Origin of the sequence: Rathayibacter sp. AY1D5 (assembly GCF_002932515.1) — a bacterium.
In the GTDB taxonomy this organism is placed as follows: Bacteria; Actinomycetota; Actinomycetes; order Actinomycetales; family Microbacteriaceae; genus Rathayibacter.
Genome location: NZ_PSVU01000021.1, coordinates 1 through 55540 on the forward strand (window position 1 = coordinate 1; position 55540 = coordinate 55540).

The following is a 55540-nucleotide window of genomic DNA, read 5'->3' on the forward strand; positions in this document are numbered from 1 at the left end:
ACAGGACGGCCTGTTCTTCCAGGGCTGCACGGCCGGAGCGTTCCCCGCGGTCGCGCAGTTCACCGTGACGTCGGCGGCGCCGGAGGCCCTGCGCGAGCGGTTCCCGATCGGCACGTCCCTGCGGTTCGCCCTCGAGGGCGACGAGATCCGCGTCCGATCCGACGCACCCTGACCACTCAGATCCCCGTCCGTCCGTGCGGATCGCCCACCTTCTTCGACTCGCTCGACCCGCGCTCGCGCAGGGCCTCCGGCGCCGCCGACGTCACGGTGAACTGCGCGACCGCGGGGAACGCTCCGGCCGTGCAGCCCTGGAAGAACAGGCCGTCCTGTGGCTCGGCGGTCCGCACGATGGAGAGGCACGAGCCGGCGCTCGAGGAGCGGCGCTGCCGGACGACGGTGAGCCCCGTGTCGGCGGGCAGGCTCTGCCGCACGACGGTGAGCCCGCCGAAGTCCTCGGTGGTGACCGATCCGTCGAACCCCAGTCCCTCCCAGCCGGGGAGGTCGGTGCCGTTCGACAGCGGCAGCACGGCGACCTCGCGGCCGGGCTGTCCGTCCTCGGCGGTGGCGAGGCGGGTGGCCCCCGCGGCGACGGCGGCCGTCGCGGCCAGCGCGGCAAGGAGGAGGAGGCCGCACCGACGGGAGCGGCGGGGCGGGACGTGGCCGAGGGGGTCGGACGCCTCGTCGGCGGAGGCGTCCGCGAGAGGTGCCGCGTCCTCCGGCGCCGCGTCCCCGGAGTCCGCGGGAACCACCGCGCCCGGCAGTGCGGTGCCGAGGGCGGGACGGACGCGGGCCTCGAGCGCGGAGAGCCGGGCGAGCGCGCCGGGGTCCCGCTCGATGTCGGAGCCTCGGCCGTAGGCGCGCCGCTGCAGCTCCGCGAGCTCGTCCGGTCGCTGATCGTCCACCCCCGGATCCTCGCAGGCCCGGCGCCCGAGCGGGACCCGCCGGCGCGCCGAGGTCCTGGCGGTCGAGCAGCCCGGACGGCTCATCGAGACCCGGTGGACGGTGCGGCCGCTCGGCCGGCGGGGGAGGTCAGTCGTCGTCGTCGAGGTCGTCGTCGCGGTCGGCGGCGATCATCTCGACGATCGTGTCGACGGTGAGCCAGGGGCCGTTGCTGACCTCGCCGATCTTCTCGCGGTCCTTGAAGACGACGATGCGGTCGCTGAGGCGCACCACCTCCTCCAGCTCGGACGAGATGTAGACGACGGTCACCCCCTCCTTCGCGAGCTGCGCGATGTGCGCCTGGATCTCGACCTTCGATGCCACGTCGATCCCGCGCGCCGGCTCGTCGAGCACGAGCAGCCGCGGACGGGTCGCGAGCCACCGCGCGAGGACCACCTTCTGCTGGTTGCCTCCGGAGAGGTACTTCACCGGGATGTCCGGGTCGGCCGGCGAGATGTTCAGCGCCTCGACGTAGGTGCGCACCAGGGTGTCGGTCTCGGCGGCCGAGAGCGGGTGCGCCCAGCCGCGCAGAGCCTGCAGGCCCAGCACGAGGTTCTCGCGGAGGGAGAGGTCGCCGATGATCCCGTCCTCGCGGCGGTTCTCGCTCGAGTGGGCGATGCGGTGGCGCAGGCCCGACACCGGGTCGGAGATGTGCGCGGGCTGGCCGTCGATCAGCACCTCGCCGGTGTCCGGCTTCTCGACCCCGCTCACCAGCGACGCCAGCTCGGTGCGCCCCGAGCCGCGCAGGCCCGCGAAGCCCACGATCTCGCCGCGGTGCAGCTCCAGATCGGTCGGGCCCACGGCGCCGCGGCGGCCGATCCCGTGCGCGCGGTAGATCGCCGGGCCGACCGGCTGGCGGCGGTGCTCGCGGCGGTCGGAGCCGATCTGCCGCAGCGCGTCGATGTCCTTGCCGATCATCTTCGCGATCAGCTCCGCGCGGTCCATGGTGTGCGCCGGGTACTCGCCGACGGTGCCGCCGTCGCGGAGCACCGTCAGCCGGTCGCTGAGGGTGAGGACCTGCTCGAGGAAGTGCGAGACGAACAGGATCGCGACGCCCTGGTCGCGCAGCCTCCGCAGCACCGTGAAGAGGCGGGCCACGTCGCTGAGGTCGAGGCTGGAGGTGGGCTCGTCGAGCACGAGCACGCGCGGACGGTCGACCATCGCGCGGCTGATCGCGACCAGCTGGCGGATCGCCGGCGAGAGCGAGCGCAGCGGCAGGTGCGGATCGAGGTCCTCCAGGCCCAGCTCGGCGAGCATCTCGGCCGCGCGGTGGTGGGTGCGCGACCAGGAGATGCCGAAGCGGCCGCGGACCTCGTGGCCGAGCATCACGTTCTCGCCGATGCTGAGGTTGTCGGTGAGGCGCTCGTCCTGGAACACGGCCGTGATGCCCGCTGCCTTCGCCTCCGCCGGGCCGCTGAAGCGCCGGGCGACGCCGTCGACGAGGATCTCGCCCGCGTCGGGCTGGTGGATGCCGGTGAGCGTCTTGATCAGCGTGGACTTGCCCGCGCCGTTCTCGCCCATCAGCCCGTGGATCTCGCCCGGCACCAGCCGCAGGTTCCCGTCCTTCAGAGCGGGTCCGGAGGCGAAGGAGACGCGGATGCCGGTCATCTCGACGACGGGTGCCGCGGAGCTCCGGGTCGTCCTCGATGAGATCGCCACGTGCCGTCCTCGGTTCGTGTGCGGCGCGCCGTCAGGGTCCGGCGTGCCAGGGGCTGCCGCCGATGATACGCGAGCGCATGCGGCGGGACGGGAACAGGAGGGTCACGATCGGGGAGCGGCCGTGGAGGAGCGGATCACCAGCTCCGTGGGGATCCGGGTGCGCTGCGGGCTCTCCTGGCCGCGGATCCTCGCGTGGATCACCTCGGCGACCGTCGTCCCGAGCTTGTCGAAGTCCTGGCGGACCGTCGTCAGCGGCGGGAGGAAGTGGCGGGCGGTGGGCAGGTCGTCGAAGCCGACGATGCTCATGTCCTCGGGCACGCGGATCCCGCGCTCGACGAGGCCGTGGATCACTCCGAGCGCCATCTCGTCGTTCGCGACGACCATCGCGGTGAAGTCGGGCACCGACTGCAGGCTCGCGGCGAAGTCGTACCCGGAGTCCGGGGTCCAGTCGCCGATGACGATGGGGCGCTCGTGCATCCCCCACGACTTCGCGCGGCTGTGGAAGGCGCGCTCGCGGGCGCGCGCGTCGAGCCAGTCGAGGGGGCCGGAGAGGTGCAGCACGTCGCGGTGGCCGAGGTTGCCCAGGTGGTCGACGGCCTGGAACATGCCGGCCTGCTGGTCGACCGAGACGGTGAGGAAGCTCGGATCCTTGTCGCTCTTCACCACGAGCGTCGGCACGCCGATCTCGACGGTGCGGAGGGTCGCCACGGAGGAGGAGCGCGGCGCGATCACGCAGAGCGCGTCGATCCCGAGGCCCATCAGGTGGGCGATCGCGTCGGTGGGGGTCATCTCGAGGTCCGGCCGCAGCGCGACGGAGGTGATCGAGTACCCCTTCTCGCGGGCGGCGCGCTCGATCGCGCGGAGGGTGCTCGACGGCCCGTACTCGGCGCCGCTCTCGATCATCACGCCGATGCGGTCGGTGCGCTGCGTGACGAGGGAGCGGGCGGCGATGTTCGGCCTGTAGTTGAGCTCGTCGACCGCCTCGAGGACCTTCTGGCGGGTCGACTCCTTGATGTTGGGGTGCCCGCTGAGCACGCGCGACACGGTCATGTGCGAGACGCCCGCGACCGCCGCGACATGGCGGAGGTTCGGCCGATCGGCCATGAGAGGACCTCCTCCGCTCCCCGGGCGGGTGAGCCGCGCCACCCCGGCGCGGACGAGGCTCAGAGGGCTCGGCTGCCGGGGGTGGCACCAGCATAGTCAGGCGGGGCCGACCTCCCGGTGGGCGCCTCCTGAGCGGGCGGGCATCGTCCGTTCCGCTGCCGGATCCGCCGTGGCGCGGGGCGGGCGGGTACTCTCGGGAGCCTCATGGCACGCGACAACGAACCGACCGTCACCCTCACCGATCCGCTCGAGGAGCGCCTGCGCGCGCAGGTCGCCCGCGAGGGGGAGCGCAACGTCGCCCTGCGATCCGCGGCCCTGCTCACCGGCGGGTACGAGGGCGAGTCCTTCCTCCTCACCGTGGGCGGCGAGCACGCCGACGGGATCCTCAAGGGAGCGCCCTCCCTCTACTGGCCCGAGCTCTGGGGTGCCCGCGCGCTCCTCTACGTCTGGGACGACGACGCCGCCGACGCGGTGACCGCCGGACTCGCGAACCCCTCCTGGCGCGTCCGCGAGATGTGCGCCCGCGTCTGCGCCGAGCGCGTGCTGGGCGGGCAGAAGAAGCTGTCCCGCCTGACCACCGATGAGCACCCCCGGGTCCGCGCGGCAGGAGCGCGCGCTCTCGTGGCGGCCGCTCTGGCGGGGATCTCCTCCGGTCGCGACGCGAAGGGCGAGTTCGCGGCGAGCGTCGAGGCCGTCCTGACGGGCATGCTCCGCGACCCGGACCGCGACGTCCGCCGCGCCGCGCAGCAGTCGGCCGACGCGCTGCGGGACGCCCGCTCAGCCTGAGCGGACCGTCCGCCGGCGGTCGAGGCGTCGCGAAGGGCCGCCTCCCGGCTCGGATGACGACCGTTCGTGACGCCTCGGAGCCTCGGGGGCTCAGCCGACCAGGTGCGTCGCGCGCTCGAAGGCGCGCTTCAGCTCGTCGCGCTTGCGGGGCTGGCTCATCGCCCGCTGGCCGGGGCTCCACGAGTCGATGACCGTCGGGCCGTCGACCAGGTACGGCTCGATGTTCTTCTTCCAGCCGCTGGTCGGCGCGGTCCCGGCGTTGACGACGACCCGCAGGTCGGGGAGCAGCGGCAGGAGCCGGCGCAGCTCCATCGCGCCCTGCCGCACCTCGTCCGCGTCGGGGGCGCCGTCGAGCTGCCACGGCACGATGTTCCAGATCAGGGTGCGGGCGTGCAGTCCGACCTCGTCGCGGAGGGTCCAGGTCGAGGCGGCGGTCGCGTCGTCGTTGTCGACCGAGACGAAGCCGGAGCCGCCGGGGCCGGCCGACATCGGTCCCGGGGCCTCCAGCACGATGAGCGCACGCGCCTCGACGCCGGCCTCGGCCGGGTCGAAGTCGGGCACCACGGCACCGGGATGCCTGCGCGTGCGCCGGGCGAGGAGCTCCTCGCGGAACGCCCGGAGGGGCTGCACCGAGGCCTCGTCCTCGAGCAGGGCCCGGCGCTCGTCGAGGGCGGAGCGGTCGCGGAAGCCGTACGGCTCGGTCAGGAACACCCTCCGAGGCTAGTCGCGATCGGCGCCGCCGCGGGAGGCGGGCCTGCGGGAGCCCTCCTGGGTGACCCCGGCAGGGCCTGGCTCGCGCCGCCCCCGGCTCCTACGGTCTGACTGCAGTCGAGAATCTGGACCGGAGGGGGTCACCGTGTCGGACGAGCCGTCAGTGAGCATCGGGGTTCCGTACGTCGAAGGGGGGTCGTCGCCGCAGGTGCTGGACGTGTACAGCAGGTCGGTGTCCCCGGCCGAGGACGCTGCTCGGCCGGCCGTCGTGCTGATCCACGGCGGCGGGTGGTTCCGGGGGGACAAGAGCAAGGAGCGGGCGCTCGCGACGATGCTGGTCGACGCCGGCTACCTCGTGTTCGCGGCGGACTACCGCGAGGCTCCGGACTCGGTCTTCCCGGCCAGCAGGGACGACGTGCTCGCCGCGGAGCGGTGGGCGGTCGCGTCCGAGTGGGCGTTCGACCGGAGCAGGCTGGCGTTCTTCGGCGGATCGGCGGGCGGGAACCTGGTCGTGGAGGCCGCGATCGCCACCGGTCGGCCCGCCGTCAGCTGGTCGGGGATGTTCGACCTCCTCGGCATCGTCGAGGCGACCGACGACCTCCCGGCCACGCCGACGACGCAGGACCTCGACGCCATGAAGAGCGCCGACATCAACCAGACCGGCCGGAACGACGCCTTCCTGCGCTGGACGATCCTCAACGAGGTCGGGGGCGACCGCGGGCTGCTCACCGCCGCCTCCACGACGCGCCACGCCTCCCCGGACGGCGGGCCGGTGTTCCTGGCCAACTCGCTCGGCGAGTTCGTCCCCGTGAGCGACGCGCAGGCCATGCAGGCGGCGCTCTCCGCGGTCGGAGTCGCCAGCACGCTGCAGCTGATCCCGGGCACCCGTCACGCCGAGGGGTATACGGAGGCGGCCATCGGCCCCTCGCTCGCCTTCCTCCGCGACGCCCTCCCGCCGGCCCGAGCATGACGACGACGGAGTTCGCCGGAGTCGGAAACGTCTTCTACTTCGTCGACGACCTCGACGCCGCGATCGACTGGTACTCGGCGCGGCTCGGGCGCGAGCCCGTCGTCCGCGGCGGGGCGCTCGTGGCCTACGACCTGGACGGCACCCGCCTGACGCTGCACGAGCGGGACGAGCTGAACCGGCCCGGACCCGACGGCACGAGCCCGTACTGGACGGTCCCCGACGTCGACGCCGTCGTCGCCGACTGGACGGCGAACGGCGCCGTCGCCCACCGCGGTCCGAAGACGGTGTTCACGGGGGAGCGGCTGTGCCAGCTGCTGGACCCGTTCGGCAACCTCTTCTCGGTGCGGCAGGCCGTGCCCCGTGACTGAGGACGTCGCTCCGGCTCCCGCCGCCCCGGCGCAGACGTCCGCGCCGGCGCAACCGTCGGCCTGGGCGCCCATGGCGATCACCGCCTTCCGCGTGCTGTGGTTCGCCCAGCTGGGCAGCAACATCGGCACCTGGATGCAGACCGTCGGAGCCCAGTGGTACCTGGTCGAGGCGGCCGCGGGCGCGGCGGTCGTCGCGCTCGTGCAGACGGCGAGCCTGGCGCCCTCGATCCTCGTCGCCCTCCCCGCGGGCGTGCTGGCCGACTCGCTCGACCGGCGGCGGCTGCTCATCTGGGGGTCGTCGGCCAGCGCGCTGCTGGCGGCCGCTCTGACGGTCGTGGCGGCGGTCGGCGCGCTGACGCCGTGGACGATCCTGGCCTTCACCTTCCTCCTCGGCATCACCTCCACCCTGACCTCGCCCGCCTGGCAGGCGATCCAGCCGGAGCTCGTGCCCCGGAACCTGATCGCGGCGTCGTCGGCCCTCGGAGGGGTGACGGTGAACGGCGCGCGCGCGGTCGGCCCGGCCCTGGCGGGCGTCGTCCTCTCGGCGTTCGGCGCTCCGGTGGTCTTCGGCATCAACGCCCTGAGCTTCATCGGCGCGGTGCTCGCCCTGCTCTGGTGGAAGCGGCCGGCGCAGACCGGCCTCGACGACCGCGAGCAGTTCGGCGCCGCGCTGAAGGGAGGGATCCGGTACGTCGCCTCCGCGCACCTCGTCCGCCGGATCCTCCTCCGCTCCGCGCTCTTCGCCCTGCCCGCCAGTGCGCTCTGGGCGCTGCTGCCGCTCACCGCGAAGCGCCTCCAGCTCGACTCCAGCGGCTACGGCTTCCTCCTCGGGGCTCTCGGTGCCGGTGCCGTGCTCGGCGTCTTCGCCCTGCCGCTCGCCCGCCGGAAGCTCTCCGACGACGTCGTCATCGGGGCGAGCGCCGTGCTGTTCGCGGCGGGGACTCTCGCGGCGGCCTTCCTGCCCCTCGTTCCGGCCCTGCTGCTGCTGGTCCTCGCGGGGCTGGCGTGGATCGGCACCCTCACCGTGCTGAACGCGGCGCTGCAGCTCACGCTGCCGCAGTGGGTGCGGTCCCGCGGAGCCTCGATCTACATCCTGGTCTTCATGGGGACCATGGCAGTCGGCTCGATCGGCTGGGGCCTGGCCGCGCAGGTGCTCGGCACCGCGCCCGCGTACGCCGCGGCGGCCGCTCTGCTCCTCCTCGTGGCGGCCAGCGTGCGGGTGCTGCCCCTGCTGCCGGGGACGGGCACCGTCGACCGCAGCATCTCGATGTCGTGGCCCACGCCCACGCTGGTGTTCGAGCCGGAGCCGACGGACGGGCCGGTGATGGTGCAGATCTCGTGGACGGTCCGCCCCGACTCCCTCGCGGACTTCCGATCGGCCATGCGGCTGCTGGAGAGCTCCCGCCGCCGGACCGGCGCCTCGCGGTGGGCGCTCTACCGGAGCGGGGAGGAGGCCGACGTGCAGCTGGAGACGTTCATGGTGCCCTCGTGGGGCGAGTTCCGGCGGCAGGAGACCCAGCGGCTCACCGGCCGCGACCGCGAGATCCGCGCGGCGGCGCTGACCCACGCCGACGGCGATCCCGTCGAGCGGCACTTCTTCCCGAGCGCGACGCCCTCCTCCTGAGAGCGGGAGCGGCGGCGAGCCGTCCCCGTGATCGTCGAGACGCCGGCCTGCGAGCGGTGTCTCGGCGACACACGGACGCCTCGCCGCGCGTCTCGGGCGCGAGGGCCGAGGTGCGCCGCGGTCAGCCGCCGACGGTGGAGCCGAAGCCGGACTTGCCGGAGGAGCCGAAGCCGCCGGAGAGGGTCGCCTTCGAGCCGACGGTCGAGCCGGCCGGCGCGCGCTGCACGACGTCGGGCTGGGTCGCTCCGCGGGCCGCGAAGCCGCCGGACGCGACGGGCGCCCAGCTGGTCGCCCGCGTCGAGTTCCAGCGCGAGGACGCGAAGATCAGCGGGCCGAGCCAGAAGCCGCCGGCGTAGTGCCCGCGGTACTCGTCGGTCGCCTCGCACAGCTGCTCGGGGTCGTCGCCGACCTCCTCGCCCTGCGCCTGGAGCTGGGCGATCTGCTCCCGCACGTCGGCGAGGCAGTCCTCGCGGCTCGCGTAGACGGGGCGCTCGGCGTTCTCGGGGATGACGTAGTCCTGGCCGTCGGCTCCCGTGGCGACGACGCCGTCGGTCGAGGGGCCGCCGTTCGCGAGGGCGACGGCGAGGCCGACCGCGCCGACCGCGACCGCGCCGCCGATGAGCAGGCCGCGGCGGTTCTTCGCGATGCCGCTGATCCCGACGCTCCGGGAGCGGTGGGGAGCGGTGCGGGTGGCGCCGTCGCCGCGGCCGGACCCGCCGCTCGTGCCGCCGCTCGGCGTGCCGGAGCCCGCCCCGGGCTCGCGGCTGCCCCAGTCGTTCCCGGAGCTCGGCGTCCCGGAATCGCCGGGGGTGCGGTCGTTGTCCGTCATCGGGTCTCCTCGTCCTGCGGGCGGGCCGCGCGGGTGTCCTGCGGCCGGTCGTGCTCGGGGGCGCCGTACTCGGGCGCGGGGGTGCCGGGCGCGGGAGCGCCGTAGGCGGGGGTGGCGCCGTGCTCGGGGCGGGAGGCGGCCGACGCGCCGTCCGCGGCCGTCGCGGCCCCGTCGCTCCGTCCGCCCTCGATGTAGTGGGGGACGAACTCCGCCAGGTCGCCGGTGATCAGGCCGCTCGTCTCGCGCACGTCGATGCCGGCCGGGGTCTCGCCGACGATCCAGCTGCCGATGACGACGGTCTTCCCGTCCACCCGGGCCAGCTCGGCGCGCTCCTGGTGGATGAAGCCCTCGGCGCCGTAGCTCCCGCCGTTCTCGGCGACGACCGACCCGTCGGCGTCGAGGACCGTCACGTTGGCGCCCTCCCGGCCCAGGCGCGGCTTGCGCACCTGGGCGGTGCCGGGCAGCGGATGCACGGAGGCGGGCAGCAGGTTCGGGTGGCCGCGGAACATCTCCCACAGCACCACCAGCAGCTGCTTGTTGCTGAGCAGGAGCTTCCACGCCGGCTCGACCCAGCGGGTGCGCTCGCGCCGGTCGAGGAGGAGGCCGCCGAACTGCTCGCCGAGCATCCACTCCCACGGGTACAGCTTGAAGACGTGGCGGATCGGCTCGCCGTCGCCGTCGAGGAAGCCGGCGCCGTCGAGCTCGTAGCGGATGTCCTCGACGAAGATCAGCTTGGGGTCGAAGCCGGCCTGCGCCGCGGTCTCGGCCATGTAGGCGACGGTGTCGGCGTCCTCGACGATCAGCTCGCCGTCTCCGGAGTCGTGCAGCGACGCGAGGTGCAGCCGGGCGCCCTCGTCGAGGCTCCAGCGCTCGAGGCGGAGGTGGCGCCACTGCTCGACGAGCTGCTCGTGCAGGCTGTTGAACTGGTCGGCGTCGGGACCCTTCGTCTCGACGAGCCACTGCCACTGGGCCGCGGCGGTCTCGACCAGCGAGGTCGGGGTGTCGGCGTTGAACTCGAGCAGCTTCACCGCGCCCGCGCCGTCGTAGGCGAGATCGAAGCGGCCGTAGACCGTGGGGTCGTCCTCGTCCCACGAGGTGCGCACCAGCTCGTGGAAGCGGGGCGGGATGCCGAACTCGGCGAAGCGGCCCTTCCGCACCACGAGCTCGCACGCCTCCATGCAGAGGTCGAACAGCTCCGAGGTCGTGCGCTCGAGCAGGTCGATCTCGGCGGGCTCGAAGGAGTAGGCCGCGGACTCGTTCCAGTAGGGGCGGCCGCCCTCGGAGGGGAGGTCGTAGAAGCTGAAGCCGATCTCGTCGCAGCGGGCTCGCCAGTCCGGTCGCGGAGTGAGGGTGTGTCTGCGCATGATGTCCGGCAAGTGTAGGTCGGGCGTCCGCGTGAGGGCAGGGGGTGGCGCCGTCCTCCGCGCTAGCCTCGACGGGAGCGAAAGGCCGTGCCATGACCGCACCCCTCCCGCTCGCGGGCGTCCGCGTCCTCGAGCTCGGCAACTTCATCGCGGCGCCCACGGCTGGCCGGCTGCTCGCCGACTTCGGCGCCGAGGTGATCAAGGTGGAGCGGCCCGGCACGGGGGACGAGCTGCGCCGCTGGCGGCTGCACGAGGGGTCCGAGACCTCGCTCCTCTTCCACACGATCAACCGCAACAAGCGCTCGATCGCGCTCGACCTGCGCACGGACGAGGGGCGCGACGCCGTCCGCCGCCTGGTCGCCGAGTGCGACGTGGTGCTCGAGAACTTCCGGCCCGGCACGCTCGAGCGCTGGGGGATCGGGCCGGACGTGCTCGACGAGGCCCGGCCCGGCATCGTGATCGGCCGCATCTCCGCGTTCGGGCAGACCGGCCCGCTGTCGGCCCGGCCCGGGTTCGCGGCGGTCGCGGAGGCGATGGGCGGGTTCCGCGAGCTGGTCGGCGACCCGGACCGGCCGCCCGTGCGCGTCGGCGTCTCGATCGGCGACTCGATCGCCGGGCTGTACGCGGGCTACGGAGTGATGATGGCGCTGTTCCAGCGCGAGACCCGCCGCTCCGCGGGGCTGGATCCGGCACCGCTGGCGGAGCGGGTCGTCGACGTGGCGCTGCACGAGGCGATGTTCTCGATGACGGAGTCGCTGATCCCCGACTTCCAGGCGCACGGCATCGTCCGGGAGCGCGTAGGCGGGCGGATGGAGGGCATCGCCCCGACCAACGCCTACACCTGCGCCGACGGGGCGAGCATCGTGATAGCGGGGAACGCGGACGCGATCTTCCAGCGGCTGATGGCGGTGATCGGCCGCGCCGACCTGGGCGAGGACCCGGCGCTCGCCTCGAACGAGCAGCGCTGGGCCCGGCGCGACGAGCTGGACGCGGTGATCGGCGCGTGGACGGCGGGCCGCACCGCCGCCGAGGCGCTCGCGGTCCTCGACGACGAGGGCGTCCCCTCCGGCCCGATCTACACGGCCGCCGACATCAGCGCGAGCGAGCAGTACGCGGCGCGCGACATGATCCAGGCCTTCGACGTCGAGGACGCCGGCGGCACTCTGCGCGGCGTGGGCTTCCCGGGGATCGTGCCGGTGCTCGGCGGCCGCTCCCTCCCCATCCGCTCGCTCGCGCCCGACCTGGGCCAGGACACCGAGGAGGTGCTGGGGGTGCTCCGGCGCACCGGTCCCGCTGCTCCCTCCGCCGGCGGGGCTCCTGCCGCTCCCTCCGCCGGCGGGGCTCCTGCCGCTCCCTCCGCCGCCGCTGCCGAGGAGGCCGGCCGGTGACCGCGCTCGCCTCCGCGCGCCTGCGAGACGTCACCCTCCGCGACGGCCTGCAGCTCACCGGCAAGCTCCTGACGACCGAGCGCAAGGTCGACCTCGCGCGCACGCTGCTCGCCGCGGGAGTGCCCGAGCTCGAGATCGGCTCGCTCGCGCGCGGCGACCTCGTCCCTCCGATGGCCGACACCCTCGACGTGATCGCCGCGCTCACTCCCGAGGAGCTGGAGCGGTGCTGGGTGTGGGTCGCGACTCCGCGCCACGTCGAGCGTGCGGCCGCCGCGGGGGCGCGCCGCTTCCAGTACTGCTTCTCGGCGTCCGACTCGCACAACCTCGCCAACGTCGGCAGGTCGACCGAGGCGAGCCTGGCCGCGATGCCGGAGGCGGTCGCGCTCGCCGAGAGCGTCGGCGGGCGGATCCAGCTGTGCATCGCCACCTCCTTCACCTGCCCGTTCGAGGGCCCGGTCGACCCGGAGCGCGTGCTCGCGATCGCGCGCGACCCGCGGGCGGAGGGAGCGGCCGACGTGGTCGTCTGCGACACGCTCGGGCAGGCGCACGCCGGCCAGGTGGCGTCGCTCGTCTCGCGCGTGGCGGCGGAGACCCCGCCTCGCGAGATCGTGTTCCACGGGCACGACACCTGGGGCTCGGGCGTCGCGAACGCGATCGCCGCCGTGCAGGCCGGGGCCGCGGTGGTCGACGGCGCGCTCGGCGGCCTCGGCGGCTGCCCCTTCGCGCCGGGCGCCAGCGGCAACACGGCGACCGAGGACCTCCTGTTCGCCCTGCGTCCCGACTGGTTCACGCCCGGCGCGCTGGCGGTCCTCGTCGGCGAGTCGGAGGCGCTGCTCGCCGAGCTCGGCGAGCCCGGCCGCTCGAAGGCCGCGCAGGGCGCCCGCTCGAACGCCCCCGCCTTCCCCTGGGCGCTCTGAGCGGATCGTCCCCCGCTCGCCGGTCCGAGGCGTCGCGAACGGTCGCCTCCCGCCGCGGAGGACGACCGTTCGCGACGCCTCGACAGCGTCGTGCGGGTCAGCGCGCGAGCAGCGCGCCGAGGCGTGCGCGCTCGGCGCGGAGGACGTCGACCAGGAGGGACCCCTCGCGTGCGGCGAGCCAGCGCTCCAGGGCGAGGTCGAAGAGGGCGGAGGCCGCGAGGGCGGCGAGGGCCGCGTCCTCCGGCGCGACTCCGGCGTCGACGAGGGCGGCGCGCATGCTCTCGGCGAGGGCGGCCGACTTCAGGAGCTCGCGCTCGCGCAGCTGCGGCTCGGAGCGCACGACGGCACGGCGGGCGGCGATCGGAGCGCGCCAGGTCTGGAGGTCGCCCGAGGCGGCCGCCTCGAGGCCGTGCATCACGAGGTCCATCGGCGCGAGGCCGGCGGGGGCGCCGGCGAGCAGGCGGCCGACGATCTCGGGGAACTCGCGCTCGCGGAGGAAGAGGACGTCGCGCTTGTCGGCGAAGTGGCGGAAGAAGGTGCGGGTGGTGAGCCCGGCGCGCTCCGCGATCGCGGGGACGGTGGTGCCCGCGTAGCCGTGCTCGGCGAAGAGCTCCATCGCCGCCTGCTCGAGGCGGAGGGCGGCGTCGGGAGCCCAGCGTGACATCCGCCCAGGATAGCTGACGACACGACGTGTCATCAGGAGTAGTGTGACGACACGTCCTGCCATCACTTCCGACTGGAGCCGCCCGTGCCCGAGAACGCCGCCGCCCTGCTGACCGCCCCGCGGGCCGACCTCGTCGTCCGCCCCGCTCCGATGCCCGTCCCCGGTCCGGGGGAGATCCTGCTGCGCAACCGCGCCCTGGCCGTGAATCCGGTCGACGAGATGAAGCAGTGGACGGGCGATCTGATGTTCCGGTGGGTGCCGTACCCGGCGGTGCTCGGGGAGGACGTGGCCGGAGTGGTCGAGGCGGTCGGCCCTGGAGTCACGCGCTTCGCCGTCGGCGACCGGGTCGTCGCGTACGCGGTCGGGATGGAGCGCGGGCGGCGGAACCGCGACGAGGGCGCCTTCCAGGAGTACACGGTCGTGCGCGAGGACCTGGCGGCGCCGATCCCCGACCGGCTGGGCTTCGAGGAGGCGGCGGTGCTGCCGCTCGCGGTCTCGACGGCGGCGACGGCGCTGTTCCAGCGGGACCACCTCGCCCTGCCGCACCCGAGCGTCCCGGTCCGCCCGACGGGCAGGACGGTCGTGGTCTGGGGCGGGACGACGAGCGTGGGGAGCAACGCGATCCAGCTCGCCGTCGCCTCCGGGCACCGCGTGGCGACGACCGCGTCCCCCCGCAACCACGAGCGGATGCGCGAGCTGGGCGCCGAGATCGTGCTCGACTACCGCAGCCCCACCGTCGTCGCCGACCTGGTGGCGGCGCTCGCGGGCCATGAGGTCGCGGGGGTGCTCGCGATCGGGACGGGCTCCGGTGCTCCGTCGGTGGTGGTGGCCGCGGCCACCGGAGCGCGACGCGTCGCCCTGGCCAGCCCCTCCGTCTCGTTCGGCTCGCTCCCGCGCCGGGGCGGAGTCAGCGCCGCCTTCGTGCGGACGATGGTGCGCCTGGTCGGCGGCACCGCGGCGCTGCAGATCGCGGCCCGGCGCCGCGGCATCCGCGCCCGCTTCGTCTGGGGCGGCTCGCTGATGACGAACGAGGTGGGGCCGATGCTGTGGCGCGACCACCTGCCGTCGGCGCTCGCCGAGGGTCGCCACGTCTGCGCCCCCGCGCCCGAGGTGGTGGGTGAGGGGCTCGCCGCGCTGCAGCCCGCCCTCGACCGGCTGCACGAGGGTGTGTCGGCGGTGAAGCTGGTCGTCCGCCTCTGAGGGGCGGGTCGCCGCCGCCTGCCCCGCCGTGCCGCGGACCGGCCGCTCCGCCCGCAGCCGCTCCGCCCGAGCCGTGCCGCCGAGTGGCCGCCGCGCCGGAGCCTCGGTATCGTGGCGCGCTCCGACGCGACCCGAGGAGATCCCGTGATCCGCCGCACCGCCCCCGGAGCCGCCGCGCTCCTCCTGCTCGCCCTGACCGGCTGCTCCGCCGGGTCGTCGCCCGCGGCGTCCCCGTCCGCCACTCCGGAGCCCGTCGGCGGCCTCGGGGTCGCCGTCTCGGCGCTCTGCGAGCCCGGCTCCGATCCGCAGTGCGTCCCGGTCGGCGGGCAGGACGTCCTCGTCGATCCCGAGGACTTCACCCGCGCGGGCGTCGCCGCGGTCGAGGCCGATCCGAGCACGGGAGTCGTCGACGTCCGGTTCGACGAGGCGGGCGCCGCCCTCCTGCGCCGCGGCTCGCAGGCGGCCATCGACGAGGGGGCCGACGCCCGGCTCCTCCTCCGCGTGGGCGACCGGGTCGAGTCGGCGCTCTCCGTGATGCAGCCGATCGAGGGCGACACCGTGCAGATCGTTCCCGCGGAGGGCGACGCGCAGGGGCTGGTCGACCGGATCCTCGCCGGCTGACGCCCGCCTAGGATCGGCGCATGGCGAAGGGTTTCCGCACGGAGCGCACGCAGGCGCTCCTCCTCGCGCAGCCCTGGGCGCTCTCGCTGGTGAGCGCCGTCTTCGTGGCGGGGATGCTCTGGCTGGCGGCGGACGCGGGCTGGGATCTCGGCGCGGTCGTCGGCGGCGGACGCCGGCACGCGCCGCTGTGGCTGGTGCTCCTGCTCGGCCTGCCGCTGTTCGGCGCCGGAGTGGTGCTCGGCGCGGTCCGGCAGGTGCGGCTCCTGCGGCGGCCGGCGGCGCCGCCCGTCCCGAGTCCGGAGGCGGAGCGGCTGCGGCGCGAGGGCCCGGGCTGGCTCAGCCGGCGCGAGGACGAGCGAGCGGCGCAGGGCGGGACCGGGAGCGCGCAGGGCGGCACCGGCGGCACACCGGACGTGATCGGCAGCGCTCCCGACGGCACGGACGACCCGCGCGACGAGGCCCGCTGACCGCGCCTCAGAGGTGCAGCATCCCCCAGTCGATGATCACGGCCAGCGCCGTGTAGGCCGCGGCCACTGCTCCGACCGCCTTGCCCGCGCGGTCGAGGTCGGCCTGCGGGTCCGGACCGGCGTCGGCGACGACCCGGAGCAGCGCTCCGACCAGCGCGATCAGCGTGATCGCCAGGATCCAGACCTTGAGCGACGCGTGCGGATCGACATGCGCGAGCGTCAGCGCGACGACCGGCACCGCCACCACGAGCACCGACGCCAGCACCAGGAGGCAGCCGCGCCGGGTGAGGCCGGTCGGCCCGAAGGAGCCGCCGCGCATCCAGGCGCGCACGCGCTGCCTCCGCGACGCGGGCGGACCGCCGGCGGAGTCCGCGTCGGTCGAGGGCCCCCAGTCCTGCGCGGTCGTCATCGCGCGGTGCCGGAGCGGTCGGGAGTCGGGCTGGGCCGCATCGGGTCCTCCAGGAGACGAGGGGGCGCATCGGACGGTGGTGCCGACCCCTCAGTCTCGGGAGCGCCTCCGGCAGCGGCAAGCGCCTCTTCCGGACATGTCCGGAAGAGGACGCTCAGGCCCGTCCCTGCAGGATCAGATTCCAGTACACCCACGGCAGGACGCGGCGGTCGGCGAGGAAGGTGAGGCGCCGCTCCTTCGCCAGGCCCGTCCAGAAGGGGACGGTCGGCTTCGGGCGGTAGCGGTCGTCGAACTCGGCGAACACCACGCTCGACCGCGAGACCACGAAGGGGCAGACGGAGTAGCCGTTGTAGACGCGGGGGAGCGGGCGGCCCTTCTGCGCGGCGACGAGGTTCTTCGCGAGCGTGGTGGTCTGCTGGCGCAGTGCTCCTCCGGACTTCGAGTTGACCGTGGCCGCCGCGTCGCCGAGCGCCCAGACGTCGGGGAACCGCGGGTGCCGCAGGGTCAGCGGGTCGACCTCGACGAAGCCGCCCTCGGCGGCCAGTCCGGTGCCGGCCAGCCAGTCGGGGGCCGACTGCGGGGGCACGGCGTGCAGCACGTCGTACGACAGCGTCTCGCGCGGGCCGTCGGTCGAGCGCCGCGCGCGGTCGGGGCCGGGGAGGGCGGTCGCGCGCCCGTCGACGGCGAGGACGACCCTCCGCTCGGCCGCGTCGACCTCGACCAGCTCGCGGCCGTAGCGGACCTCGATCCCGTACTCCGCCACCTTCCGCTCGAGCTCGGAGTCGATCAGCGGCATCCCGAACAGGGTGGGGGTCGGCACGACGAGCACGACGCGGATGCGGTCGAGGACGCCGGTCGCGCGCCAGTAGTCGCAGGCGAGGTACATCGGCTTCTGCGAGGCGCCGGAGCAGGTGCCGGGGCCGCCGGGCTGCGTGAAGACGACGGTGCCGGAGCGGACCTCGCGGAGCACCTGCGACGCCTTGCGGGCGTACTCGTACTCGTAGTTGGACACTCCGACCGGCGAGTCCATCGCCTCCTGGAGCCCGGGGACCGCGGCCCAGTCCTTCTGGATCCCGGGGCAGACGACGAGCTGCCCGTAGCCGACGGTGCGGCCGGAGAGGAGGGTGACCGTGTGCGCGACCGGGTCGATCGTCTCGACGCGGTCCTGGATCCAGACGACCCCCTTCGGCGTCACCGAGCCCTGGGGCCGGGTCGCCGCGGAGGCGGGTGCGGTGCCGCCCGCGACGTGGGAGAGCATCGGCTGGTAGACGTGGGTCGACCGGGGCTCGATCACCGCGACGTCGTCCACTCCGGAGCGCCGCAGCCGTCCCGCGGTCGAGAGTCCGGCGTTGCCGCCGCCGATGATGAGGACGTCGTGGCGGGCCGCGCCGGGATCGGTCATGGCCTCACCCTAGGGGCGCGCCGGGGCGAGCGGACGGGCTTGCGCAGACCCGCGGAAGGGGGGTGCGCTCGGAGCGCCCCGGGACGGTGACCCCGCACGGCCGCCCGGCTCGCGTCAGGCCGCCTCGAGCGCCTGGATCGCGGTCCTCGCGGTCGCGCAGGGGTAGGAGTCGTACCCGTCGTGGGCGTCGAAGGCGCGGCACTCGGCGCAGCGGAGCCGCACTCCGGCGCCGCCCTCGAGGACGCGCTCGGGGCGGTGCCCGTGCAGGATGACGGCGAGGCTCGCGACGAGGGGGTCGCTGCTCACCAGCGCGCTCCGCAGCGCCTCCGACCGGCGGCGGAGGTAGTCGTCCGCCACGGCGTCGATCGACTGCTCGGGGAGGTCCGGCTCGGGCCAGGAGGCGGGCCGCTCGACGGGCAGGTCGAGCTCGTCGAAGCCCATCGACCAGTCCGGGAAGCGGCGCTGCTCGTGCACGCTGGTCCAGACGGTGACCACTCCCTCGTGCCGCGGATCGGCGAGGATCCGCGCGTAGAGCGAGCGCACGTCGGACTCCTCGCCCTCGAGCAGCTGCATCACGCGGCGGCCGCGGAAGACGAGCATCCCCGAGACGCCGTGCTCGACGTTGTTGCGGCGGCTCGTCTCGAGCAGCCGGCGGATCTCCCCCGAGCCCAGGTCGCGGTCGAGGGTGCTGACGTAGACGACGGTGAAGACGAGGGAGTCGCGCCGCGGCGAGTGCTCGACGAGGTGGAGCGTCGCGGGGGAGTGGGCGCCGGCTTCGGGGTCCATCAGGGCCGCGACCTCCGGGAACTCGAGCCAGATCAGGTCCTCCGGAGCGCTCGGCTCCACGGCGGTGACCGCCGGGACCGCGTCCAGCCACTGCGTCCGCTGGCGGAGGTCGGCGGCGACCGCCTTCTCGTCGAGCCCGGGCAGGAGGCCTGCGGCGCCGGAGACGAAGAGGCTCGTCGCGGAGTTGAGCAGCAGCGTCACGACCGTCGCGTGGCCGTCGCCGCCGAGCACGGGGAGCTCGACACTGTCGGTGCGGCCGTGAGCGGCGAGCCCGGAGGCGTAGGAGACGAGTGCGTCGGCGACCGCGTCCCCCACCTGGAAGGTCGCGCCGGCGTACTGGATCTGCTTCATAGCCCTACGATGCGCCTGCGGCGGATCCACGGGTAGGGGTACCGGTGCCGGGTGGAGCGTGCAGGGGTCGCGGCTGCTCCTACCCGAGGAGCACGGAGCGGCGGGACCGCGCCCAGTCGGCCGTCGAGCGGGCCGGCGTCCCCGTGATCCGCTCGACCTCGTCGGTGAGCACGTCGACGCCGTCCAGGCCGCGGCGGGCGACGACTCCGAACTGCCGGCGGAGCCCCTCCGCCTGCCACGCGGACATGCCGGTGAGGCGCAGGACACCGGCGAACACGCGGCTGGGCAGGTGCAGGTAGCGGACGCGCCGCCCGAGGCCCGCGGTCAGCTCGCGGGCGGCGCCGGGCCCGTCGAGCAGGGCCGGTCCGGTGAGGACGGGCTCGGCGCCGGTGTGCCCTCCCGCCTCGAGGACGCGCGCGGCGACCCGGGCGATGTCGGCGGTGTCGATCCACGGGATGACGCCGCGCCCCATCGTCTGCGGGAGCAGACCGCGCGAGATCGCGGGTGCCGAGGGCTCGAGGTTCGTCAGGAAGCCCGAGGCGTGGAGGATCGTCGCGGGCAGCCCGGAGGCGCGCACCTGCTCGTCGGTCCGCCAGATCGCGCGGCCCCAGGGGAGCGGCGAGTGCTCGGCCGCGTCGCCGCCGGAGAGCTGCACGAGCGCGCGGACGCCCGCCTCCTGGGCGGCGCGGACGGCGGTGGCGCCGTGCTCGGCCTGGCGCGGGGTGGCGGCGGTGACCAGGAAGAGCTGGTCGGCGCCCCGGAGGGCGGCGGTCAGTGCGGCCCCGTCGCCGAGGTCGGCGATCCGTGCGTCGAGGCCGCGGGCCGCGAGGGCCGCCGCCTGCTCGGGCCGGCGGACGATCGCGCGGACGGGCGCGCCGGCCGCCACGAGCCGCTCGAAGGTCTTGCCGCCGACGTCGCCGGTGACTCCGGTGATCGCGATCACGTCGCTCATGATTCCTCCCTGGTATCAACTAACTGATACTCGAAGACTACGCCGCTACGCTCGATCCATGTCCTCGGAGTTCTCCCTGACCCGCGACGACGTCGACGCGATCGCCGCCTGGACGGTCATCCGCGCCGCCCGCGACCTGGCGAGGCGGGTCGGCGACGCGCTCGCGCCGGTCGGGCTCAGCCCGGTCGAGTTCGGCGTGCTGGCGCAGCTCTCGGCGGCCGACGGGCTGACGCAGGCCGACCTCGCCCGCGCCGTCGGCGTCCGCCCGCAGAGCATGACCGCCCTGGTCGCCGGGCTGGCGGAGCGGGGCCTGCTCGACCGGGGCGCCGAGCGCGGCCGCGGCCGTCACTCCCGGATCGCCCTGACCCCGGCGGGGCGCGACCTCCTCGCGGCCGCCTACCCGCTCGTGCGGGCCGGCAACGCGTGGTTCGGCGGCGAGGAGCGCGCCGACGCCGTCGCGACCGCGCTGCGCCCGCTGCTCGGCGGGCAGCCGGGCCCGGGGCACGAGGTCCCCTGAGCGGACGGGGCGGGGAGGCTCGGCAGCGGGAGAGGCGGCTCCTCCTCCGAGCGCTCGTGCACACCCGGCCCCCTCGCGGGTGCCACCGGTACCCTGGTCCGGTGCCCCTGACCCTCCCTCCGCTGAGCCGCGCCCGCGCGCGCGCTGCCGCGGCGTACCCGACCCGGCTGCTGCTGACCAAGCGCGCCTCGGGCACGAACGGATGGCTCAGCTCGTGGGGGACGAACGCGCACGGCGAGATCGCCGGCTGCCCGCCGCCGCGCGGCTGACCCGCGACCGCCCCTCCTCCGGAGCCCGCGGCCGCGTTCCCGCGCTCACCCACCCCTCCGGACGGAACCCCTCATGCCGCACGAGCCCCTGCCCGCCGATCAGGCCCCCCACTCGATCTGGCGGGGACTCCGCCAGACCCTCCAGAAGGACACGGTCGGCGGAGCGTTCCTGCTCACCGCGACCCTCCTCGCCCTGATCGTCGCCAACAGCCCCGCGTCCGCGCTCTACAGCGCGGTCCGCGACTTCCGCTTCGGCCCCGAGGCCCTGCACCTCGAGCTGAGCGTCGGGTCGTGGGCGGCCGACGGCCTGCTCGCGATCTTCTTCTTCGTCGTCGGGCTCGAGCTCAAGGAGGAGTTCGTCGCCGGCAAGCTCCGCGACCCGAAGACGGCGCTCGTGCCGATCGTCGCGGCCGTCGGCGGCGTGGCCGTCCCCGCCCTGATCTTCACCGCGGTGAACCTGCCCCGCGGAGGAGCCGCGCTGGACGGCTGGGCGATCCCCGCCGCCACCGACATCGCCTTCGCCGTCGCGGTGATCGCCGTGGTCGGCCGGTTCCTCCCGCCGGCGCTGCGGACGTTCCTCCTCACGCTCGCCGTGGTGGACGACCTCATCGCGATCACGATCATCGCCGTCTTCTACACCGCCGGCATCGACGTGCTGATGCTCCTGCTCGCGCTGGTGCCGCTGGCGGTCTTCGCGGTCTGCGTGCAGCGCGGCGTGCGCGCCTGGTGGGTGCTGATCCCGCTCGGAGTGGCGACGTGGGCGCTCGTGCACGCCTCGGGCATCCACGCCACGGTCGCGGGCGTGCTGCTCGGCTTCACCGTGCCGGTCGTCGCGACGAAGCGCGCCCGGGTGCAGGTGGCGTCGGATGCGGAGGGGCGCCCGGTCTACGACGGCCTCGCCGCGCACTTCGCCGATCGCTGGAGCGTCCTCTCGACCGCGGTCGCGGTGCCGGTCTTCGCGTTCTTCTCGGCCGGAGTGACGGTCGGCGGAGTCGCGGGCCTGGTCGACTCGTTCCAGGACTCGATCGCCGTGGGCATCATCGCGGGCCTCGTGCTCGGCAAGCCGCTCGGCATCGCCGGGAGCACCTTCCTCCTGACCCGGTTCCGCGGCATCGGCCTGGATCCGTCGCTGCGCTGGGTGGACGTGATCGGCATGGCGTTCGTGGCCGGCATCGGATTCACGGTGTCGCTGCTCGTCGGCGAGCTCTCGTTCGGCGCGGGCAGCGAGTCCGACGACCACGTGAAGGTCGGCGTCCTGGCCGGCTCGTTCCTCGCGGCGGTGATCGGAGGCGCGATCCTCTCGGTCCGCAACCGCCACTACCGCCGCCTGCAGGGCTGACGCCCGGCGGGATCTCGCGGCGCCCGCTGCCCGATCGGCACGCGCCTCCTGCTGGTCGAGCAGCCGCCGCAGGCGCCCTGTCGAGGCCCGCGCGGCTCAGCCGTGCAGGCCGTGGACGACCGCGTGGCCGCGGCCGCGGGAGATGAGCAGGCGGTTCACCGGGGTCGTGACGACGAAGGCCAGGGCCAGGGCGCCGGCGAGCGAGCCCCAGAAGAGGCCGGACGAGAGGCCCGCGTCCATCGCTCCGGGGATCGCGAGCACCACCGTGTTGTCGACGACCTCCATCACGGCGATCGAGACGGTGTCGGCCGCCAGCGCGATGCCGACGGCGGCGCGCCACGTCACTCCGGAGCGGAGCACGCCCCGCAGCGTGAGCGCGTAGCCGAACACGAACGCGAGGACGATCGAGAGGGCGACCGTCGCCAGGGCGGGCAGCCCCAGGGCGGAGCCGATCACCATGCCGAGGACCTCGCCGATCGCGCAGCCGGTCAGGCAGTGCAGGGTCGCGAGGGCGGCGGCGCGCCAGGTGGTCGGGTGGTGGTGGGCGTGGTCGGTCACGGTGTCTCCTCCGGTTCGGTCCAGGGGAGTGCAACATACCCCCGGGGGGTATATTCCCGACCCGGCCGTCGGAGTCTCCTCCGGCTCTGCAGGCGCGCGAGCCGTTCGCCCGGGCGCGCTACCCTCGCCCCGTGCTCCTCCGAGCACCGCCCCTCGACACCAGGAGCCCCGATGGCCGCCCCCACCGTCCTCTTCGTCTGCATCCACAACGCCGGCCGCTCGCAGATGGCCGCCGGCTACCTCCGCGCCCTCTCCGGCGGCGCCGTCGAGGTCCGCTCCGGCGGCTCCGAGCCCGGCGACAGCATCAACCCGATCGCGATCGAGGCGATGGCGGAGGAGGGCATCGACATCTCGCAGGCCGTCCCGCAGCTGATGACCACCGAGCAGGTCCAGGCCTCCGACGTCGTGATCACGATGGGCTGCGGCGACGTCTGCCCCGTCTTCCCCGGCAAGCGCTACGAGGACTGGGACCTCGCCGACCCGAAGGGCCGACCGCTCGAGGAGGTCCGCTCGATCCGCGACGACATCAGGGCCCGCGTGCAGGCGCTCGTCGCGGAGCTGCTGCCCGCCTGAGCCGTTCGATCCCGTCCGGCCGCGTCAGTGTTCGGCGGGAGGCGGGAACGTCCGCCCGACCGGAGGCGAGCCCGCCGGGAGCGCCGCGCGCGCCCGGTGCAGGAAGACGGCGGTCATGACGACCCGGGCGCGGGCCGGCGACGAGTCGAGCGGGCCGATCAGCTCCTCGATCCGCGCGAGCCGGTCGTAGAGGGTCTGCCGGCCGATGCCGAGCGCGGCCGCCGTCGCCGTCTTGCTCCCCCACAGCGACGCGAAGGCCTCGAGGGTGGCGAGCAGCTCGCCACGCTGGGCGCGCAGAGGCCCGAGCACCTCCTCGACGAGATCGTCCGCCTCCGGATCGTCCAGCAGGGAGCTCGCGAACCGCTCCAGGCGGTACTGGCGCGAGTCGACGACTCCGCCCGCGGGCGCCCACTCGCGCGCGCCGCGCACCTCCGCCAGCTCCCGGGGTACCCGCTCCTGCCCGCCGAGCCCGCTTCCGACGCAGAGCAGAGCGACCGAGTCGAGGGCGGCGCCGAGGCGCAGCAGCTCCGCGCGGCCCTCCTCCATCGCGGCGGCGGTGGCGAACGGCAGCAGCGCCAGCAGCTCGGAGCCGACCACGCAGAGCACCGGGCCGGGATCCGCTCCCGCGCCCGTCAGGAGGCGGAGCAGAACGCGGAGCCGCCGGTCGTCGTGACCGGTGTCGGCCCGGACGCCGAGGTAGCGCTCCCGGGAGCCGGCGCCGAGGCGTCCGAGGAAGGCGTCGATCTGGAGGTCGGCCGCCGGGTCCGCGCGCTCGACGGACGCGATCGCGAAGAGCTGGGCGGTCAGCCGCTCGGTGACCGACGGCGGGCGGTGCCGGAGCACGGCGATCGCGAGGACGTCCGGCGCCCGGTCGAGCGCGACGGCGACGGCGTGGAGGTCGGCGTCGGCGTGGGCCCGCAGATGCAGGGTGCCCAGGAGGGAGTCGCCCGCGTGCAGCACGTTCGAGAACGTCCCGGCCGTCGGCTCCGTGTCGACGCCCGGCCCGGGCGAGGCGCGGGCGATCTCGTCGCCCGTGAGCGAGACGAGCGAGGCGGAGGCGCCCGTCGCGGAGGCGACGACCTGCAGGAGCTCGTCGACGCCGGCGTCCCCGGAGGCCGCGTCGGCCAGCAGACCGGACACTCTGTCCGCCAGGCGGATGCTCCGGAACTTCTGCTCGGTGAGGTGGGTGTTGATGCTCTCGCAGACCTGCACGAAGGGGACGCGCCGGGGCAGGGCGAGCACGGGGAGGCCGAGCTCGTCGGCCGCCGCGACGATCGGCGGCGGCACCGCGGGCAGGCGCGGCGAGAGCTCGAGAGCGAGGGCGCCGACTCCCGCGTCGACCAGAGACCGCACGTACTCGCGGCACTCCGCCGGGTCCTGGTCGGTCGAGAGGAGCGCGCCCTCCATCAGGAGCAGCTCGCCTCCGAGGAGGAGGGGCGCGATGTCGAGCTGCTCGCTCGTGTGGGCCCAGCGGATCACGGCGCGCTCGGCGGCCGCGTGCCCGGCGGCCACCACCGGGAGCATGGCGGCGAGGCGCGGATCCCGCATCGCGTCCGACAGCAGGTAGGCCATACAGAACGTCCTCTCGCGTCACGGCGAATTTACACGCGGACGCGCCGCCCGAAACGGGTCCGCACGAGAGTGGAGCCTCACCGGGCGCCCCGCCCTCCCCTTCATCCCCCTCCCCGAGAGGATCCGCCATGAGCACCGACACCCTGCACGGCACCGCCGACGCCGAGGACGCGCTGAGTCCCCTGCCCGACTCCCGACGCACCGCCCGGCTCGACGGGCAGTTCTGGATCTGGGCCGGCGCCAACATCGCCCCCATCAACTGGGTGCTCGGCGCCCTCGGCGTGAACATGGGCCTCGGCCTGGCGGACACCGTCACCGTCCTCGTGCTCGGCAACGTGGTCGGGATGGCGGTGTTCGGCTTCTTCGTCCTCCTCGGCCAGCGGACGGGGGCGACCGGGATGCTCGTGGGACGGGCGATCTTCGGCCGGCGCGGCAACTACGTCCCGGCCGCGATCCAGGCCGTGGTCGTGATCGGCTGGTGCGCCATCAACACCTGGATCGTCCTCGACCTGGTCATCGCGCTCCTCGGCTCCGTCGGCGTCGTCGACCCGGAGCAGGCGAACGTCGGCTGGAAGATCGCGGTGGCGGCGGTGATCATGGCGGTGCAGGTCGCGATCTCCTTCCTCGGCTACCGCGCGATCGCCGCCTTCGAGCGCTGGACCGTGCCGCCGACCCTCCTGGTGCTGGCGATCATGTCGGTCGTCGCCTGGTTCTTCCTCGACATCGACTGGTCCTACGCCGGCCCCGCGGAGGGCGCGCTCACCGGAGGCGACCGCATCGCGGCCATGTCCATCGTGATGACCGCCATCGGCATCGGCTGGGGCCTCACCTGGCTCGCCTACGCCGGCGACTACTCCCGCTTCGTCGGGCCCCGCTCCTCGAAGCGGGGGCTCTACCTCGCCAGCGTCCTCGGCCAGTTCATCCCGGTGGTCTGGCTCGGCGTCCTCGGCGCGACCCTCGCGACGAAGAACGGCTCCGTGGATCCCGGGGAGCTGATCGTCGAGAACTTCGGCGCCCTCGCGATCCCCGTGCTGCTCCTGGTGGTGCACGGCCCGATCGCGACCAACGTCCTGAACATCTACTCGTTCGGCATGGCGACCCAGGCCCTCGACATCCGGCTCGGGCGCCGCGCGCTCAGCCTCATCGTCGGCGTGCTGGCCTTCGCGGCCGCGGTGTTCTTCGTCTTCCAGGACGACCTCGCCACCACGCTCGACGCGTGGCTGGTCGGCCTCGTCGGCTGGGTCGCCCCCTGGGGTGCGATCGTGCTGGTGCACTACACGGTGTTCGAGCCGCGCGTCCGCTCCTTCGGGCACCTGTTCGCCCCGGTCGGCTCGCCGCTGCTGCCGGACGTCCGCTGGCGGGCGCTGCTCTCCTTCGCGATCGGCGCGACCCTGACCTGGCTGTTCATGAACGGCTCGGTGCCCGCCCTGCAGGGTCCGGCCGCGACCGCCCTCGGCGGCGTCGACGTCTCGTGGCTCGCGGGCGGAGTCTCGGCCGGCATCGCCTACCTCCTGCTCGGCCGGGACGCTCCCGCCTGGGTCGAGCGCCGGGAGTCGGCCGTGCCGGTCGCCGCGGAGCCCGAGCCCGTCCGCGGCTGAGCCCGAGCCCCTCCGCGGGCCGGCCCCCTCGCGAGCCGGCCCGCCCCGTCCCACCCCGCACCACGAACGGAACCGCCATGCCCCTCTTCCTCTCCGACGCCGCCGTGATCACCATGGACCCGGTCTCGGGCGCCGTCCCGATCACGGCGAGCATCCGCATCGTCGACGAGCTGATCGTCGCGATCGGCCCGGGCCTCGTCCCCGAGCCGGGCGACGAGGTGATCGACGGGCGCGACCGCCTGGTCGTCCCCGGCTTCGTCAACGCCCACACCCACTCGTGGGAGTACCTCTACAAGGGCCGCTACGACAACCTGCCGCTCGAGCTGTGGATGCTGCTGTCGTACCCGATCCTCGGGAACAGCCGCGTCGCTCCGGATCTGGTGCGGCTGCGCTCGTCGCTCTTCGCCCTCGAATCGCTGAAGGCCGGGGTCACGACCCTGGTCGACGACGTGCTCGAGAACCCGGACCAGGACGCTGAGCAGCTCGCCGCGGTCTTCGATGCGTACGACGAGATCGGAGTCCGCGCCAACATCTCGGGCCACGTGATCAGCAGGCCCTTCCACGAGACGATGCCGTTCCTCGAGGAGTACGTGCCCGCGGAGACCCTCGACCAGGCGCGGTCGGCGTCGCGCCCGACGACGGAGGGCTACCTCGCCTTCAGCCGCGAGGCGTTCGCGACCCAGCACGGGAGGGGAGGCGGGCGGCTGCGCTACATGGTCGCCCCGTCCGCTCCTCAGCGCTGCGGGCCCGAGCTGCTCGTCGGGGCGACCGAGCTGGCGCTCGAGCACGGGGCGGAGTGCCACATCCACGTCCTCGAGACGAAGACGCAGCTGGTGACCGGCGAGCTGTCCTACGGCTCGACCCTGGTCGAATACATGGAGCGGATCGGCGCGCTCTCGCCGAACACGACCTTCGCCCACGGGATCTGGCTCACCGACTCCGACATGGAGCGGATCGCCGCCGCCGGCACGTCCGTCTCGCACAACCCGATCTCGAACCTCAAGCTCGGCTCGGGCATCGCCCCGTGGCGCGCGCTGCACGACGCGGGCGTGAACCTCGGCCTCGGGACCGACGGCTGCTCGAGCAGCGACTCGCCGCGCATGCTCGACGTCGTGAAGGCCGCGGCGCTCCTGCACAAGGTCACGGATCCGGACATCGCCACCTGGCCGACCGTGTCCGAGGTGCTCACCGCCGGCACGATCGGAGGCGCGCGCAGCGCCGTGCTCGACGACGTCACCGGCAGCATCGAGGTCGGCAAGCAGGCCGACCTCGTCGTCTACGACCTCGAGACGCTGAACTTCACCCCGCGCCAGCGGCTCGAGAACCAGCTCGTCTACTCCGAGAACGGCTCGTCGATCGACACCGTGATCGTCGCGGGCCGGATCGTCGTCTCGAAGGGCGTCTCGACCACCGTCGACGAGGCGGCCCTCCGCGCGGATCTCGCCGCGCAGCTGGGGGAGATCGTGGCCTGGCAGGACTCGCTGGACCGCACGAACGGCGTGCTCACCGAGCCGTTCCGGCGGATGTACGAGCGGGCGATGCGCCACGACGCCCCCGTCGACCGCTTCAGCGGCCGCCGGCTGGTCTGAGGGCGGGCCGGCTCCCGGCCGACTCCCGGCCCGGCACACGGACGGGCGGAGGCGCGGCTCCAGTAGGTTGCGCACATGAGGTGGCGAGCGGGAGCGGTGGCGGTGCTCGTCCTCGCGCTCGCCGGGTGCACCGCGCCGGCCGACCCCGAGCCGACGACCGGGCCCACGACCGCCCCCGTCTCCGGGCCGGTGGTCGGCGGCTACGGCGACCTGCACGTCGCGCCCGACGGGTCGATGATGTTCTGCTACTCCGACCCCGACCCGGGATTCACGGGCGTCTGGCGGGAGTGCCAGGACGGGATCGGCACCGTGGGCGTCGACCCGGCCGCGATCGACGCGACCCTCGGGGAGACGGCGACGGCCGATCCGGGCGGGCACCGCTGGGTCGGCGCGGCGGCCGGGAAGCGCACCACCGAGGACGGCACAGACGTCTACACCGTCTTCCTCGCGGGGACCCGCACGGACGACGCCTTCACCGTGACCGCGGTCGGCGAGGGCTCCTACCGCGTGCCGTCCGAGTACCAGGAGCTGCAGCCGGGAGTGCCGGGCGGGTTCCTGGTGCGGCTCGAGCCGATCGGCTGAGCGGGGGCGCCGGCGCAGGTGGAGGAGCCGAGCGGGGTGCAGCGGCCGGGAGGGGCGGAGTCGGCGGACTCGCGCACCCCCCGCCCCTCACAGCGGGCGCGGCCGGTACCGCTCGATCAGCGCGTCGAACAGGCCGTTCATCCGCTCGTCGACCACGCGGCGCGACTCGTCGGCGTCGTACCACTCCACGATCTCGCGGGCGCCGTCGCTGAAGCGCACCGAGGGGGAGTAGGCCGGGACGAGGCGGCGGATCTTCGCGTTGTCGAACACCATCGAGTGCGCCTTGTCGCCGATGATCCCGGCACCGAGCTCGGGGTCGGCGGCGGCGATCGCGTCGGAGGCGACGTGCACGAGGCGCGGCTCGACTCCGGCCGCCGCGGCGAGGCAGCGGTGGATCTCGTCCCAGGTCGGCGTCTCGTCGCCGGTGATGTGGAACGCCTCGCCGATCGCGGCGGAGGCGCCGAGGAGGCCGACCAGGCCGACGGCCACGTCGTCGGCGTGCGTGAGCGTCCAGAGCGAGGTGCCGTCGCCGAGGACGACCACCTCCTGGCCGCGGCGCATCCGGTCGACGACGGTCCAGCCTCCGTCGACGGGCAGCGCGGTGCGGTCGTAGGTGTGCGAGGGGCGGACGATCGTGACCGGGAAGCCGCTCGCGCGGTACTCGGCCACGAGCAGGTCCTCGCACGCGATCTTGTCGCGGGAGTACTGCCAGTAGGGGTTCCGGAGCGGAGTCGACTCGGTGACCGGGAGGCTGCGCGGCGGCTTCTGGTAGGCCGAGGCCGAGCTGATGAAGACGTACTGGCCCGTGCGGCCGGAGAACAGGTCGATGTCCTGCTGCACGTGCTCGGGCGTGAAGGCGACGAAGTCGATCACGGCGTCGAAGCTCCGGTCGCCGAGAGCGGCGGTGACGGAGTCGCGGTCGCGACCGTCGGCCTGCACCTCGCGGACGCCCTCGGGCAGCGGGCGGAGCGACGTCCGCCCCCGGTTCAGCACGGTCACGTCGTGGCCGAGCCGCAGCGCCTCGCGGACGCAGGCGGCGCTGATGATGCCCGTCCCGCCGATGAACAGCACGCTGAGCGACATGGATCCTCCTCCGGCGGCGCCCGCGACGGACGCCTCCCGATCCGATTCCCCCACATCGGGGCGCCGCACGCGAGTCCCTTGACCCGGCTACCGCTCGACGGGACGCCGTTGCTCGTCCTCCGGCTCGGGGGCGAGCAGCGCCTCCGGAGCGGCCGCCGCGGTCGGCACGCCGGGCGTCGTCCGCTGCTCGAGGGAGCGGCCCCAGGCCGTGCCCGCGAGGATCAGCGCGATGCCGAGGAAGCCGACCGGCGCGATCAGGTCGCGGGCGAGCGCGACTCCGACGACCGCGGCCCACACCGGCTCGGTGCCCAGCAGGAGGCTGACGCGGGAGGGGGAGGTGCGGCGGACCGCCCACGTCTGCACGAGGAAGCCGAAGACGGTGCAGACCAGGACGAGGTAGAGGAACAGGCCGGTGCCCACGGGGTCGAGCCCCGCGACGTACTCGGGGATCGGCATGCCGACGACGAGCGACGCGGCGCTGAAGACGACGGCGCAGGTGCCGAGCTGCACCGTGGTCAGGCGGAGGGAGTCCATCGGCGCCCGCGCCGAGAGGCGGTGCATCGACGTGACGTGCACGGCCCGTACGACGGCGGCGCCGAGGATCAGCAGGTCGCCGGGGGAGAGCGGGCGGAGGGCGCCGTTGCCCGCGAGCAGCGCGACGCCGACGACCGCGACGAGGCATGCGAGCAGGAAGCGGCCCGGGAGGCGGCGCTTCGAGACGGCGGAGTCGAGGATCGGCGTGATCACGATCGTCAGGCTGATGATGAGGCCCGCGTTGGTGGCGGAGGTGCCGGCGATGCCGTAGGTCTCGAGCGCGAAGATCGTCGCGAGCAGCGCCCCGATGGTCACGCCGACCCGCCACTCCGCCGCGGTGATCCGGTGCCGCCGCGCTGCGACGATCACGGCCAGGCACAGCGCGGCGAGGGTCATCCGCGAGCCGAGCAGCGCCATCACGCTGGAGTCGGTGACGAGCTCCTTCGCCGCGAAGTAGGTCGAGCCCCAGGAGGCGGCGACCACGAGCAGGAGGAGGTCGACCCGGAAGCGGGAGAGGAGAGCGCGCACGGCTCATCGTGGCGGCACGGAGACCCGCAGGACAAGACTGCATCTTCTTCGCTGACGCGTAAGTTGGAACTCATGGAACTCGGACAGCTCAGGGCTCTGCGGGAGCTCGGCGAGCGCGGGAGCATCGCCGCCGTCGCCGCCGCGATGCGGGTGTCCCCCTCCTCCGTCTCGCAGCAGATCAGCGCGCTGCAGCGCCGCACGCCGACGGCGCTGACCTTCCGCGACGGGCGCCGGACCGCGCTGACCCCCGCCGGCCGCGCTCTCGCGGCCGCCGTGGTCGAGGTGGAGGTGGCGCTCGAGCGCGCGGCCCGGGCGGTCGCGGACTTCGAGGGGCAGCCGAGCGGCACGGTCTCGGTCGCCGCGTTCCACAGCGCGGGGCTGGCGATGTTCGGCCCGCTCCTGGAGGCGCTGCGCGCACCGGGTCGGCCGGGCGTCGCGCTCGCCGACTTCGACGTGGCGCAGAGCGCCTTCGCCGGGCTGACCGCGGATCACGACCTGGTCGTCGCGCACCGGCTCGCCGGCAGCGCCGAGTGGCCCGGGACCGTGCGCTCCACGCCCCTCCTCTTCGAGCCGCTCGACCTCGCGCTGCGGCGCGACCATCCGCTCGCCGCGAAGGACGTCGTCCGTCCCGCCGACCTCCGCGACGAGGAGTGGGTCGCGGTGCACGAGGGCTTCCCCCTGGAGCGGGCGATCGACGCCATCGCGGTCCTCGCGGGCGGCGACGCGAGCATCCCGCACCGGATCAACGACTTCCTGGTCGCGGCGGCGGTCGTGTCGGCGGGCGACGGCGTCGCGCTGCTGCCGCGGTACACGACCGACCTGCGGCGCACGCCGGAGGTGGTGCTGCGGCCGCTCGGGATCCCGGGGCTCGGCCGCCACATCGACTGCCTCGCCCGGCCCGAGACGCTGGAGCGCTCGGCCGTGCGGGCCGTGCTCGAGCAGCTGACCGGGATCGCCGCGGGGCTCGCCGCCGCGCCGTAGCATCGTGCCGTGCACCGCCTGATCGAGACCACGGCCGGAGACCCGGCCGCCACGGACCTCTTCGCCCTGCAGGAGGCCGACCTCCTCGCCCGCTACGGCGGCGACGACACCGGTCCGCGCCCTCCCGCCGACGCTCCGACCCTGCTGCTCGAGGTCGACGGCGGGCTCGTCGGCTGCGTGGCGCTCGCGGTCGCGGACGGCATCGGCGAGATCAAGCGGATGTTCGTGGTGAGCGCCGCGCGGGGCCGCGGGCTCAGCCGCGTGCTGCTCGCCGGCGTCGAGCGGCTGGCGGCCCGCGAGGGCGTGGAGCTGCTCCGACTGGTCACCGGCACGGAGCAGCCGGAGGCGATGGCGCTCTATGCGAGCGCCGGCTACGACCCGATCGCGGGCTACGGCTACTGGGGCGACGAGCCGAGCGCCCGCTGCTACGCGAAGCGGCTCGACCGCGAGGCGCTGCTCGCCGACGCGGGCTGACGCCGGGCTGGCGCTGGGCTGATGCCGGGCTGCCCGTTCGGCCGTCGCGGGCCGGCGCCGGACTGACGTCGGGTTCTGCGCTCGCCCGTCGCGGGCTCTCCGGGCCGCTCGGTCCGGGGTGCTTGCGAGTCGGGCCGCCCGCTCGGAGGGTCCGGATCGGCGAGTCCGACGGGGCATCTGCGACGTCGTCCACGACTGGTCGGCGCTGCGGAGAAGTCGCTGAGGATGAGGCGCGGGAGGCGCGGCGCGCCGCCTCAGGGCAGGTTCGCGCCAGAGCGGCCTCGAGCGGCGTGCCCCGTCGCGGAGCAGGCGACTCTGTCGGAGCGGCACGGGCATCCTCCCGCGCCTCTCACCCGACTCTGCCCCCGATACCCAGGGGTGCACGATGACAGAAGGACTCCGATGCAGAACGAAGACACCAGCACGCCGACCGGCGCCCCCGATCGTCTGACCCAGCGCCGAACCGTGGTGAAGGGCGCCGCATGGGCGATTCCTGTTGTGGCCGCCTCGATCGCCGCTCCGATGGCGTCGGCCTCAACCGCCCCCCAGTGCGCCCTGCAGGACGCGCAGCGCATCGACGCCACCTCGACCACCGCGCTCGCGGCCCGGACGATCCCCGTGCCCGCGGGAACCCAGTGGGTCCGCTTCACGGCGGTCGGCGGAGACGGCGGCGGCGTCCGCGCCGGGTCGGACGTCACCAGCGCCGGTGCGCGGGTGACGGGCACCATCCCCGTCGACGCGCTCGGCGGAGCGTCCGAGATCGTCATCACCGCGGGCTCGGGCGGCAGCAACCAGGCCGGCGGCCGGGGGCTCGGCAACGGCGGGGCTCCGGGCACTCCGGGCTACATCGGCTCCGGAGGAGGGGGCGGGGCCAGCGGGATCACCGCCGCGGGCTCCCTGCTCGTCATCGCGGGCGGCGGCGGCGGTAGCGCAGCCGGCTTCACCTCGAACGACTTCACCCGGTCCGCCCGCGTCGGGCCGAACGCGGGGTCCGGCGGCCCCGTCGGCGGCTCCGGCTACGACAGCGCCGTCTCGCGCGCGGACAGCAGCACCGGCTCCACCGAGCAGGCCCCGAGCACGGGCGGAAGCCAGACCGGGCCGGGGCAGCCCGGTGTGACGACGGTGAACGTGACCGAGTCGGTTCTCGGCAGCCCGGGCTCCGGGCGCGACGGCGGTGCCGGCGCAGCCAGGACGAACGCGAGCCGCCAGGTGACCTATGCATCCGGTGGCGGCGGCGGCGGCTACTTCGGCGGTGCCGGCGGCGGCACCTCCCTGTGGGTGCGCGGCGGCGGCTCCTACGCGGCCAACGCGTCGACGGGCGCAGGAGGCAGCAGCTTCGCCGCGTCCGGCGTGACCGTCGAGACCTCCGACGTCGACACCCGTTCGCAGACGATGGGCTACGTGGAGGTCGCCTTCTTCGTCTGCGAGTAGCGCCTGCCCGAAGGCCAGGTGAGCCTCCGTGGTCGCCCGCTCCGGCGTGCGACCACGGAGGCTCGTCGTCGTCACCGTCCGCTCCACGTCGTCCCCGTCCTCCTGATGTCCCATCACCATATCAGTATGGGGCGGGAGGCGCCAGACCTCACTCCTCCTGCGGCTCCGCGCCGTCGTGCTGCAGGCGCACCAGGACGCGGCGGAGGTGCATCGCCGCGAGGACGCCGGGCCCGAGGGTCCGGGAGGTCGCGGCGGTCCGCTCGTCGACGACCTGCACGAGGTGCCGGATCGCGCGGGCCGCGCCTCCGATCGCCCGGTGCGCGGCGGGGGAGCCGACGTCGTCGCGGTCGATCGCGTCGGCGACCGCCCGGCAGGCCTCGCTCAGCGGCGGGCCGAGGGCCGGATCGAACGGGAGCGCGCCCGGCCGCTCCCAGATGGTGTCCGCGAGGGCGCCGCTCAGATCGCGGACGTGGAAGAGGATCGCGTCGAGCGTCTCGAGGCGGAGGTGGTCGGGTCGGGAGTCGCGCCGGTGCAGCAGCGCGCGCGGGTTGCCCTTGCGGCTCTCGTCCGCGTCCGCGAGGGCCGCGCGGACCTCCTCCGCCGTCCGGGCCAGCTCCTCGCCGTTGCGCGCCCACGCCGCGTGCTCGGGCGGCCACGTCTCCTCGAGCGCGGCGGCCAGCTGGCGCAGGTGCTCCGCGAGCTCGCGCTGGAACGCGTCGACCCGGGCGGACGCCGCCTCGACGGTGAGCCCGGGGGCGACGACCACGTTCACCAGCAGCCCCACCACCACGCCCACCGCCATCTGCACGAGGTAGCCGAGGGAGTAGTCCTCGGCGTCGGCCCCGCCGATGATGAGCACGAAGAGGGCCGCCATCGGCACGTACTCGCGGCCCGCGCCGAACCACCCCGTCCCCGAGAGGACCACGCCGATCCCGACGACGAGCGGGATCGTCCACCAGGTCGGTCCGACGGTGACGACCACGAGGGCGGCGAGCCCGATCCCCGCCGCCAGGCCGAGCAGGGTCTGCAGTCCGGTGCGGACCGAGCCCATCAGGGTCGGGTACATGCTGACCAGGGCGCCGAGCGGCGCGTAGTACGGGTACTGCTCCGCGACTCCGGGAGCGAGCGGCGCGACGGCCCAGGCGATGCCGACCGCCAGCGCCGTCTTGAGAGCGAGCATCAGGCGCGAGCCGGTGACCGCCTCCCGCCAGGCGAGGGCGGCGCGGGACGTCCGGGTGCGGGGCATCCCGGCACCCTAGGCGAGGGGCGCGGACCGTCTCTCCCCTCTTGACAGCGGAGGCGGAGGCGCGAGCGGCGGTGGAAGAAAGAGGACGGCGCCTCGGGACGGCGGTGCTGATCACGACTCACGACGAACGTCCGATCCGGCCCACGTCGCCTGCGCCGTTCCACGGGGCGCCGCGGATCCTTCCTCCGTGACGAGAGCGACCGCGCGGACCGCAGGCGCCGTGAAGTGATGCCACCCCCGCTCACGGGGGCCGTTGAGTTTGCGCAGACGCCCTGTTACCGTGAACAAACCGTGCAGCTGGCGGCGTCGGAGGCCTCGAGGTGGAGGTCGCGCCGGATCCTGCGAGTCACGGCGAGTTCTTCTCCGAGGTCCACCGGGCCTCTCCCCTTGGCGCCCTCCGGCGCCTCTCCGCAGCCCCCCCCGCCCCCGGGGGCGCGCCGCTCACGGTGCGCCTCCGGGCCCCACGCCGCCCCTGACGATGGAGTCACGATGACGACCGCATCGACGCCCGTCGACGCCGAGCTCCCCCGATCCGCGGGGCTCCGGCGCCGCCACACGGCCGGGCTGCTGATCCTCCTCGCCGCGGTGGCTCCGCTGCCCTTCACCGCCGCCTCCCCGGCCGTCGCCCTCGGCGAGCCGACCTCCACCGACCCGATCGCGCCGGACACCGCCGACCCCGCGATCGAGTTCCACGACGGCGACTGCTCCATGGTCGCGACAGCCCGGGCAACCCCGTCGTGATGCGGAAGGCGCCCACCCTCGCGGCACTCGGCACCACCGCCCCGACCACCGGGTACACCGACACGGACCCCGGCGGCTGATCCCTCGTGCCGGTCGAGCAGCTGCCCCTCCCTGCCGGTCGAGCAGCCGCCCGGCGGCGTATCGAGCCCTTCGTGCTCCGCACACAGGCTCCGACACGCCCCTGACGGCGCTGCTCGACCCAGCAGGGCTCGGCACCCCGAGATCCTCTCCCCCTCCCTGAACCGCACCACTCCACTGAAGGAGCACCATGCCCCCCACCACCACACCCGCGCGGCGAGCGCCGCTGCGCGCCGCGCTCGCCGCGCTCGGCCTCGGAGCAGTGCTGCTCTCGGGCCTCGTCGCCCCGGCTCCGGCAGCGCAGGCGGCCGATGCCGTGATCCCGCAGCAGGGCCTCCTCGCCGACTACCGGTTCACGCAGACCACCGGCAGCACGGTCCCGAACACCGTGAGCGGAGGCGTGGGAGCCGCCACCGTCCGCAACGCGACCGACGCGCTCTGGACCGGCACGTCGCTCCGCCTCACCGGCGGCCCCAAGAGCAGCACCACCGCCCCCTGGGTGCAGCTGCCCGCGAACCTGCTGACCGGTCGCTCGTCGGCCACCGTCACGATCGAGACCCGCGCCGACGCGTCGATGCTCTCGAACTTCCACTTCCTGTGGAACATCGGCAGCGACAGCACGAACCAGTACTGGTTCGCGTCCGTCCGCGACCGGGTGCGCACCGCGATCACGACCAGCGGAGGGAACGGCGAGAACAACGCCCGCAGCGCCTCCGCCCTGACCGCCGACCGCTGGTACAGCCTCACCTCGGTGATCGACGGCAGCGCCGGCACGATCTCGTTCTTCGTCGACGGCGTCCAGGTCGCCTCGGCGCCCACCGCTCTGCGCCCCTCGTCGGTGGCGGACCAGTCGCTGAACACGATCGGCCGAGCACCGTACCCCGACCCGTTCTACACGGGCGAGGTCTCGGCGTTCCGCGTCTACGACCGCGCGCTCACCGGGGCGGAGGTGGTGGCCGTGTCGAGCGTCGACGCGAAGCCTCACGCCTCCACGTTCTCCCCGATCGCCGCCGCCGTGCTGGCCGGGGTCGCCCCGCTCACCGTCGACGACTCGACCACGAACCTGCCCGACTACGGGGGAGCGGTGACCTGGTCCTCCAGCGACCCGACCCTGCGCGTCTCGGCCGACGGCCGCACCCTCAGCGCCGACCGCCCCGCCGTGGGCCAGGCCGCGCGCGCCTCGACGCTCACCGCGACGGCGTCGATCCGCGGAATCGTGCAGACCCGCTCGATCGCCGTGACGGTCGAGCCGCAGGTCGGCGTCGACACCCCCTACGGCTACATGATGGTCCACTTCGTCGAGGACTCCCAGGGCTACGCCGAGAAGATCTACCTCGACGTCTCCCGCGGCGACGACCCGGAGAAGTGGGACCCGCTCAACGGCGCGAAGCCGATCCTGGCCTCCGACCTCGGCACCACCGGTGTCCGCGACCCGTACCTGACCTACAACCCCGACACGAAGAAGTACTACATCATCGCCACGGACCTCCGCGTCTTCGGCGGCGACCGGGGCCCCAGCACCTGCGACACCTGGTGCTACTGGACCACCAAGGGCAGCACGAAGATGAACGTCTGGGAGTCGAGCGACCTCGTGTCGTGGAGCGACGTCCGGCAGTTCGACGTGGCGCTCGACGCCGCGGGGACGAAGAAGCTCGAGGCCGGCATGATGTGGGCTCCCGAGGCCACGTGGGTGCCGGACTACGCGGGACCCGGCAAGGGCGCGTTCGTCGTCTACTGGTCCTCGACGGTCTACCCGACCGCGGCGCACACGCCGGGCACCGGATCCTCCCGCGTGCTCTGGGGAGCGACCACGGACTTCACGCAGGCCACCTACTCCTACGGCGGCACCTTCATCGACACCGGGGCCGACACGATCGACACCACGCTGATCCAGGACTCCGGCACGACCTACCGGATCTCGAAGGACAACGGCACCGGCAAGGGCATCTACATGGAGTCGACCACCTCGCCGACCTGGTGGCTGCCGACGACCTCGTGGACGCAGATCCAGTCGCGCATCGGCGCGGTGTGGTCCGGCGGCAACCCCGGTGGGGTCGAGGGCCCCGCGGTGTTCAAGGACCACGGCGAGGACACCTGGTACCTGTACGTCGACGTGATCCCCGCGACCGGCTACAAGCCGATGGTGACGAACGACCTCGACACGGGCTGGACCCAGCTCACCGACCCGGGCTTCTCGCTCGCCTCGTCGACCAAGCACGGCGGCATCGTCTCGCTGACCGCGGGGCAGTACGCCGAGGTCCGCTCGGCCGACGCCGCCTCCGCGGTCCGCTCGGACCTCGGCGAGGTGACGGTCGCCTCCGGCACCGACGCCGCGGCGGCTCTGCCCGCCCGCGCCGACGTCGTGCTCGCCTACAACCGGGGCACCGCCTCGCAGCCGGTCACCTGGAACACCTCCGCGGTGGCGACGGCGCCCGGCCGCTACTCCGTCACCGGAGTCGTCCGCACGATCGGTGCGAACGACAACCAGTGGGTGGGCGCGAACGGATCGACGGCCTACAACGCCGCCGACCGTCGGCTCTCGAGCTCCACGGCCGTCACGGTCACCGCGACCGTGGTGGTGACGGCACCGACCTCGACGCTCACCGCGTCCACCCGCTGCGTCGCGGGCAAGGTCGTCCTCACCGGAGTGGTGAAGAACACGGGCACGACGCCCCTCTCGGTCGTCATCCGCTCGCCGTTCGGCGCCTCGCAGACGCTGACCGCCGCCCCCGGCGCCAGCGCCTCGGCCGCCTTCACCACCCGTCAGGCCTCGGTCCCGGCCGCCTCGCTCACCGCGGGCGCCCTGACCGCGGCCTACCCGGCGCGCACCTGCTGACGCACGCGCGCCGGTGACGCCGAGACGGCCCGCCCCCGCCGAGACACCGCCCCACTGCGGTGCCTCGGCCGGGAGCGGGCCGTCTCGGCGTCGAGCGCCTCGGAGCTCCGCGGCGGCCGCCCCACATCCCGGCACGGCAGGCTGTACGGATGAGCGCGCCTGGAACCACCGACCCCCTCGACCACGTCCGCGTGCGCGGCGCCCGCGAGAACAACCTCCGGAGCATCGACGTCGACGTGCCGCGCGACGCCCTCGTCGCCTTCACGGGGGTCTCCGGATCGGGCAAGAGCTCGCTCGCCTTCGGCACGCTCTACGCGGAGGCGCAGCGCCGCTACTTCGAGTCGGTCGCCCCCTACGCGCGGCGGCTGATCGACCAGGTCGGCGTGCCGGACGTCGACTCGATCGAGGGCCTGCCGCCGGCCGTCGCCCTCCCGCAGCGGCGCTCCGGAGGCTCGGCCCGCTCCACGGTCGGCAGTGCGACGACGCTCTCGAGCGTGGTGCGGATGGTGTTCTCGCGCATCGGCGCCTACCCCGAGGGCGCGCCGATGCTGCTCGCGGAGGACTTCTCGGCCAACACCGTGCAGGGCGCGTGCCCCAGCTGCCACGGCATCGGCCGGGTCTACGACGTCCCCGACGAGCTGATGGTGCCGGACGACTCCCTCTCGATCCGCGACGGGGCGCTCGCCGCCTGGCCGACCGCCTGGCACGGCAAGCAACTGCGCGACAGCCTGATCTCGCTCGGACACGACATCGACGCTCCGTGGCGCGACCTGCCCGCGGAGGACCGCGACTGGATCCTGCACACTCCTGACTCCCCGCAGGTTCCCGTGTGGACCGACCGCTCTCCCGCGGAGGTGCGCGCGTCCGTGGCCGCCGGGGACGAGCCGCGCTACATGAGCACGTTCCTCGGGGTGCGCCGCTACGTGCTCGACACCTTCGCCGGCTCGAAGAGCGCCCGGATGCGCGAGCGCGCGGCCTCGTTCGTCGTCAGCGTCGCCTGCCCGGTGTGCGGCGGCCGGAGGCTGAAGCCCGACGCGCTCGCGGTCACCTTCGAGGGGCTCGACATCACCGAGCTGTCGGCGCTCCCGCTCGAGGAGCTGGTCGTCGTCGCGCGGCGCGTGCTGGAGCCCGGCTGGACCCCGGCCGACGGCGCTCCGCAGACCCGCCTGGCCGCGCAGCGGCTGGTCGAGGACCTCGTCGCCCGCCTCGCGCCGATCGTCGACCTGGGCCTCGGCCACCTCTCGCTCGACCGCTCCACGCCGACGCTCTCCTCGGGGGAGCTCCAGCGGATGCGCCTCGCGACGCAGGTGCTCTCGCGCCTCTTCGGCGTCGTCTTCGTGCTCGACGAGCCGTCCACGGGCCTGCACCCCGCCGACACGGAGGCGCTGCTCGGCATCCTGCGGACCCTGCGGGCGACCGGCAACACCGTCTTCTTCGTCGAGCACTCCCTCGACGTCATCCGCGAGGCCGACTGGATCGTCGACATCGGCCCGGGCGCGGGGTCGGGGGGCGGCACCGTCGTCTACTCCGGCCCGCTCGACGGCCTGCCGGGCGCCCGCGGCTCCGTCACCCGCCGCTACCTCTTCCCCGAGGGCGACCCGGCGCCGCTGCGCTCCCGCCGCACCGCGGAGCAGTGGATCGAGCTCGCCGGAGTCTCGCGGCACACCCTCGACGACCTCTCCGTCGCGTTCCCGGTCGGGGTGCTCACCGCGGTCACCGGTGTCTCCGGATCGGGCAAGTCGACGCTCGTGAACCAGGCGCTGCCCGATCTGCTGCGCGCCTCGCTCCGCGCCGACGTCGCCGAGGACGCGCCGGCGGAGGAGGGCGGGGAGGCGGACCCGCTGCTCGACGCGGCGGCGGCGGCGACCCGCGGCACCGCCTCCGGGCCCGCGGACCGCCTGCGCCGGGTGGTGCAGGTGACCCAGACCCCGATCGGCCGGACCTCGCGCTCGAACGTCGCGACCTACACGGGTCTGTTCGACCGGGTGCGGACGCTCTTCGCGGCCACCCCGGAGGCGAAGCGCCGCCGCTTCTCGGCGAGCCGCTTCTCCTTCAACCTGCCCAGCGGGCGCTGCCCCGTCTGCAAGGGCGAGGGCTCCGTGGAGGTGGAGCTGCTGTTCCTCCCGACCGTCGAGGCGCCCTGCACGGCGTGCGGCGGCACCCGGTACAACGACGAGACCCTCGAGGTCACCCTCGGCGGCCGGACGATCGCCGACGTCCTCGCGCTGAGCGTCGCCGACGCGCGCGAGGCCTTCGCCGAGGACCGCGAGGTCGCCCGCCACCTCGACGCTCTGGTGGACGTGGGGCTCGGCTACGTCTCGCTCGGCCAGCCGGCGCCCGAGCTGTCCGGGGGAGAGGCGCAGCGGGTGAAGCTCGCCTCGGAGCTGCGTCGCGCCCAGCGCGGGGACACGCTCTACCTGCTCGACGAGCCGACGTCGGGCCTGCACCCCGCCGACGCCGACCGCCTGCTCGAGCACCTGCAGCACCTCGTCGACGCGGGCAACACGGTGATCGTCGTCGAGCACGACATGCGCGTCGTCGCCGACGCGGACTGGGTCGTGGACCTCGGCCCGGGGGCGGGCCGGGCCGGCGGCTCGGTGGTCGCGACGGGCACTCCGGAGGAGGTCGCCGAGGCCGCGGGCAGCCGCACCGCTCCGTACCTCCGGGCGGCTCTGGACCGGCGCCGCTGAGCGCTCGAGGACCCTGTCAGTCCTCTCACCGAAACCTCACCGAAAACTATTGTTAACGGTAACATTCGAGGCGGCCCGCCCCCCTGGGCCGGATTTCTCAACGACGAGAGGCCTTACGAATGAGACGACGACTCCCCCTGGCCACCGTGGCGGTGATGGCGCTGACGGCGGGTCTCCTGTCGGTCGGCCCCACGGCCCAGGCCGCCCCCACCACCTCGCTCGACGCCGCGAAGGTGCTCGAGCTCCCGTTCGACGGGTCGCTCGCCGACACCAGCGGTCGTGGTACCGCCCTCGGGATGCAGAAGGGCACCGCCTCCTACGGCACCGGCCTGAACGGCCGGGCGTTCGAGTTCACCGGATCGAACGCGATCTCGCTCGGCACTGCGGCGGCGCTGCAGCCCGCCGACCTCACCGTCTCGTTCTGGTACAAGCCGACCAGCGCGATGACCGGTGAGCAGGTCTTCACCTGGAACAAGACCACCTACAACTCCGACGGCTGGTACCTCACCTCCGAGGCCGACGGCACTCCGCTCGCCCTCTCGATCGGCCCGTCCGGCGGTCAGCCGTACAAGGTCGCCGTCGAGACCGCCCGCTCCGGCTTCTTCCCCGCGGGGGAGTGGACGCACGTGGTCGCCACGTACGACAAGAGCACCAAGGCCGTCGCCTTCTACCGCAACGGGGTGAAGCAGACCGCCGTCGTCAAGACCGCGCCGTCCTCCTCCGCATCCGGCGTCCTCGGCTCCGAGAGCACCTCGACGAAGACCCTCGGCTTCAACGGCCCCCAGTACAACGGCGCGCACCTGCGCGGCCTGCTCGACGACTACGCGCTCTACAACGGCGTCGCGACCACCACCGACGTCGTCGCCCTGACGAAGGCCGGCAACCCCTCCTTCGACCCCGCGAGCATCGCCCGGGCCGACCTCGAGCTGGTCGCCCCGCCCGCGAGCACCAGCACCGGCTTCACCCTGCCCACCGTCGGCGCGAAGGGGTCCGCCCTCAGCTGGACCTCCTCCGACCCGGCGACCGTCGCGATCAGCGGAGGCACGGCCGCGGTCACGCCGCCCACCGGCTCCGCGACGCAGGTCGTCCTCACCGGCTCCGCCACCTACGGGGGCAGCACCGCGGTCACGAAGACCTACACTCTCCAGGTGCAGCCCCGGGGAGTGAAGACGTCGAACTACCTTCTGGAGGCCGGCCTGTCCGACGTCTCCGTGCAGGACCCCTACCTCGAGAACGGGGAGCAGCAGACCGTCGAGTACCTGCTGAGCCTCGACCCCGAGATGTTCCTCTACTCCTTCTACCGCGAGGCCGGGCTCACGCCGACCACCAGCGGCGGATACGGGGGTTGGGAGCGCGAGAACGGCACCCGGTTCCAGGGCCACTTCTTCGGCCACTACCTCTCGGCGCTCTCGCAGGCCTACGCGACCGAGGAAGACGCGGCCACCAAGGCGGCACTGCTCGCGAAGCTCACCGCTTCCGTCGACGGTCTGAAGAAGGTCCAGGACGCCTACGCGCTCAAGGACCCCGCGAACGCCGGCTACGTCTCGCCGTTCCCGACCCGCTACCTCCCCTCGGGCGGCGACGGCCTGCTCGTCCCCTTCTACAACCTGCACAAGGTGCTCGCAGGCCTCCTCGACGCCCACGACCAGGCGCCCGACGCCGTCTCGCAGAAGGCGCTCACCGTCGCCGGCGGCTTCGGCAGCTGGATCACCGCCTGGGCGGGCCGCCAGGCCAACCCCGGGCAGCTCCTGAACACGGAGTACGGCGGAATGAACGAGGCGCTCTACCGCCTGTACGAGACCACGCACGACCCGGCGCACAAGCGCGCGGCCGAGTACTTCGACGAGACCGCGCTGTTCCAGAAGCTCGCGAACAACGAGGACGTCCTCAACGGGCTGCACGCGAACACGACCGTCCCGAAGCTGATCGGCGCGCTGAAGCGCTACCGCGTCTTCACCGACGACCCGGCGCTCTACGCCACGCTCACCGCCGCGGAGAAGTCGGATCTCGACATGTACCGCCGTGCCGCCGAGAACTTCTGGCGCATGGTCGACGAGACCCACACCTACGCCAACGGCGGCAACAGCCAGTCCGAGCACTTCCACGCACCCGGCACCCTGTACGAGTACGCCACGAACGGCCAGACCACCGGCTACGGCGAGAACTCGACCTCCGAGGGCTGCAACATCTACAACATGCTCAAGCTCACCCGGGCGCTGTTCCAGGTGACCGAGGACGTGAAGTACGCCGACTTCTACGAGGAGACGTTCATCAACGGCGTCCTCTCGGTGCAGAACCCGGACACCGGCATGGTGACCTACTTCCAGCCGCAGACCGCGGGCTACGCCAAGGTCTTCGGGCACGAGCTCGACGAGTTCTGGTGCGACCACGGCTCGGGTATCGAGAGCTTCACCAAGCTCGGCGACTCGATCTACTTCGAGAAGCCGAAGACCGTCTTCGTGAACCAGTTCCGCTCCTCGGTCCTCCGCTCCTCCGCGAACAACCTCCGGCTGACCCAGACGGCGGACATCCCGAGCACGGACACGGCGACCCTGAGGGTCGAAGCGCTGGCCGGAGGAGCCGTGGCCGCGGACACGACCCTCAAGCTGCGCGTGCCGTCCTGGATCGACGGAGCGCCGACGCTCACCGTGAACGGTGCCGTCCGTGCCGTCACGGCCCAGGCCGGATACGTCTCGGTCGCCGTCGCCGCCGGTGACGTGCTGACCTGGAAGCTGCCCGCCGCGGTCAGCGCGGTCGCGGACACGGAGAACCCCGACTGGACCGCGTTCCGCTACGGACCGGTGCTGCTGGCGACCGAGCTCAACCGCTCGAACGTCGAGGCGTCCTATGTCGCCGGCGTCCTGGTGCGCATGGGCATGGCCGACAAGTCCGTGAACTCGAACGTCGTCGTCGCGGACTCCGCGGCCTGGAAGTCCGCGGTCCGCGGCAACCTGGTCCGCCTGCCCGACGGCGCGGACGGCAACGGCCGCACGACGATGCGCTTCGGCATGAAGAACGTCGACGCCGCGTCCGCCGCCCGGGTGTTCACTCCGTACTACAGCCTCTACAACGCCCGCTACGCGACCTACATGACCCTGATCGAGCCCGACTCGGCCGCGGCCCAGGAGCTGATCCGGACGCAGAAGGAGCAGCTGCGCGTCGACGAGACGACGATCGACTCCCTCACCTCCTTCGACAACAACAACAGCGAGGCCGACAAGAACTACAAGACCGCGCGGTCCTCGGTGGGGACCTGGCGCGGCGAGGGGTACCGCGACGGCGAGCGCTCGGCGGAGGCGTACTTCCAGTACGACATGATCGTCGACCCGGCTCTGCCGGCGAACTACCTCGGGGTCCGCTACTACGGCGGCGACGCGGGACGCACCTTCGACGTCTACCTCAACGACGTGAAGCTCAAGACCGAGGTGGTCTCGGGAGCGGCCGGAGCGACGAGCTGGTACGTCCAGTACGACCGGATCCCGGCGTCGATCCTCAGCGGTCTCGCCGCGAAGGACAGCTACAAGCGCGACCAGAGCGGGAAGTACGTGCTCGACGCGAAGGGGCAGAAGATCCCCGTCGTCACGGTGCGCTTCCAGGGCACCGGATCCAGCTACGTCGGCGGTGTCTTCGGGGTCTACACGACCGAGTCGACCACCTACGCTGCGGACCCGGAGCTGACGAAGCTCTCCTCCGACGTCGGGACGCTCTCGCCGGCTCTCGCCGCCGGGGTCAGGGACCACACGCTCACGGTGCCGGCCGGCACGACGAGCGTCTCGCTCGACCTGGACCCGGCCGTGCCCAGCGGCCTGGTGAAGGTCGACGGCGTGCTGATCGACGACACCGTCCGCCGCACCGTGCCGCTCGCGGCCTCGGGGACGACGAGCGTGGTCGTCGAGTCGTCGGCGCAGGACCACACGACCACCGCGACCTACCGCCTCTCCATCGTCCGCGCCTCCGCGGCGACGGTGCCGACCACCGTGACGGCCACCAGCCGCTGCGTGGCGGGCAAGGTCGTGGTGACGGTCACCGCTCGGAACGATGCGAAGGTCCCGGCGGGGATCACCCTCGGCTCCGCCTGGGGCTCGAAGGCGTTCACCGGGATCGCTCCCGGGTCGAGCGCCTCGCACGCCTTCACCACCCGCGCCGCCTCGGTGGCCGCGGGCTCGGCGACGGTGACCGCGACGGCGACCGTGGACGGAGCATCGGTGACCACCACGAAGCAGGCCGCGTACTCCGCTCTCACCTGCAAGTGACGTGACGACGACGGCCGCCGGGGATCGCCCCCGGCGGCCGTCGTCGTCAGTCGGAGGTGCGGTAGAGGCCCTGGAGCAGCCCGATGACGTCGCCCAGGAGGGGCGGCGGGTCGCTCCGGATCCACGCGGCGTGCACGGGGACCGGCGGGGCGTCGCGGACGACCCGGTAGGCGACGCCCTGCCGTCGGTACTGGCTCACCGTCGATTCCGCGGTCACTCCGCGGGCGGAGCCGCTGGTGATCACCGTGAGCCAGTCGTCGACGTCGGTCGTCGGGACGGTGATCCGCGGCCGGTCGTGCTCGGGCCAGAGGTCGAGCCGGGTGCTCCCGGTCCGGTCGTCGAGCGCGAGCGGAGCGGTCGCCACCTGGGCGAGCGTGACCGTGCGCTTCGCGGCGAGCGGGTCGTCGACGGACAGGGCGCAGTAGCGCTTCTCGGTGCCGATCAGAGCCGACTCGACGTCCGCAGCCGGAGATCCGCGCCGGAGGATCGCGAGGTCGCTGAGGCCCTCCGCGAGCCCCGCGGTGGGGGTGTTGGAGCGGATCAGCCGCAGCTCGTGGCGGGGGAGCGCCGCGGCCCAGCGGCGCTGGAACTCCTGGGTGTGCTCGCCGAGAGCCGACCAGGCGTAGCCGATCCGGATCGTGTCCGTTCCGGCCGCCGCCTCCTCGCGCAGATCGTCGACGACGGCCAGGACGCGGCGGGCGTGCCGAAGCACCCGCTCGCCCGCCGGCGCGAGCTCGACGCTGCGGGTCGTCCGGTGGAGGAGCCTTCGTCCGAGGACGGACTCGAGCGCCGCGACGTTGCGGGAGACCGCCGTCTGGGAGATGCCGAGGTCGATCCCCGCGTCGGTGAAGGTCCCGGCGTCCACGACGCCGACGAACGACCGGAGGTGGCGCAGTTCCAGATCCATGACCGCATCCTATTCATGCGGTTCCCGCATCGATCGGACCGGTTATGCATTGTGAGCCGGGGCCGGACGGCTCGCAGACTTCCGGCATGACGAAGCAGCTCCCCGGCGACGGACGGACCGTCGGCGTCGCGACCGCCCTCGCGAGCGCCCTCTCGAATCAGCTCGGGGCGGCCTCCGGGACTCTGGCCTTCCCGGTCCTGGGATCCGTCGGAGTGGTCGCCGTCCGGCAGATCGTCGCCGCGCTGATCCTCCTCCCGGTCGTGCGGCCGCGGATCCGCGACCTGACCCGCGCGCAGTGGTGGCCCGTCCTGCTCCTCGCCGTGGTGTTCGGAGCGATGAACCTCACGCTCTACGCGGCCATCGACCGCATCGGGCTGGGGCTGGCGGTGACCCTGGAGTTCTGCGGGCCGCTGGCGGTCGCGCTCCTCGGCTCCCGGAGCAGGACCAGCGCGCTCTGCGCCCTCGTCGCCGGAGCGGGCGTCCTCGCGATCGCCGGGCCGAGGCCCTCGTCCGACCAGCTGGGGATCGCGCTCGGTCTCGCGGCCGCGTGCTGCTGGGCCGCGTACATCCTGCTCAACCGGATCATCGGACTCCGGCTGCCCGGAGCGCAGGGGACCGCCACGGCGACCGGGATCTCCGCCGCCGTCTTCCTGCCCGTCGCCGTCTGGACGCTCGTCTCGACGCGCCCCGACGCGGGCACCGTGCTCCTGGCGGTCGGCGCCGGCGTCCTGGCGACGGCCGTCCCGTTCGTGGCCGACGTGATCGCGCTCCGGAGGCTCCCGGCGAGCGTGTTCGGGACGCTCATGAGCGCCAACCCCGTCCTGGCCGCCCTCATCGGCGCGGTCGTGCTCGGGCAGGACGTCGGCGCGGCCGGATGGATCGGGATCGCCCTCATCGTCACCGCGAACGCGGCGGTCCTCCGGCGGGGGCGTCGCGCGCGGTGAGGCCCGGCGGCGGCCCGAGCGAGAGGTGATCCCGTCGAGATGCCGCCGCTGTGCGTTACCTGTTCGTTATGAAAAAGGCGCCTACACGACCAAACCAGGGACACCCTGGGAAACGGCAGGTCGCGGGAGAAAACTCTCCTCCATGAACCAGACAGCGGCACCCGTGCGCGAGCATCGAGCTCTCTACTTCCTGCTCGCCGCCCTCGCGGGCATCGTCACGGGCGGAGTCCTCCTCGCCGTCGCCGAGCTCATCGCCCTCGCGGTAGCCCGCACCGCGAGCCCCGTGCTCGCGCTCGGCGCCTTCATCGTCGACATCGTCCCGCGCCCGCTCAAGGAGTTCGCGATCGAGACGTTCGGCGAGAACGACAAGACCTTCCTGCTCGGCAGCGTGGGCGCCGCGGTCGTCGTCGCCGCCGCGATCGCCGGAGTGCTCCAGCTGGTCCGCCCGCCGCTCGGCCAGGTGCTGCTCGTGATCGCCGGCGGCCTCTCGATCGCCGCCATCGTGACCCGCACCGGAGCGTCGCCGCTCGCTGCGGTGCCCACGCTGGTCGGACTCGTCGTCGCCGTCGTCGTCATGCACCTCCTCTTCACGCGCCTGCGCGGCTGGCGTGCGGCCCGGGCCTCGGAGGCCAGGGGAACATCCTCCGAGGCCCGTCCGGGCGCCCTCGAGCGCCGCGGCTTCTTCCGCATCGCGCTGATCTCCGCCGTCGGCGCGGCCGTCGTCGGCACCGGCGCCCGCCTGGTCAACGCGGCGACCTCCTCCCTCGCCGGCGTCCGCGACGCCCTGCGCCTGCCGTCCCCGCGCAGCACCGTCTCGGTCCCCGCGGGCGCCGAGCTCGACATCGAGGGCATCACCCCGCTCTACACGCCGAACGCCGACTTCTACCGCGTCGACACCGCCCTCACCGTGCCCAACCTGGACCCGTCGGCCTGGTCGCTGAAGATCACCGGCATGGTCGACCGCGAGGTGACGCTGAACCTCCAGCAGATCTTCGACATGGGCCTCGACGAGTACGGCATCACCCTCACCTGCGTCTCGAACCAGGTCGGCGGCAACCTCGTCGGCAACGCCAAGTGGCTCGGCGTCCCCCTGCGCGACGTGCTGAAGATGGCCGGCGTGCAGAGCGGAGCCGACATGCTCCTCTCCACCAGCAGCGACGGCTACACGGCGTCCACCCCGATCACCGCGGTCACGGACGAGAACCTCGACGCGATCCTCGCCGTCGGCATGAACGGCGAGCCCCTCCCGTTCGAGCACGGCTTCCCGGTGCGGATGATCGTGCCCGGCCTCTACGGCTACGTCTCGGCCACCAAGTGGCTCACCGAGCTCAAGGTCACCACCTTCGAGGCCGACCAGGCCTACTGGACCCCGCGCGGCTACTCCGCCGAGGCCCCCATCAAGATGTCCTCGCGGATCGACACCCCGCGGATCGGCGTCCCCGTCACCTCGGGCGCTCTCAAGATCGCGGGCGTCGCCTGGGCGCAGAGCATCGGCATCGAGAAGGTCGAGGTGAGCATCGACAACGGCGACTGGCAGGAGGCGACGCTCTCGACCCCGGTCAACCTCGACACCTGGGTGCAGTGGTTCGTCGACTGGGACGCCCAGCCCGGCTCGCACTACGTCGCGGTCCGCGCGGTCGACAAGAACGGCATGGTCCAGATCGAGGACCGCGCACCGGTCGCGCCCGACGGCTCCTCCGGCTGGCAGCGCACGCTCATCAACGTCACCTGACGCCCCGTGGAGGCGCCGATCCCCGTGGGTCGGCGCCTCCGGTGCGTCCGGCGTCCGTCGCGAGGACGCCCCCGCAGTGCGGACGGCCCTCGACGCGACGACGCCTCCGCGGCAGGCACCGCGGCACGTCCCGGCCCGGCGCGCAAGCCTCCGCGGCGACGCGGCCCGCGAGCAGGCGCCGCCCTAGCCTTCGAGCATGCGCTCCCGGCTCCTCCACCTCCGCGAATCCTTCTGGTTCCTCCCGGCCCTGTTCGGCGTCCTCGCCGTCGGGCTGGCGCTGGGGCTGGTCGAGGTCGACCACCTGCTGGTCCGCGCCGGCGACAGCGACATCCCCCTGATCGAGGACCTGTCGCCGACCGGCGGCCGGGCGATCCTCTCGGCGATCGGCGGGACGATGCTCGGCGTCGCCGCGACCTCGTTCTCGATCACGATCTCGGTGCTGGCGACCACGTCCTCCGCCTACGGGCCCCGGCTGGTCCGCAACTTCATGGCCGACCGCGGCAACCAGATCGTCCTGGCGGTGCTCACCTCCACGTTCCTGTACTCCCTGATCGTGCTGCGCGCGGTGCACACGGAGGAGGACGCGTCGCTGACGTTCGTGCCGGTGGTGGCCGTCTCGTTCTCGGTGCTGCTCGCGGTGGGCGACGTCGCGGTGCTCGTCTACTTCATCCACCACATCGCTCTGTCGGTGCAGGTGACGACGCTGCAGCAGCGGGTGCTCGGCGAGCTCGTCGACGTCATCGAGCGGCTGCACCCGGAGGACGGGGAGGAGCCGACGGATGCGGAGGGGGCACTGCTCGCGGAGGAGGCCCTGCCGCCGGCGGGGCGCGAGCCGGTCGTGCTGCGTGCGGTGCGCGGGGGCTACGTCGAGCAGCTCGAGGTCGAGCGGCTGGTCGCCCTGGCCCGCCGCGGCGACGCGCGGCTCCGGGTGCTCGCGCTGCCCGGCGACCACGTCCTCGTCGGCGACCCGGTGCTCGAGGTCCTGGAGGGGTCCGTCGCCCAGGAGGAGGCGGTCGCCGCGGTCGTCGTCGCCGACGCCCGCACCCCGCACCAGGACCTCCGCTACGCCGTCCAGCAGGTGGTCGAGATCGGAGTCCGCGGGCTCGCGACCGGCACCAACGACCCGTACACCGCGGTCGGCGCCGTCGAGGCCCTGACCAGCGCGCTCGTCGACCTCTGCGGCCGGCCGGAGGCGCGCGGCCGCTACTCCGACTCCGACGGAGTCGTCCGCCTGGTCGTCCCGTGGCCCCGAGCGGGTGAGCTGCTGGCCGACGTGTTCCTCGCGCTGCGCTCGTACGCGATGGAGCAGCCGCTCGTCGTCCGCGCCGGCGTGCGCCTCGCCGAGCGGCTCGCGGTCGTCGCCCGCGGCGGGACCCGCGTCGAGCTGCACCGCCAGGTCCAGGCGTTCGCCGCCGCGCACGCCGCCGCCGACGGCGACGCCCTCGAGGCGCCGGCCCTGCGCGCGTCGCTCGCCGCGCTCGAGGCGCGCCTCGCGGCCTGAAGCCGGCCTGCCGGATGCTCCGGGAAGCCGCACCGCCCATGGAGTGCTCGAATCGATTCGAGTAGGCTCGGCGCATGACAGAGAACACCACTGAGCTGCGCGTGGGGGTCGTCGGCCTCGGCTTCGCCGGCACCACCCACCTCGATGCCTTCCAGTCCCTGGCCGGCGCCCGCGTCGTCGCGCTCGCCGGCCAGGAGGAGGCGCGCCTGCACGAACTCGGCGCGACCCGCGGCGTCCCCGACCTCTACGCCGACTGGGAGGAGCTCGTCGCCCGCGACGACCTCGACGTCGTCTCCATCGGCGTCCCGAACCACCTGCACCACCCGATCGCCGTGGCCGCGCTCGCGAGCGGCAAGCACGTCTTCTGCGAGAAGCCGCTCGCCACCACCGCTGAGCTGGCGGCGGAGATGGTCGAGGCCGCCCGCACGAACGACCGGGCGCTCGAGATCGCGTACAACCACCGCCGCCGCGCCGACGTCGCCTTCCTCCGCGACTACCTCGACGACGCGCCGCTGGGCGACGTCTACCACGCCCGCGCGAGCTGGCAGCGGCGCACCGGCATCCCCGGCATCGGCTCCTGGTTCACCAGCAAGGAGCTCGCCGGCGGCGGCCCGCTCATCGACCTCGGCTCCCACGTGCTCGACATCGCGCTGCACCTGCTCGACGAGCCGCGCGTGACCAGCGTCTCGGCGGTCGCGTACGGCGAGATCGGCCGCTCCGGCCGCGGAGGGCGCCCGCACGGCGTCGCCGCCACCGGCACGCACGCGTTCGAGGTGGAGGACTTCTCGAGCGCCCTGCTGCGCCTCGACAACGGCCGCTCGCTCCAGCTCGACGCCTCCTGGGCCAGCTACTCGAAGGTCGACGAGGACATCGAGGTCGAGCTGCTCGGCTCGGCCGGGGGCGCGCGCCTCCACATCGCCGACTACGCCACGGAAGGGACTCTGACGCTCTACTCCGAGGTCGCCGGAGCGCCGACCGTCTCGCACCCCGACGTGAAGGTCCCCGCCGGACACCACCGCTCCGTCATCGCCGAGTTCCTGGAGGCCATCGCCTCGGGAGCCGACGCGCCCGCGGGCGGCCCCCGCTACTCCGGCCACTACGGCGAGTACGCGCTGCACCGCAGCCGGGTGGTCGACGCGATCTACCGCTCCGCCGCCGAGAAGCAGGAGGTGGCGGTCGCATGAGCGCCCCGATCGAGGTCCTCGTCTGGAACGAGTTCCGCCACGAGACCCGTGGCGACGAGACCGTGCTGCGCCACTACCCGGACGGCATCCACCGCGTCATCGCGGACGGGCTCGCGGAGTCGCTCGGCGACGCCGTCTCGGTCCGCACCGCGACGCTCCCCGAGCCCGAGCACGGGCTCACCGAGGAGGCGCTCGCGACGACGGACGTGCTGCTGTGGTGGGGGCACATCGCGCACGAGGAGGTGTCGGACGAGGTCGTCCAGCGCGTCCTGCGGCACGTGCAGGAGGGGATGGGGATCCTGGTCCTGCACTCGGGCCACTACTCGTCGATCTTCAAGGCGCTCATGGGCACGACCTGCTCGCTGAAGTGGCGCAACGACCGCGACCGCGAGCTGGTCTGGACGATCGCGCCCACGCATCCGATCGCCGAGGGCGTGCCCAGCCCGCTGATCATCCCCGAGCAGGAGATGTACGGCGAGTACTTCGACATCCCGGTGCCGGAGGAGACGGTGTTCCTGTCGACGTTCACCGGCGGCGAGGTGTTCCGCTCCGGCGTGACCTACACCCGCGGCCTCGGGAAGGTCTTCTACTTCTCGCCCGGCGACCAGGACTACCCCGTCTACCACCACCCGGACATCCGGCGCGTGCTGGCGAACGCCGTCCGCTGGGCCCGCCCGACCCGGCCGCGCACGCCCCTCACGGCCGACCACCACCCCCGGGGCTGGTTCGAGTCCTGACGCGAGCTCCCGCGCCCTCCCCTCCCTCTCCGCGAGATGCCGCTCCGGTACGCGACACGCCGTGCCGGGCGCACCGACGTGGCGTCTCGCGGGGAGGTACTGGGGGGATGCAGCAGTCGGAGGGGCGCGAGCCGGACGAGGTGCGCCGGTACGGGGAGGCTCCGGAGCAGATCGCGGACGTCTTCCGCGGGGCGCCCGGCGAGGCGCGCCGGCCGGTCGTGCTCGTGCACGGCGGGTTCTGGCGGGCGCGGTGGGACCGGCGGCACGCCCGGCCGCTCGCGGCGGCACTGGCCGACCGCGGGCACGACGTGCTCCTCCCCGAGTACCGGCGCACGGGCGACCCGGGAGGCGGCTGGCCGGGCACCGGCGACGACGTCCTGGCCGTGCTCGCGGCGCTCCCGGCACTGCTGCCCGGCGCCGGACCGGTCGCCCTCGTCGGCCACTCCGCCGGCGGCCACCTCGCCGTCTGGTCGCAGGCCGCCCGTCCGTCGCCGCACGTCGCCGCTGTGGTGGCGCTGGCGGGCGTGCTCGACCTGGCCGCCGCCTCCGCCGACCGCCTCAGCGACGACGCCGTGGGGGAGCTCCTCGGCGGCGACCTCGCGCTGCTCCCGGGCGCCGACCCCGCGCAGCTGCCCGCGCCGCCGCAGCCGACCACGCTGATCCACGGCGTACTCGACGAGGACGTCCCCGACGCCTACAGCCGCCGATACGCCGACCGGCACCCCGCCGTGCAGCTCCACGAGCTCGCCGACGCCGACCACATGGCGCTCGTCGATCCGACGACGCCCGCCTTCGCGATCTTCCTCGCCGCGCTCGCCTGACGCGGGATCGCACCCCCTCGCCCGTCGGCGTGCGCTGGGGACGGATCGCGACGCACCGCCCGCCGACGCGCGACGGAAACAGGCCCCCTACAGGACCGGCGGGTACAGGAAGAGCGGGACCTGGGCGGTGGGGAAGGTGCGGGTCACGTAGCTGTGCTTGCCGCCGTAGTTGTACTCCTCGAGGAGCACCGTGCCGTCGTCGTTGACCTTCTGCACGTACGAGACGTGGTTGTAGGTCCACCACGCGACGCAGCCGACGATCGGGACGCTGCTGGTCGCCCAGCCCTTCGCGGCCCAGTTGTCCGGCCACTCGTAGGCGCTGCCGCCGAGCGGGGTGATGTTCCCCCACGTGTACTTCCACGGCGCGGAGGTGCGACCGGCGTCGCGGTTGAGGCGCCAGGCCACGAAGTCGACGCACTCGCGGTAGTAGTAGCCGAGGGGCGAGAGTCCGCCGCCGTCGTCGTCGATGGTCTCGTAGGGCCACGGGTAGTCGTCGCCGACCGCGCGGGTCTGCACGGTCGAGAACTCGCCGCCGTTGGATCCGGAGAGCACGGCCGCCTGGCGGCTGGCCTCGTCGAGCTGCGCCTGGGTCGGGGCGGCGAAGGCGTCGCGGACGGCGGTCTGGCCGGCGGCGTCGGAGGAGACAGTGAGGTTCTGGAGGCCGACCCGGTTCGCGGCGGCGCGGCCGGTCGCGGTGGCGGAGGAGCTGCGGGCGCCGTACGCGGGGATCGCGGCCGTGGCGAAGAGGCCGCCGACCACCGAGAAGGTGCCGAAGGCGAGGGCGCGACGGCTGAGGCCACGGGCTCGGGCGGGTTCGGCGGCGCGGGGAGCGACGGGGCGGGAGGCGGACGCGCGGCGCGGTGAGGCCGGGATCGACCGGGAGGCGGGGGAGGCGACGGCGGGGACCTCGACCGAGACGGTCGGAGCGGTCGCCGCGGCCGTTGCGGCGTCGACGGCGGTGGGCGCAGTTCCGGCGGAGACGCCGTTCTCCGCAGAGGCGATCGTCTCGTCCGATCCGCTGCCCTCGACCGCGGCACCGGCGGTCGCCGCGTCCGTCTCCGTCTCGGCCCGGGCCGCACGGCGCTCGGCCTCGCGGGCCTCGCGCCGGGTCGGGGGTGCAGTGGTCGGGGTGCCGGCACTCTCCTCAGGGGTGGGAATGCCTGGCTTCGACACGCGTGCGTTCTCCTCGGATGACGGTGGTGACGGGGGGTCGGGGGCCGGTGGGGATCCGGCGACGAGCCACTCTAGCCCGAGGCCCGCGCATAACGGAACGATCACGACGGATCCGGCACGGATGCTCCGACCGCTCGCGCCCGTGCGGTGCCAGGATGGGGCGCAACCGGGAAGGAGCTCCTCATGACCGCACCCACCCCCATCGGGCCCGTCCTCGTCGGCATCGTCGACGGCCAGCGACCCGAGGTCCTGCGCACCGCCGCCCGCGTCGCCGCCGACGCCGGAGCCGCCCTGCTGCTCGTGTCCGTATCGGCCGATCCGTACCTCGTCGGCGAGTACGTCGATCCGATGACCGGCGGCATCCCGCTCGGCTTCGTCGGCGCCGCGGCCGACCGCGGCGAGGGCCCGTCCCTCCCGCCCGGGCTCCGCGAGACGGTCGAGCACGAGCTGGACGGCAGCACCGTGCAGTGGTCGCTGCGCGCGGCGCGGGGCGAGCCCGCCCTGGCGCTCGCCGAGGTCGCCGAGGAGGTCGACGCGCGGATGATCGTGGTCGGCACCCGCGACGCGGGCGTGCTCGCGAGCATCGCCGAGTTCCTCAGCGGGAGCGTCGCCGCCCACCTCGCGCACCGCCAGCACCGCCCCGTGCTCGTCGTCCCGCGCGCCGACCGCGACCCGTCGCGCCCGGCGCCCTGGGACCTCGCGGAGTGACGCGACCCCTCCACCTGCGCCCCTCCGCGATCCTCCTCGTCGCGGCGGGTGGAGCCGTCGGCACGGCTGCGCGCGCCGCGATCGGCGCCGCACTGCCCCCGTTGGGCGTCGTGCCGGTCGCGACGCTCGCCGTGAACCTGCCGGGCGCGTTCCTCCTGGGCCTCCTGCTCGAGGCGCTGGCGCGGCGCGGGCCGGACGAGGGCGGGCGCCGCACCCTGCGCCTCCTGCTCGGCACCGGCGTGCTGGGCGGATTCACGACCTACAGCACCTTCTCGCTCGACACGGTCGCGCTGCTCGAGGGCGGCCACGTCGTGGAGTACCTGCTCTACACCGGCGGCACGCTCGTGCTGGGCGTGCTCGCCGCGGCGCTGGGCATCGCGGTCGCGGGGCGGCGGAGGGCGGCGGCGTGACGCCCGGCCTGCTGCTCGCGGTCGCTCTCGCGGGCGGAGTCGGAGCGGCCGCACGGCTCGTCGTCGACGGGGTCGCGCGGTCGCTCGTGCCGGCGCGCTGGCCGGTCGGCACCGCGCTGATCAACGTCAGCGGGTCGCTGCTGCTCGGAGTCGTCACCGGGCTCGTGCTGGCCGGTGTCCTCGACCCGGTGTGGCGGGCCGTGCTCGGGACGGGCGTGCTCGGCGGCTTCACCACGTTCAGCACGGCGAGCGTCGAGACCGCGCGGCTGCTGCTCGACCGGCGCTGGGCGGCCGGCCTGGGGTACGGCGTCGGCACGGCGGCGCTCGCCGTCGCGGCGGCCGCCGCGGGCCTCGGCGCGGTCGAGGCGGAGGAAGCGGTGCATCGCGTCGACGGCCGAGAGCAGGACGATGCCCAGCCCGGGCGCGGTGGACCGCAGCCG

General features: G+C 73.9%; 50 protein-coding genes. 32 read left to right on the top strand and 18 right to left on the bottom strand.

Translation table 11 applies throughout. The annotated features are described in order from the left end of the window. Positions 1 to 176: 176 nt before the first annotated feature. From C5C82_RS08180 to C5C82_RS08190, 3 genes are all read right to left on the bottom strand, one after another. Positions 177 to 902, bottom strand: coding sequence for a hypothetical protein (locus tag C5C82_RS08180; RefSeq protein WP_104354893.1), 726 nt, complete (start codon positions 900 to 902; stop codon positions 177 to 179). Positions 903 to 1029: 127 nt separating this feature from the next. Beyond that, the gene (locus C5C82_RS08185) at positions 1030 to 2547 is read right to left on the bottom strand and encodes a sugar ABC transporter ATP-binding protein (RefSeq protein ID WP_104227030.1); all 1518 of its coding nucleotides are present in this window, start codon (positions 2545 to 2547) and stop codon (positions 1030 to 1032) included. Between the two features lie 153 nt (positions 2548 to 2700). Further along, complete coding sequence (locus tag C5C82_RS08190) at positions 2701 to 3702, bottom strand: LacI family DNA-binding transcriptional regulator (RefSeq protein WP_104257732.1); 1002 nt, start codon at positions 3700 to 3702, stop codon at positions 2701 to 2703. A gap of 204 nt (positions 3703 to 3906) precedes the next feature. Between C5C82_RS08190 and C5C82_RS08195 the strand changes: the two genes are divergently transcribed. Then, a complete protein-coding gene (locus tag C5C82_RS08195) occupies positions 3907 to 4488 on the top strand; it encodes a HEAT repeat domain-containing protein (RefSeq protein WP_244230570.1) in 582 nt (193 codons plus the stop codon). Positions 4489 to 4578: 90 nt separating this feature from the next. Here the strand turns inward: C5C82_RS08195 and C5C82_RS08200 are convergent, their stop codons facing one another. Next, positions 4579 to 5199 (bottom strand): uracil-DNA glycosylase, encoded by a 621-nt coding sequence (locus tag C5C82_RS08200; protein WP_258066031.1) that lies wholly within the window; start codon positions 5197 to 5199, stop codon positions 4579 to 4581. 232 nt (positions 5200 to 5431) lie between these two features. Between C5C82_RS08200 and C5C82_RS08205 the strand changes: the two genes are divergently transcribed. The 3 genes from C5C82_RS08205 to C5C82_RS08215 are packed head-to-tail and all read left to right on the top strand — an operon-like array spanning position 5432 to position 8161. After that, on the top strand, positions 5432 to 6169 hold the full coding sequence (locus tag C5C82_RS08205) for an alpha/beta hydrolase (protein WP_159940689.1): 738 nt from the start codon (positions 5432 to 5434) through the stop codon (positions 6167 to 6169). Next, entirely contained in the window at positions 6166 to 6537 is a 372-nt protein-coding gene (locus C5C82_RS08210; RefSeq protein ID WP_104257734.1) for a VOC family protein, read from the top strand. The genes C5C82_RS08205 and C5C82_RS08210 overlap by 4 nt, the downstream gene beginning before the upstream one ends. Beyond that, positions 6530 to 8161: an MFS transporter gene (locus tag C5C82_RS08215; protein WP_244230571.1), complete on the top strand. Its 1632-nt coding sequence runs from the start codon at positions 6530 to 6532 to the stop codon at positions 8159 to 8161. The genes C5C82_RS08210 and C5C82_RS08215 overlap by 8 nt, the downstream gene beginning before the upstream one ends. Before the next feature lie 121 nt (positions 8162 to 8282). Here the strand turns inward: C5C82_RS08215 and C5C82_RS08220 are convergent, their stop codons facing one another. Together C5C82_RS08220 and C5C82_RS08225 are read right to left on the bottom strand one after the other, a co-directional pair. Further along, a complete protein-coding gene (locus C5C82_RS08220) occupies positions 8283 to 8990 on the bottom strand; it encodes a hypothetical protein (RefSeq protein WP_104354894.1) in 708 nt (235 codons plus the stop codon). Continuing rightward, positions 8987 to 10354: a glutathionylspermidine synthase family protein gene (locus C5C82_RS08225; RefSeq protein WP_146085967.1), complete on the bottom strand. Its 1368-nt coding sequence runs from the start codon at positions 10352 to 10354 to the stop codon at positions 8987 to 8989. The genes C5C82_RS08220 and C5C82_RS08225 overlap by 4 nt, the downstream gene beginning before the upstream one ends. A 92-nt stretch (positions 10355 to 10446) precedes the next feature. Here C5C82_RS08225 and C5C82_RS08230 point away from each other — a divergent pair, with 92 nt between their 5' ends. Continuing rightward, complete coding sequence (locus C5C82_RS08230) at positions 10447 to 11742, top strand: CaiB/BaiF CoA-transferase family protein (RefSeq protein ID WP_104354895.1); 1296 nt, start codon at positions 10447 to 10449, stop codon at positions 11740 to 11742. Then, positions 11739 to 12659, top strand: a complete 921-nt coding sequence (locus C5C82_RS08235; RefSeq protein WP_181134421.1) for a hydroxymethylglutaryl-CoA lyase — start codon at positions 11739 to 11741, stop codon at positions 12657 to 12659. The genes C5C82_RS08230 and C5C82_RS08235 overlap by 4 nt, the downstream gene beginning before the upstream one ends. 97 nt (positions 12660 to 12756) lie before the next feature. On the opposite strand, the gene C5C82_RS08240 is transcribed toward C5C82_RS08235, so the two are convergent. Continuing rightward, entirely contained in the window at positions 12757 to 13323 is a 567-nt protein-coding gene (locus tag C5C82_RS08240; protein ID WP_181133766.1) for a TetR/AcrR family transcriptional regulator, read from the bottom strand. An 84-nt stretch (positions 13324 to 13407) separates the two neighbouring features. On the opposite strand from C5C82_RS08240, the gene C5C82_RS08245 reads away from it, so the two are divergent. The 3 genes from C5C82_RS08245 (at position 13408) to C5C82_RS08255 (ending at position 15611) form a co-directional block, all read left to right on the top strand. After that, entirely contained in the window at positions 13408 to 14523 is a 1116-nt protein-coding gene (locus C5C82_RS08245) for a zinc-binding alcohol dehydrogenase family protein (protein ID WP_104354896.1), read from the top strand. Between the two features lie 144 nt (positions 14524 to 14667). Further along, positions 14668 to 15144 (top strand): hypothetical protein, encoded by a 477-nt coding sequence (locus C5C82_RS08250; RefSeq protein WP_104234350.1) that lies wholly within the window; start codon positions 14668 to 14670, stop codon positions 15142 to 15144. 20 nt (positions 15145 to 15164) lie between these two features. After that, positions 15165 to 15611: a hypothetical protein gene (locus C5C82_RS08255; RefSeq protein ID WP_104247793.1), complete on the top strand. Its 447-nt coding sequence runs from the start codon at positions 15165 to 15167 to the stop codon at positions 15609 to 15611. Between the two features lie 7 nt (positions 15612 to 15618). Here C5C82_RS08255 and C5C82_RS08260 read toward each other — a convergent pair whose 3' ends face one another. The 4 genes from C5C82_RS08260 to C5C82_RS08275 all read right to left on the bottom strand — a co-directional run bounded on the left by C5C82_RS08260 (position 15619) and on the right by C5C82_RS08275 (position 19511). Continuing rightward, entirely contained in the window at positions 15619 to 16020 is a 402-nt protein-coding gene (locus tag C5C82_RS08260; RefSeq protein ID WP_104226999.1) for a hypothetical protein, read from the bottom strand. A gap of 154 nt (positions 16021 to 16174) precedes the next feature. Next, entirely contained in the window at positions 16175 to 17422 is a 1248-nt protein-coding gene (locus C5C82_RS08265) for an NAD(P)/FAD-dependent oxidoreductase (protein ID WP_104354897.1), read from the bottom strand. Between the two features lie 114 nt (positions 17423 to 17536). After that, entirely contained in the window at positions 17537 to 18559 is a 1023-nt protein-coding gene (locus C5C82_RS08270; RefSeq protein ID WP_104250016.1) for a BLUF domain-containing protein, read from the bottom strand. A 79-nt stretch (positions 18560 to 18638) separates the two neighbouring features. Continuing rightward, the gene (locus C5C82_RS08275) at positions 18639 to 19511 is read right to left on the bottom strand and encodes an NAD(P)H-binding protein (RefSeq protein ID WP_104354898.1); all 873 of its coding nucleotides are present in this window, start codon (positions 19509 to 19511) and stop codon (positions 18639 to 18641) included. A 58-nt stretch (positions 19512 to 19569) separates the two neighbouring features. Between C5C82_RS08275 and C5C82_RS08280 the strand changes: the two genes are divergently transcribed. The 3 genes from C5C82_RS08280 (at position 19570) to nhaA (ending at position 21636) form a co-directional block, all read left to right on the top strand. Next, on the top strand, positions 19570 to 20028 hold the full coding sequence (locus tag C5C82_RS08280) for a MarR family winged helix-turn-helix transcriptional regulator (protein ID WP_160035578.1): 459 nt from the start codon (positions 19570 to 19572) through the stop codon (positions 20026 to 20028). Positions 20029 to 20129: 101 nt separating this feature from the next. Continuing rightward, on the top strand, positions 20130 to 20297 hold the full coding sequence (locus C5C82_RS17490) for a hypothetical protein (RefSeq protein ID WP_159940701.1): 168 nt from the start codon (positions 20130 to 20132) through the stop codon (positions 20295 to 20297). 73 nt (positions 20298 to 20370) lie between these two features. After that, positions 20371 to 21636: a Na+/H+ antiporter NhaA gene (nhaA, locus tag C5C82_RS08285; protein ID WP_104354900.1), complete on the top strand. Its 1266-nt coding sequence runs from the start codon at positions 20371 to 20373 to the stop codon at positions 21634 to 21636. A 96-nt stretch (positions 21637 to 21732) separates the two neighbouring features. Here the strand turns inward: nhaA and C5C82_RS08290 are convergent, their stop codons facing one another. Continuing rightward, positions 21733 to 22194, bottom strand: a complete 462-nt coding sequence (locus tag C5C82_RS08290; protein ID WP_104234357.1) for a DUF4396 domain-containing protein — start codon at positions 22192 to 22194, stop codon at positions 21733 to 21735. 171 nt (positions 22195 to 22365) lie between these two features. Here C5C82_RS08290 and C5C82_RS08295 point away from each other — a divergent pair, with 171 nt between their 5' ends. Continuing rightward, positions 22366 to 22767, top strand: coding sequence for an arsenate reductase ArsC (locus C5C82_RS08295; RefSeq protein ID WP_104222419.1), 402 nt, complete (start codon positions 22366 to 22368; stop codon positions 22765 to 22767). A gap of 24 nt (positions 22768 to 22791) precedes the next feature. Here C5C82_RS08295 and C5C82_RS08300 read toward each other — a convergent pair whose 3' ends face one another. Beyond that, positions 22792 to 24339 carry a PucR family transcriptional regulator gene (locus C5C82_RS08300; protein WP_104354901.1) on the bottom strand — a complete coding sequence of 516 codons (1548 nt, stop codon included), beginning with the start codon at positions 24337 to 24339 and terminating at the stop codon, positions 22792 to 22794. Positions 24340 to 24467: 128 nt separating this feature from the next. On the opposite strand from C5C82_RS08300, the gene C5C82_RS08305 reads away from it, so the two are divergent. From C5C82_RS08305 to C5C82_RS08315, 3 genes are all read left to right on the top strand, one after another. Then, positions 24468 to 25937, top strand: coding sequence for a cytosine permease (locus C5C82_RS08305; RefSeq protein ID WP_104354902.1), 1470 nt, complete (start codon positions 24468 to 24470; stop codon positions 25935 to 25937). 77 nt (positions 25938 to 26014) lie between these two features. Beyond that, positions 26015 to 27526 (top strand): amidohydrolase family protein, encoded by a 1512-nt coding sequence (locus C5C82_RS08310; RefSeq protein WP_104354903.1) that lies wholly within the window; start codon positions 26015 to 26017, stop codon positions 27524 to 27526. 75 nt (positions 27527 to 27601) lie between these two features. Continuing rightward, a complete protein-coding gene (locus C5C82_RS08315; RefSeq protein WP_146083452.1) occupies positions 27602 to 28108 on the top strand; it encodes a hypothetical protein in 507 nt (168 codons plus the stop codon). 87 nt (positions 28109 to 28195) lie between these two features. Here C5C82_RS08315 and C5C82_RS08320 read toward each other — a convergent pair whose 3' ends face one another. Further along, a complete protein-coding gene (locus C5C82_RS08320; RefSeq protein ID WP_104354904.1) occupies positions 28196 to 29191 on the bottom strand; it encodes an SDR family oxidoreductase in 996 nt (331 codons plus the stop codon). Between the two features lie 87 nt (positions 29192 to 29278). Further along, positions 29279 to 30253, bottom strand: coding sequence for a DMT family transporter (locus tag C5C82_RS08325; protein ID WP_219814830.1), 975 nt, complete (start codon positions 30251 to 30253; stop codon positions 29279 to 29281). Between the two features lie 72 nt (positions 30254 to 30325). Between C5C82_RS08325 and C5C82_RS08330 the strand changes: the two genes are divergently transcribed. From C5C82_RS08330 to C5C82_RS08340, 3 genes are all read left to right on the top strand, one after another. Then, on the top strand, positions 30326 to 31234 hold the full coding sequence (locus C5C82_RS08330; RefSeq protein WP_104354905.1) for a LysR family transcriptional regulator: 909 nt from the start codon (positions 30326 to 30328) through the stop codon (positions 31232 to 31234). 9 nt (positions 31235 to 31243) lie between these two features. Further along, positions 31244 to 31708: a GNAT family N-acetyltransferase gene (locus C5C82_RS08335; protein ID WP_104354906.1), complete on the top strand. Its 465-nt coding sequence runs from the start codon at positions 31244 to 31246 to the stop codon at positions 31706 to 31708. Positions 31709 to 32110: 402 nt separating this feature from the next. Then, positions 32111 to 33139, top strand: coding sequence for a hypothetical protein (locus tag C5C82_RS08340; RefSeq protein ID WP_146085968.1), 1029 nt, complete (start codon positions 32111 to 32113; stop codon positions 33137 to 33139). A gap of 148 nt (positions 33140 to 33287) precedes the next feature. Here the strand turns inward: C5C82_RS08340 and C5C82_RS08345 are convergent, their stop codons facing one another. After that, positions 33288 to 34385: an aromatic acid exporter family protein gene (locus tag C5C82_RS08345; protein ID WP_104354908.1), complete on the bottom strand. Its 1098-nt coding sequence runs from the start codon at positions 34383 to 34385 to the stop codon at positions 33288 to 33290. 489 nt (positions 34386 to 34874) lie between these two features. Here C5C82_RS08345 and C5C82_RS08350 point away from each other — a divergent pair, with 489 nt between their 5' ends. The 4 genes from C5C82_RS08350 to C5C82_RS08365 all read left to right on the top strand — a co-directional run bounded on the left by C5C82_RS08350 (position 34875) and on the right by C5C82_RS08365 (position 44983). Next, the gene (locus C5C82_RS08350; protein ID WP_104226573.1) at positions 34875 to 35126 is read left to right on the top strand and encodes a hypothetical protein; all 252 of its coding nucleotides are present in this window, start codon (positions 34875 to 34877) and stop codon (positions 35124 to 35126) included. A gap of 268 nt (positions 35127 to 35394) precedes the next feature. Further along, a complete protein-coding gene (locus tag C5C82_RS08355; RefSeq protein WP_104234492.1) occupies positions 35395 to 38040 on the top strand; it encodes a LamG-like jellyroll fold domain-containing protein in 2646 nt (881 codons plus the stop codon). 149 nt (positions 38041 to 38189) lie between these two features. After that, positions 38190 to 40730 carry an excinuclease ABC subunit UvrA gene (locus C5C82_RS08360; RefSeq protein ID WP_104257750.1) on the top strand — a complete coding sequence of 847 codons (2541 nt, stop codon included), beginning with the start codon at positions 38190 to 38192 and terminating at the stop codon, positions 40728 to 40730. 119 nt (positions 40731 to 40849) lie between these two features. Then, on the top strand, positions 40850 to 44983 hold the full coding sequence (locus tag C5C82_RS08365; RefSeq protein WP_104354909.1) for a beta-L-arabinofuranosidase domain-containing protein: 4134 nt from the start codon (positions 40850 to 40852) through the stop codon (positions 44981 to 44983). A gap of 46 nt (positions 44984 to 45029) precedes the next feature. Here the strand turns inward: C5C82_RS08365 and C5C82_RS08370 are convergent, their stop codons facing one another. Beyond that, entirely contained in the window at positions 45030 to 45890 is an 861-nt protein-coding gene (locus C5C82_RS08370) for a LysR family transcriptional regulator (protein WP_104295774.1), read from the bottom strand. A gap of 86 nt (positions 45891 to 45976) precedes the next feature. Here C5C82_RS08370 and C5C82_RS08375 point away from each other — a divergent pair, with 86 nt between their 5' ends. The 6 genes from C5C82_RS08375 (at position 45977) to C5C82_RS08400 (ending at position 52809) form a co-directional block, all read left to right on the top strand. Then, positions 45977 to 46834: a DMT family transporter gene (locus C5C82_RS08375; protein WP_104234495.1), complete on the top strand. Its 858-nt coding sequence runs from the start codon at positions 45977 to 45979 to the stop codon at positions 46832 to 46834. Positions 46835 to 46976: 142 nt separating this feature from the next. Beyond that, a complete protein-coding gene (locus tag C5C82_RS08380) occupies positions 46977 to 48566 on the top strand; it encodes a molybdopterin-dependent oxidoreductase (RefSeq protein ID WP_104226578.1) in 1590 nt (529 codons plus the stop codon). A gap of 196 nt (positions 48567 to 48762) precedes the next feature. Next, positions 48763 to 50067: a DUF2254 domain-containing protein gene (locus tag C5C82_RS08385; protein WP_104295773.1), complete on the top strand. Its 1305-nt coding sequence runs from the start codon at positions 48763 to 48765 to the stop codon at positions 50065 to 50067. Positions 50068 to 50141: 74 nt separating this feature from the next. Continuing rightward, positions 50142 to 51251 carry a Gfo/Idh/MocA family protein gene (locus C5C82_RS08390; RefSeq protein WP_104295772.1) on the top strand — a complete coding sequence of 370 codons (1110 nt, stop codon included), beginning with the start codon at positions 50142 to 50144 and terminating at the stop codon, positions 51249 to 51251. After that, positions 51248 to 51988 (top strand): ThuA domain-containing protein, encoded by a 741-nt coding sequence (locus C5C82_RS08395; protein WP_104226581.1) that lies wholly within the window; start codon positions 51248 to 51250, stop codon positions 51986 to 51988. Before C5C82_RS08390 ends, C5C82_RS08395 begins: the two co-directional genes overlap by 4 nt. Positions 51989 to 52095: 107 nt before the next feature. After that, positions 52096 to 52809 carry an alpha/beta hydrolase gene (locus C5C82_RS08400; protein WP_104354910.1) on the top strand — a complete coding sequence of 238 codons (714 nt, stop codon included), beginning with the start codon at positions 52096 to 52098 and terminating at the stop codon, positions 52807 to 52809. 87 nt (positions 52810 to 52896) lie between these two features. Here the strand turns inward: C5C82_RS08400 and C5C82_RS08405 are convergent, their stop codons facing one another. Next, entirely contained in the window at positions 52897 to 53982 is a 1086-nt protein-coding gene (locus C5C82_RS08405) for a CHAP domain-containing protein (protein WP_104295770.1), read from the bottom strand. A gap of 183 nt (positions 53983 to 54165) precedes the next feature. On the opposite strand from C5C82_RS08405, the gene C5C82_RS17495 reads away from it, so the two are divergent. From C5C82_RS17495 to C5C82_RS08415, 3 genes are all read left to right on the top strand, one after another. Continuing rightward, positions 54166 to 54690: a universal stress protein gene (locus tag C5C82_RS17495; RefSeq protein WP_181072852.1), complete on the top strand. Its 525-nt coding sequence runs from the start codon at positions 54166 to 54168 to the stop codon at positions 54688 to 54690. Next, positions 54687 to 55100 carry a CrcB family protein gene (locus C5C82_RS17500; RefSeq protein WP_104313543.1) on the top strand — a complete coding sequence of 138 codons (414 nt, stop codon included), beginning with the start codon at positions 54687 to 54689 and terminating at the stop codon, positions 55098 to 55100. Before C5C82_RS17495 ends, C5C82_RS17500 begins: the two co-directional genes overlap by 4 nt. After that, positions 55097 to 55540 (top strand): CrcB family protein (locus tag C5C82_RS08415; protein ID WP_104354911.1); only part of this gene is annotated, 444 nt, incomplete at its 3' end. The genes C5C82_RS17500 and C5C82_RS08415, both read left to right, overlap by 4 nt.

Coding starts and splice junctions, on each gene's coding strand:
- C5C82_RS08185 (WP_104227030.1), bottom strand. CDS start 2,547: ATGACCGGCATCCGCGTCTCCTTCGCCTCCGGACCCGCTCTGAAGGAC.
- C5C82_RS08190 (WP_104257732.1), bottom strand. CDS start 3,702: ATGGCCGATCGGCCGAACCTCCGCCATGTCGCGGCGGTCGCGGGCGTC.
- C5C82_RS08195 (WP_244230570.1), top strand. CDS start 3,907: ATGGCACGCGACAACGAACCGACCGTCACCCTCACCGATCCGCTCGAG.
- C5C82_RS08210 (WP_104257734.1), top strand. CDS start 6,166: ATGACGACGACGGAGTTCGCCGGAGTCGGAAACGTCTTCTACTTCGTC.
- C5C82_RS08220 (WP_104354894.1), bottom strand. CDS start 8,990: ATGACGGACAACGACCGCACCCCCGGCGATTCCGGGACGCCGAGCTCC.
- C5C82_RS08225 (WP_146085967.1), bottom strand. CDS start 10,354: ATGCGCAGACACACCCTCACTCCGCGACCGGACTGGCGAGCCCGCTGC.
- C5C82_RS08230 (WP_104354895.1), top strand. CDS start 10,447: ATGACCGCACCCCTCCCGCTCGCGGGCGTCCGCGTCCTCGAGCTCGGC.
- C5C82_RS08240 (WP_181133766.1), bottom strand. CDS start 13,323: ATGTCACGCTGGGCTCCCGACGCCGCCCTCCGCCTCGAGCAGGCGGCG.
- C5C82_RS08255 (WP_104247793.1), top strand. CDS start 15,165: ATGGCGAAGGGTTTCCGCACGGAGCGCACGCAGGCGCTCCTCCTCGCG.
- C5C82_RS08260 (WP_104226999.1), bottom strand. CDS start 16,020: ATGACGACCGCGCAGGACTGGGGGCCCTCGACCGACGCGGACTCCGCC.
- C5C82_RS08265 (WP_104354897.1), bottom strand. CDS start 17,422: ATGACCGATCCCGGCGCGGCCCGCCACGACGTCCTCATCATCGGCGGC.
- C5C82_RS08270 (WP_104250016.1), bottom strand. CDS start 18,559: ATGAAGCAGATCCAGTACGCCGGCGCGACCTTCCAGGTGGGGGACGCG.
- C5C82_RS08275 (WP_104354898.1), bottom strand. CDS start 19,511: ATGAGCGACGTGATCGCGATCACCGGAGTCACCGGCGACGTCGGCGGC.
- C5C82_RS08280 (WP_160035578.1), top strand. CDS start 19,570: ATGTCCTCGGAGTTCTCCCTGACCCGCGACGACGTCGACGCGATCGCC.
- nhaA (WP_104354900.1), top strand. CDS start 20,371: ATGCCGCACGAGCCCCTGCCCGCCGATCAGGCCCCCCACTCGATCTGG.
- C5C82_RS08295 (WP_104222419.1), top strand. CDS start 22,366: ATGGCCGCCCCCACCGTCCTCTTCGTCTGCATCCACAACGCCGGCCGC.
- C5C82_RS08300 (WP_104354901.1), bottom strand. CDS start 24,339: ATGGCCTACCTGCTGTCGGACGCGATGCGGGATCCGCGCCTCGCCGCC.
- C5C82_RS08305 (WP_104354902.1), top strand. CDS start 24,468: ATGAGCACCGACACCCTGCACGGCACCGCCGACGCCGAGGACGCGCTG.
- C5C82_RS08310 (WP_104354903.1), top strand. CDS start 26,015: ATGCCCCTCTTCCTCTCCGACGCCGCCGTGATCACCATGGACCCGGTC.
- C5C82_RS08315 (WP_146083452.1), top strand. CDS start 27,602: ATGAGGTGGCGAGCGGGAGCGGTGGCGGTGCTCGTCCTCGCGCTCGCC.
- C5C82_RS08320 (WP_104354904.1), bottom strand. CDS start 29,191: ATGTCGCTCAGCGTGCTGTTCATCGGCGGGACGGGCATCATCAGCGCC.
- C5C82_RS08330 (WP_104354905.1), top strand. CDS start 30,326: ATGGAACTCGGACAGCTCAGGGCTCTGCGGGAGCTCGGCGAGCGCGGG.
- C5C82_RS08340 (WP_146085968.1), top strand. CDS start 32,111: ATGCAGAACGAAGACACCAGCACGCCGACCGGCGCCCCCGATCGTCTG.
- C5C82_RS08345 (WP_104354908.1), bottom strand. CDS start 34,385: ATGCCCCGCACCCGGACGTCCCGCGCCGCCCTCGCCTGGCGGGAGGCG.
- C5C82_RS08350 (WP_104226573.1), top strand. CDS start 34,875: ATGACGACCGCATCGACGCCCGTCGACGCCGAGCTCCCCCGATCCGCG.
- C5C82_RS08355 (WP_104234492.1), top strand. CDS start 35,395: ATGCCCCCCACCACCACACCCGCGCGGCGAGCGCCGCTGCGCGCCGCG.
- C5C82_RS08360 (WP_104257750.1), top strand. CDS start 38,190: ATGAGCGCGCCTGGAACCACCGACCCCCTCGACCACGTCCGCGTGCGC.
- C5C82_RS08365 (WP_104354909.1), top strand. CDS start 40,850: ATGAGACGACGACTCCCCCTGGCCACCGTGGCGGTGATGGCGCTGACG.
- C5C82_RS08370 (WP_104295774.1), bottom strand. CDS start 45,890: ATGGATCTGGAACTGCGCCACCTCCGGTCGTTCGTCGGCGTCGTGGAC.
- C5C82_RS08375 (WP_104234495.1), top strand. CDS start 45,977: ATGACGAAGCAGCTCCCCGGCGACGGACGGACCGTCGGCGTCGCGACC.
- C5C82_RS08380 (WP_104226578.1), top strand. CDS start 46,977: ATGAACCAGACAGCGGCACCCGTGCGCGAGCATCGAGCTCTCTACTTC.
- C5C82_RS08385 (WP_104295773.1), top strand. CDS start 48,763: ATGCGCTCCCGGCTCCTCCACCTCCGCGAATCCTTCTGGTTCCTCCCG.
- C5C82_RS08390 (WP_104295772.1), top strand. CDS start 50,142: ATGACAGAGAACACCACTGAGCTGCGCGTGGGGGTCGTCGGCCTCGGC.
- C5C82_RS08395 (WP_104226581.1), top strand. CDS start 51,248: ATGAGCGCCCCGATCGAGGTCCTCGTCTGGAACGAGTTCCGCCACGAG.
- C5C82_RS08400 (WP_104354910.1), top strand. CDS start 52,096: ATGCAGCAGTCGGAGGGGCGCGAGCCGGACGAGGTGCGCCGGTACGGG.
- C5C82_RS17495 (WP_181072852.1), top strand. CDS start 54,166: ATGACCGCACCCACCCCCATCGGGCCCGTCCTCGTCGGCATCGTCGAC.